Here is a 52,654-nt window from a genome sequence, read left to right as displayed (position 1 = left end):
TGGCTCCACCACTACTGCTTCTGTTTGTTGAAAGCTTAGAAATGAGCATTCCATCCTGGTGATGGTGAATGTTGATTTCTAGTCTTTGATTAGATCGTTCTTTAAAAATTTGGGTATGTGATAGAAAGATAGACTGGACGTTACTTTCACTGGTAACGGATCAGGCTAAGGTAAAATTTGTGAGTAATTGCGAATTTTCGGCGAATGTCGTCTTCACAGTATAACCAGATTGCTTGGGGTTATATGGTCAAGTGAAGAAGCGCATACGGTGGATGCCTTGGCAGTCAGAGGCGATGAAAGACGTGGTAGCCTGCGAAAAGCTTCGGGGAGTCGGCAAACAGACTTTGATCCGGAGATGTCTGAATGGGGGAACCCACCTAACATAAGTTAGGTATCTTAAGCTGAATACATAGGTGCAAGAGGCGAACCAGGGGAACTGAAACATCTAAGTACCCTGAGGAAAAGAAATCAACCGAGATTCCCTTAGTAGTGGCGAGCGAACGGGGACTAGCCCTTAAGTGGCTTTGAGATTAGCGGAACGCTCTGGAAAGTGCGGCCATAGTGGGTGATAGCCCTGTACGCGAAAATCTCTTAGTCATGAAATCGAGTAGGACGGAGCACGAGAAACTTTGTCTGAATATGGGGGGACCATCCTCCAAGGCTAAATACTACTGACTGACCGATAGTGAACTAGTACCGTGAGGGAAAGGCGAAAAGAACCCCGGAGAGGGGAGTGAAATAGATCCTGAAACCGTATGCGTACAAGCAGTGGGAGCAGACTTGTTCTGTGACTGCGTACCTTTTGTATAATGGGTCAGCGACTTATTTTCAGTGGCGAGCTTAACCGAATAGGGGAGGCGTAGCGAAAGCGAGTCTTAATAGGGCGTCTAGTCGCTGGGAATAGACCCGAAACCGGGCGATCTATCCATGGGCAGGTTGAAGGTTGGGTAACACTAACTGGAGGACCGAACCGACTACCGTTGAAAAGTTAGCGGATGACCTGTGGATCGGAGTGAAAGGCTAATCAAGCTCGGAGATAGCTGGTTCTCCTCGAAAGCTATTTAGGTAGCGCCTCATGTATCACTGTAGGGGGTAGAGCACTGTTTCGGCTAGGGGGTCATCCCGACTTACCAAACCGATGCAAACTCCGAATACCTACAAGTGCCGAGCATGGGAGACACACGGCGGGTGCTAACGTCCGTCGTGAAAAGGGAAACAACCCAGACCGTCAGCTAAGGTCCCAAAGTTATGGTTAAGTGGGAAACGATGTGGGAAGGCTTAGACAGCTAGGAGGTTGGCTTAGAAGCAGCCACCCTTTAAAGAAAGCGTAATAGCTCACTAGTCGAGTCGGCCTGCGCGGAAGATGTAACGGGGCTCAAACCATACACCGAAGCTACGGGTATCACCCTCGGGTGATGCGGTAGAGGAGCGTTCTGTAAGCCTGTGAAGGTGAGTTGAGAAGCTTGCTGGAGGTATCAGAAGTGCGAATGCTGACATGAGTAACGACAATGGGTGTGAAAAACACCCACGCCGAAAGACCAAGGTTTCCTGCGCAACGTTAATCGACGCAGGGTTAGTCGGTCCCTAAGGCGAGGCTGAAAAGCGTAGTCGATGGAAAACAGGTTAATATTCCTGTACTTCTGGTTATTGCGATGGAGGGACGGAGAAGGCTAGGCCAGCTTGGCGTTGGTTGTCCAAGTTTAAGGTGGTAGGCTGAGATCTTAGGTAAATCCGGGATCTTAAGGCCGAGAGCTGATGACGAGTTATCTTTTAGATGACGAAGTGGTTGATGCCATGCTTCCAAGAAAAGCTTCTAAGCTTCAGGTAACCAGGAACCGTACCCCAAACCGACACAGGTGGTTGGGTAGAGAATACCAAGGCGCTTGAGAGAACTCGGGTGAAGGAACTAGGCAAAATGGCACCGTAACTTCGGGAGAAGGTGCGCCGGTGAGGGTGAAGGACTTGCTCCGTAAGCTCATGCCGGTCGAAGATACCAGGCCGCTGCGACTGTTTATTAAAAACACAGCACTCTGCAAACACGAAAGTGGACGTATAGGGTGTGACGCCTGCCCGGTGCCGGAAGGTTAATTGATGGGGTTAGCTAACGCGAAGCTCTTGATCGAAGCCCCGGTAAACGGCGGCCGTAACTATAACGGTCCTAAGGTAGCGAAATTCCTTGTCGGGTAAGTTCCGACCTGCACGAATGGCGTAACGATGGCGGCGCTGTCTCCACCCGAGACTCAGTGAAATTGAAATCGCTGTGAAGATGCAGTGTATCCGCGGCTAGACGGAAAGACCCCGTGAACCTTTACTATAGCTTTGCACTGGACTTTGAATTTGCTTGTGTAGGATAGGTGGGAGGCTTTGAAGCGTGGACGCCAGTTCGCGTGGAGCCAACCTTGAAATACCACCCTGGCAACTTTGAGGTTCTAACTCAGGTCCGTTATCCGGATCGAGGACAGTGTATGGTGGGTAGTTTGACTGGGGCGGTCTCCTCCTAAAGAGTAACGGAGGAGTACGAAGGTGCGCTCAGACCGGTCGGAAATCGGTCGTAGAGTATAAAGGCAAAAGCGCGCTTGACTGCGAGACAGACACGTCGAGCAGGTACGAAAGTAGGTCTTAGTGATCCGGTGGTTCTGTATGGAAGGGCCATCGCTCAACGGATAAAAGGTACTCCGGGGATAACAGGCTGATACCGCCCAAGAGTTCATATCGACGGCGGTGTTTGGCACCTCGATGTCGGCTCATCACATCCTGGGGCTGAAGCCGGTCCCAAGGGTATGGCTGTTCGCCATTTAAAGTGGTACGCGAGCTGGGTTTAGAACGTCGTGAGACAGTTCGGTCCCTATCTGCCGTGGACGTTTGAGATTTGAGAGGGGCTGCTCCTAGTACGAGAGGACCGGAGTGGACGAACCTCTGGTGTTCCGGTTGTCACGCCAGTGGCATTGCCGGGTAGCTATGTTCGGAATAGATAACCGCTGAAAGCATCTAAGCGGGAAACTTGCCTCAAGATGAGATCTCACTGGAACCTTGAGTTCCCTGAAGGGCCGTCGAAGACTACGACGTTGATAGGTTGGGTGTGTAAGCGCTGTGAGGCGTTGAGCTAACCAATACTAATTGCCCGTGAGGCTTGACCATATAACACCCAAGCAATTTGACTACTCGAAAGAGCACCAGATTGCGGTGTGTGAAGACGAAACGAACCGAAAGTTCGAGACACTCACAAAACACCGAGATCTATCACATACCCATTCGCTGGAGCGTAGGCCATCTGGCCACGATTCGGTACCCGAATTTCTTGACGACCATAGAGCATTGGAACCACCTGATCCCATCCCGAACTCAGTAGTGAAACGATGCATCGCCGATGGTAGTGTGGGGTTTCCCCATGTGAGAGTAGGTCATCGTCAAGATTAAATTCCGAAACCCCTATCTGCGTATGCAGGTAGGGGTTTTGTTTTGCCCGAAGAAAAATCCGACCTCTATGGTTTCTATGCAACGGCTCGGGGCATGGCTATTATTCGGGCCTCATTGTGAGGCGAGACTTGCATGCTGACGTTGTTAAAGCTTCTAAAGGATGGTCGATTCCATTCAGGTCAGGCCTTGGGTGTTGCCCTGGGTATCAGTCGTAGTGCTGTATGGAAGCAACTTCAGCATTTAGAGGCTGAGTTGGGCTATCCATTCATAAGGTTCGAGGGCGTGGCTACCAGTTAGCGGCGCCATTGGTGTTGCTCGATCCTAGTAAAATGGCGGAAATGCTGTCGGAGTGGCCTGTTGCCGTTTTCGACACTATTGATTCAACAAATGCTGAGGCTCTGCGTGCAATCGGTCGCGGACAGTCGGCGCCATTTTTAGTCGTTGCTGAGCGGCAGACGTCCGGTCGCGGACGCAGGGGGCGAAAGTGGGTCAGTCCATTTGCCGAAAATCTTTATTACAGTCTTGTCCTGCGTATTGATGGTGGGATGCGCCAGCTCGAAGGGTTGAGTCTGGTCGTTGGGTTGGCCGTGATGCGGGCCCTGCGAAAATCTGGCGTTGATGGTGCGGGATTGAAGTGGCCTAACGATGTTCTTGTCGGTGACAAGAAAATTGCCGGCATTTTACTGGAGCTCGTCGGGGATCCTGCAGACGTTTGCCATGTGGTGTTAGGCATTGGCATCAACGTAAACATGCAGGTCGCAGAAGAAGTAGATCAAAAGTGGACGTCAATACGCCTGGAGTCAGGGAGGGCATGCGATCGTAATGTGCTTGTGGCTGACTTGAGTGAGCAATTACAGACTTATATAGAGCGTCACCAGGCTGGTGGTTTTTCGGTTCTGAAAGCGGAGTGGGAAGAGAATCATTTGTGGCATGGCCGATCGGTCTCATTGATCGCTGGCGTCAATCAAATAGATGGCGTGGTGCTGGGTATTGATAATCAAGGTGCCCTGCGGTTGGCAGTCGGTGGTGCTGAAAAGACTTTTAGTGGCGGTGAGCTCAGCCTGAGGCTGCGAGACGACTCCTGAGCTCGACTGCGGTAATAGCTTCATGGAATGGCGAGTGTTACCAATGAAGCGGCGGAATTGATTATCCGGGCGGTCGTTGAGTCGGATTAGATAATGAATGAGAGCCACCGTGCACTTGTTTCGGGCTCGTATCGCTCCTGATCTGGTGTTTGTAGGCTTGGCTATGGCTTGTCCTTTGCCCTGAGGTTTCTTATGCGTTGGTTGTTTCTGCTGTTACTTGTGCTCAATGTGTTTTATTACGTCTGGCATCAACAAGAGGCGCCCCTTCGTGCGAAGGATGTGACGCCTTTGAGCTTGTATCGAGGTTCTCAGCAGGACATTCGTTTGCTGAGCGAGGGCGGAGTTGCTTCGCGAGAAAGGGCGAGCGGTTCTCCGGCGGAGAATGAGTGCCTTTTCCTCGGAGGTTTCTCTCGCCAGGAACTGGTTGAAGCCCTTGAGCGGCGTTTGGCTGGTATGGGGATCAATGCACAACCTGTGTCGAAAGGTCTTCCTAGTGGGGAATATTGGTTGCGTATAGCTCCTTCTGGCGAGCGTTTGCTGGGGGATGTGCAATTGCAAAACCTTTCCAAAGAATTCAATGAGTTAAAACATAAAATAATGCAGTGCGAGGGGGTTGCACCCGTCGAATAGTTTGCATAGAATGGCGCCCGCTTCGCAGTGAACACCTTTAACGGTAAACAGTGCAAAAGCGGTGTCAACGCAGCTAACCTCAGGTTTTTAATGAGAAAATGCTTGACAGAAGGCTGGCATGATATAGAATGCCGGCTCGCTTAGGAGGGGTTCCCGAGCGGCCAAAGGGATCAGACTGTAAATCTGACGTCTACGACTTCGAAGGTTCGAATCCTTCCCCCTCCACCATTTTTAGCGAGAGCTGCAAGCTCCGCGGGTATAGTTTAGTGGTAGAACCTCAGCCTTCCAAGCTGATGATGCGGGTTCGATTCCCGCTACCCGCTCCAAGTTTGCAGGTCCTGCACAGTGTTACGCTCTTGTAGCTCAGTTGGTAGAGCACACCCTTGGTAAGGGTGAGGTCAGCGGTTCAAATCCGCTCAAGAGCTCCATATAACAAGGCAGATATGAAAATATCTGCCTTTGTTTTAATGGCTGGTGTTACTTGCTCAATTCTTCTGCTGGGAGTTGCTTCGATGGCTAAGGAAAAGTTCGAACGTAATAAGCCGCACGTTAACGTAGGCACCATTGGTCACGTCGACCACGGTAAAACTACTTTGACCGCTGCGCTGACCCGTGTCTGCTCCGAGGTTTTCGGTTCGGCAAAGGTCGACTTCGACAAGATCGATAGCGCCCCAGAAGAAAAAGCTCGTGGTATCACCATCAACACCGCTCACGTTGAGTATGATTCGGCCGTGCGTCACTACGCACACGTTGACTGTCCAGGTCACGCCGACTACGTAAAAAACATGATTACCGGTGCTGCTCAGATGGATGGTGCGATTCTGGTTTGCTCGGCCGCTGATGGTCCGATGCCGCAAACTCGTGAGCACATCCTTTTGTCTCGCCAGGTTGGCGTTCCGTACATCGTTGTCTTCCTGAACAAGGCTGACATGGTTGATGATGCAGAGCTGCTAGAGCTGGTTGAGATGGAAGTGCGCGATCTGCTGAGTACTTATGATTTCCCAGGTGATGACACTCCGATCATCATTGGTTCTGCGCTGATGGCGTTGAACGGTCAAGACGACAACGAGATGGGCACGACTGCCGTCAAGAAGTTGGTTGAGACTCTGGATAGCTACATTCCGCAGCCTGAGCGTGCTATTGATAAGCCGTTCCTGATGCCGATCGAGGATGTTTTCTCGATCTCCGGTCGCGGTACTGTTGTGACTGGTCGTGTTGAGCGTGGCATTGTCCGCATTCAGGAAGAAGTTGAGATTGTTGGTCTTCGTGACACTGTCAAAACTACTTGTACTGGTGTTGAAATGTTCCGCAAGCTGCTCGACGAAGGTCGTGCTGGCGAGAACTGCGGTGTTTTGCTTCGTGGTACCAAGCGTGATGATGTTGAGCGTGGCCAGGTTTTGGTCAAGCCGGGTACTGTCAAGCCTCACACCAAGTTCACAGCAGAGGTTTATGTTCTGAGCAAGGAAGAGGGTGGTCGTCACACGCCATTCTTCAAGGGTTACCGTCCGCAGTTTTACTTCCGTACTACGGATGTGACTGGTAACTGTGAATTGCCAGAAGGTGTTGAGATGGTGATGCCGGGTGACAACGTTCAAATGACTGTCACCCTGATCAAAACCATCGCGATGGAAGATGGTCTTCGTTTCGCTATCCGTGAGGGCGGTCGTACCGTCGGCGCTGGTGTCGTAGCCAAAGTCATCGAGTAAATTGTTGTAATGTCTTTTTCGGGCCGGCATAATGGTCGGCCTGATTTTGTTTTAGGTCAGTAGCTCAATTGGCAGAGCGACGGTCTCCAAAACCGTAGGTTGGGGGTTCGATTCCCTCCTGACCTGCCAGATTCACTTGGTGTGTCTGGCTTTCTTTTCACAGGATCTTCATAGATGACTCCTAAAGCTGAAGCTCAAGGCTCTCGCTTCGATCTGCTCAAGTGGCTAGTAGTAGTCGCTTTGGTGGTTGTTGGCGTTGTTGGCAATCAGTATTACTCTGCTTCGCCGATCCTGTACCGCGTACTTGCTTTGCTCGCCATTGCTGCTGTAGCTGCCTTTGTAGGCCTGCAGACTGTCAAGGGCAAGTCTTTCTTTGTACTGGTTAAGGAAGCTCGCACCGAGATTCGTAAAGTCGTATGGCCAACTCGCCAAGAAACCACGCAGACCACGTTGATTGTTGTGGCTGTTGTTCTGGTTATGGCGTTGCTGTTGTGGGGGCTTGATTCCCTCCTCGGCTGGCTTGTTTCCTTGATTGTCGGCTAAGGGTGTCCCGTGGCTAAGCGTTGGTACGTTGTGCATGCTTACTCCGGTTACGAGAAGCATGTCATGCGCTCGTTGTTGGAGCGCGTAAAGCTGGCTGGCATGGAAGATGGCTTCGGCGAAATTCTGGTTCCCACTGAAGAAGTGGTTGAAATGCGTAATGGCCAGAAACGCAAAAGCGAGCGCAAGTTCTTCCCAGGTTACGTGCTGGTTCAGATGGACATGAATGAGGGTACTTGGCACTTGGTCAAGGATACTCCTCGGGTGATGGGTTTTATCGGCGGTACTGCTGATAAGCCAGCGCCAATCACAGATAAAGAGGCAGAAGCGATTCTGCGTCGTGTTGCTGATGGTAGCGACAAGCCGAAGCCGAAGACGCTCTTCGAGCCAGGTGAGTCGGTTCGTGTCAACGACGGACCGTTTGCTGATTTTACCGGCACGGTTGAAGAAGTTAACTACGAAAAGAGCCGGATCCAAGTGGCAGTGCTCATTTTCGGCCGCTCTACTCCGGTAGAGCTAGAGTTCAGCCAGGTCGAAAAGGTCTAGCCGAACAAGCATCCCAACCCCACAGCCCTAGGCTGTGGGGTTTTGTCGTCACTGGGATAAACGCGCAAGTAACCGGGGAGCCTTTCGAGGCGTTCGAACCCGTAATTGGAGTGCCTCATGGCCAAGAAGATTACCGCTTACATCAAGCTGCAAGTGAAGGCCGCTCAGGCTAACCCAAGCCCACCTGTTGGTCCTGCTCTGGGTCAGCACGGCGTGAACATCATGGAATTCTGCAAGGCTTTCAACGCCCGTACTCAGGGTATTGAAGCAGGTCTGCCGACTCCAGTGATCATCACTGTCTACAGCGACCGTAGCTTCACTTTCGAAACCAAATCCACGCCTGCTTCGGTTCTGCTGAAGAAAGCTGCTGGTCTGACTAGCGGTTCCGCTCGTCCGAACACCGTTAAGGTTGGCACCGTTACCCGTGCTCAGCTGGAAGAAATCGCGAAAACCAAAAACGCGGATCTGACTGCAGCTGATATGGACGCGGCCGTGCGTACTATCGCCGGTTCTGCTCGTAGCATGGGCCTTAACGTGGAGGGTGTGTAATGGCTAAGTTGACCAAGCGTCAAAAGGCTATCGCCGGCAAAATCGAAGCAGGCAAGTCCTACAACTTTGTAGACGCTGCTGCTCTGCTGGCTGAGTTGTCGACTGTCAAGTTCAGCGAGTCGTTTGACGTTGCTGTAAACCTGGGTGTTGACCCGCGTAAATCCGACCAGGTTGTTCGTAGCGCTACTGTGCTGCCACACGGCACTGGCAAGACTGTTCGCGTTGCTGTGTTCACCCAGGGTCCAGCTGCTGAGGCCGCTCTGGCTGCCGGCGCTGACCGTGTAGGTATGGACGACCTGGCTGCCGAAATGAAAGGCGGCGACCTGAACTATGACGTAGTTATCGCATCCCCGGATGCAATGCGCGTTGTGGGTCAGTTGGGTCAGATCCTCGGTCCACGTGGCCTGATGCCTAACCCTAAAGTCGGCACCGTAACCCCGGACGTAGCTACCGCGGTTAAAAACGCCAAGGCTGGTCAGGTTCGTTATCGCACCGACAAAAACGGCATCATTCACACCTCCGTTGGCAAAGTCGGCTTTGATGCCGTCAAGCTGAAGGAAAACGTTGAAGCGCTGATCTCTGATCTGAAGCGTATCAAGCCGGCTTCCTCGAAAGGCATTTATGTCAAGCGCATTACCCTGAGCACCACCATGGGCCCGGGCCTGGTCATCGACCAAGGTTCGCTGGAAGCGTAAGACAAAAATTGGCGCAAGCGATTGCGCCAATTGAAAAATTGGGGTCCCTGCCTGGCGGGGGCTATCCAAGACCGTAGGCGACGCAAGTCTTAAACCTCAAGCCTACGCAGATGGTGCTCCCGGTTCCTTACCGAATCAGACACCAAAACGACATCCGGCCCCGGTTGGATGAAACGGTAACAAGCAGGAGTTTTTCCCGTGGCAATTAAACTTGAAGACAAGAAGGCCATCGTCGCTGAAGTCAACAAGGCTGCCCAAGTTGCTCTGTCTGCTGTTGTGGCTGATGCCCGCGGCGTGACAGTAGGCGCTATGACCGGACTCCGTAAAGAGGCTCGTGAAGCTGGCGTTTACGTACGCGTTGTACGTAACACCCTGCTCAAGCGCGCCGTTGCTGGCACTCAATATGACGTGCTCAACGACGTGTTCACTGGCCCGACCTTGATTGCATTCTCCAAAGAACATCCGGGCGCTGCTGCCCGCATCTTCAAAGAGTTTGCCAAAGGTCAGGATAAGTTCGAGATCAAGGCAGCTGCGTTCGAGGGCAAGTTCCTCGCAGCTAACCAGATCGACGTACTGGCAAGCCTGCCGACCCGTGACGAAGCCATTTCCCAGCTGATGAGCGTGATTCAAGGCGCTACCAGCAAATTGGCTCGTACTCTGGCGGCTCTTCGCGACCAGAAAGAAGCTGCTGCAGCCTAAGGCTGAGCCACTCCTTTCAGCGTTTATTGTTTATTTCGATGGCCGCGTAGGCTGTCACCCCAATACAGGAATTTATAGTCATGTCTCTGACTAACGACCAAATCATCGAAGCAATCGGCGAAAAATCCGTTCTGGAAATCGTTGAGCTGATCAAGGCCATGGAAGAGAAGTTCGGCGTTTCCGCTGCCGCTGCTTCCGCTGGTCCAGCTGCTGTCGCTGCTGTTGTTGAAGAACAAACTGAATTCAACGTCATGCTGCTGGAAGCTGGCGAGAAGAAAGTTAACGTGATCAAGGCAGTACGTGAACTGACCGGTCTGGGCTTGAAAGAAGCCAAGGCTGTAGTTGACGGCGCTCCTGGCGTGGTTCTGGAAGCTGTTTCGAAAGACGCAGCTGACAAAGCCAAAGCCACTCTGGAAGAAGCAGGCGCTAAAGTCGAGCTGAAGTAAGCATCGACTTGCACCTCCAGCCCGAGCGTTAAGCGAAAGGCTGATGGCTGGTGGCTCTTGCCACCGGCCTTTTTCCGTTACTGGCAGCCGACTGGGTCGGTGCTGATAACGAGCTGTAACCACCCGATGCGGTGGAGCAAACCATGGGGTTTGCACGATTTTCTGGCTGCTCCCGTCGGGAGGGGCCAAACAAGCAGGTGACCAAGCTGGGGAACGCTGATGGCTTACTCATATACTGAGAAAAAACGTATCCGCAAGGACTTTAGCAAGTTGCCGGACGTCATGGATGTGCCGTACCTCCTGGCCATCCAGCTGGATTCGTATCGTGAATTCTTGCAAGCGGGAGCGACTAAAGATCAGTTCCGCGACGTGGGCCTGCATGCGGCCTTCAAATCCGTTTTCCCGATCATCAGCTACTCCGGCAATGCTGCGCTGGAGTACGTCGGTTATCGCTTGGGCGAGCCGGCATTTGATGTCAAAGAATGCGTATTGCGCGGTGTAACTTACGCCGTACCTTTGCGGGTAAAAGTGCGCCTGATCATTTTCGACAAAGAATCGTCGAACAAAGCGATCAAGGACATCAAAGAGCAAGAAGTCTACATGGGTGAAATCCCCCTGATGACTGAGAACGGTACCTTCGTAATCAACGGTACCGAGCGTGTAATCGTTTCCCAGTTGCACCGTTCCCCGGGCGTGTTCTTCGACCACGACCGCGGCAAGACGCACAGCTCCGGTAAACTGCTGTACTCCGCGCGCATCATTCCTTACCGCGGTTCGTGGTTGGACTTCGAGTTCGACCCGAAAGACTGCGTGTTCGTGCGTATCGACCGTCGTCGCAAGCTGCCTGCATCGGTACTGCTGCGCGCGCTCGGCTATACCACTGAAGAAGTGCTCGACGCGTTCTATACCACCAACGTATTCCACGTGCAGGGCGAAAGCATCAGCCTGGAATTGGTGCCTCAGCGCCTGCGTGGTGAAATTGCCGCTATCGATATCGTCGATGACAAGGGCAAGGTTATTGTCGAGCAGGGTCGTCGTATTACCGCTCGCCACATTAACCAGCTGGAAAAAGCCGGGATCAAAGAGCTGGTCATGCCTCTGGACTACGTCCTGGGTCGTACTACCGCCAAGGTCATCGTGCATCCGGCAACCGGCGAAATCCTGGCAGAGTGCAATACCGAGCTGAACACCGAGATCCTGGCAAAAATCGCCAAGTCCCAGGTTGTTCGTATCGAAACTCTGTACACCAACGATATCGACTGCGGTCCGTTCGTCTCCGACACTTTGAAGATCGACTCCACCAGCAACCAATTGGAAGCGCTGGTCGAGATCTATCGCATGATGCGTCCAGGCGAGCCGCCAACCAAAGACGCTGCCGAGACTCTGTTCAACAACCTGTTCTTCAGCCCTGAGCGCTATGACCTGTCTGCGGTCGGCCGGATGAAGTTCAACCGTCGTATCGGTCGTACCGAGATCGAAGGTTCGGGCGTGTTGTGCAAAGAAGACATCGTCGCGGTTCTGAAGACTCTGGTCGACATCCGTAACGGTAAAGGCATCGTCGATGACATCGACCACCTGGGTAACCGTCGTGTTCGCTGCGTAGGCGAAATGGCCGAGAACCAGTTCCGCGTTGGCCTGGTACGTGTTGAGCGTGCGGTCAAAGAGCGTCTGTCGATGGCTGAAAGCGAAGGCCTGATGCCGCAAGACCTGATCAACGCCAAGCCAGTGGCTGCGGCGGTGAAAGAGTTCTTCGGTTCCAGCCAGCTTTCCCAGTTCATGGACCAGAACAACCCGTTGTCCGAGATCACCCACAAGCGTCGTGTTTCTGCACTCGGCCCTGGCGGTTTGACTCGTGAGCGTGCTGGCTTTGAAGTTCGTGACGTACACCCGACTCACTACGGTCGTGTATGCCCGATTGAAACGCCGGAAGGTCCGAACATCGGTCTGATCAACTCCTTGGCCGCCTATGCGCGCACCAACCAGTACGGCTTCCTCGAAAGCCCGTACCGTGTGGTGAAAGACGCTCTGGTCACCGACGAGATCGTCTTCCTGTCCGCCATCGAAGAAGCTGATCACGTGATCGCTCAGGCTTCGGCCACGATGAACGACAAGAAGATGCTGATCGACGAACTGGTAGCTGTTCGTCACTTGAACGAGTTCACCGTCAAGGCGCCGGAAGACGTCACCTTGATGGACGTATCGCCGAAGCAGGTAGTTTCGGTTGCAGCGTCGCTGATCCCGTTCCTCGAGCACGATGACGCCAACCGTGCGTTGATGGGTTCGAACATGCAGCGTCAAGCTGTACCAACCCTGCGCGCTGACAAGCCGCTGGTCGGTACCGGCATGGAGCGTAACGTAGCTCGTGACTCCGGCGTTTGCGTCGTGGCTCGTCGTGGCGGCGTGATCGACTCCGTTGATGCCAGCCGTATCGTGGTTCGTGTTGCTGATGATGAAGTTGAGACCGGTGAAGCTGGTGTCGACATCTACAACCTGACCAAATACACCCGCTCCAACCAGAACACCTGCATCAACCAGCGTCCGCTGGTGCGTAAAGGTGATCGGGTTCAGCGTAGCGACATCATGGCTGACGGTCCGTCCACCGATATGGGTGAGCTGGCACTGGGTCAGAACATGCGCATCGCGTTCATGGCCTGGAACGGTTACAACTTCGAAGACTCCATCTGCCTGTCGGAACGAGTTGTTCAAGAAGATCGCTTCACCACGATCCACATTCAGGAACTGACCTGTGTGGCACGTGACACCAAGCTTGGGCCAGAGGAAATCACTGCAGACATCCCGAACGTGGGTGAAGCTGCACTGAACAAGCTGGACGAAGCCGGTATCGTTTACGTAGGTGCTGAAGTTGGCGCAGGCGACATCCTGGTTGGTAAGGTCACTCCGAAAGGCGAGACCCAACTGACTCCGGAAGAGAAGCTGTTGCGTGCAATCTTCGGTGAAAAAGCCAGCGACGTTAAAGACACCTCCCTGCGTGTGCCTACCGGCACCAAGGGTACCGTCATCGACGTACAGGTCTTCACCCGCGACGGCGTTGAGCGTGATGCTCGTGCACTGTCGATCGAGAAGACTCAGCTCGACGAGATCCGCAAGGATCTGAACGAAGAGTTCCGTATCGTTGAAGGCGCAACTTTCGAACGTCTGCGTTCCGCCCTGGTCGGCCACAAAGCCGAAGGCGGCGCTGGTCTGAAGAAAGGTCAGGACATCACCGACGAAGTTCTCGACGGTCTTGAGCATGGTCAGTGGTTCAAACTGCGCATGGCTGAAGATGCTCTGAACGAGCAGCTCGAGAAGGCCCAGGCCTACATCGTTGATCGTCGCCGTCTGCTGGACGACAAGTTCGAAGACAAGAAGCGCAAGCTGCAGCAGGGCGATGACCTGGCTCCGGGCGTGCTGAAAATCGTCAAGGTTTACCTGGCAATCCGTCGCCGCATCCAGCCGGGCGACAAGATGGCCGGTCGTCACGGTAACAAAGGTGTGGTCTCCGTGATCATGCCGGTTGAAGACATGCCGCACGATGCCAATGGCACTCCGGTCGACGTCGTCCTCAACCCGTTGGGCGTACCTTCGCGTATGAACGTTGGTCAGATCCTTGAAACTCACCTCGGCCTCGCGGCTAAAGGTCTGGGCGAGAAGATCAACCGGATGATCGAAGAGCAGCGCAAAGTCGCTGAGCTTCGTAAATTCCTCGACGAGATCTACAACCAGATCGGCGGTCGTAACGAAGATCTGGATAGCTTCTCCGACCAGGAAATCCTGGATCTGGCGAAGAACCTGCGTGGCGGCGTTCCAATGGCCACTCCAGTGTTCGACGGCGCCAAGGAAAGCGAAATCAAGGCCATGCTGAAACTGGCAGACCTGCCAGAAAGCGGCCAGATGCAGCTGACCGACGGCCGTACCGGCAACAAGTTCGAGCGCCCGGTTACTGTTGGCTACATGTACATGCTGAAGCTGAACCACTTGGTAGACGACAAGATGCACGCTCGTTCTACCGGTTCGTACAGCCTGGTTACCCAGCAGCCGCTGGGTGGTAAGGCACAGTTCGGTGGTCAGCGTTTCGGGGAGATGGAGGTCTGGGCACTGGAAGCATACGGTGCTGCTTACACTCTGCAAGAAATGCTCACAGTGAAGTCGGACGATGTGAACGGCCGGACCAAGATGTACAAAAACATCGTGGACGGCGATCACCGTATGGAGCCGGGCATGCCCGAGTCTTTCAACGTGTTGATCAAGGAAATTCGTTCCCTCGGCATCGATATCGATCTGGAAACCGAATAACACGTGACGCGAATCGAGAGCGGGGCAGGATTGCCCGCTCTCTGCTCCGCCAGGAGGAAAGGCCTTGAAAGACCTACTGAATTTGCTGAAAAACCAGGGTCAAGTCGAAGAGTTCGACGCCATCCGTATTGGATTGGCATCGCCTGAGATGATCCGTTCGTGGTCGTTCGGTGAAGTTAAAAAGCCGGAAACCATCAACTACCGTACGTTCAAACCTGAGCGTGACGGCCTGTTCTGCGCCAAGATCTTTGGCCCGGTAAAGGATTACGAGTGCCTGTGCGGTAAGTACAAGCGCTTGAAGCACCGTGGTGTGATCTGCGAAAAGTGCGGCGTTGAAGTCGCGCTGGCAAAAGTTCGTCGTGAGCGCATGGCGCACATCGAACTGGCCTCGCCAGTTGCCCACATCTGGTTCCTGAAATCGCTGCCGTCGCGTATCGGCTTGCTGATGGACATGACCCTGCGTGATATCGAACGCGTTCTCTACTTCGAGAGCTATGTCGTTATCGATCCAGGCATGACCACCCTTGAAAAAGGTCAGCTGCTGAACGACGAGCAGTACTTCGAAGCGCTGGAAGAGTTTGGCGACGATTTCGATGCCCGCATGGGTGCCGAAGCTGTCCGTGAACTGCTGCACGCTATCGATCTGGAACACGAGATTGGCCGTCTGCGTGAAGAAATTCCGCAAACCAACTCCGAAACCAAAATCAAGAAGCTGTCCAAGCGTCTGAAGTTGATGGAAGCCTTCCAGGGTTCCGGCAACCTTCCAGAATGGATGGTGCTGACCGTTCTGCCGGTTCTGCCGCCAGATCTGCGTCCACTGGTCCCGCTGGATGGCGGTCGCTTCGCGACTTCCGACCTCAACGATCTGTATCGTCGAGTGATCAACCGTAACAACCGCTTGAAGCGTCTGCTCGATCTGTCCGCTCCGGACATCATCGTGCGTAACGAAAAGCGTATGTTGCAGGAAGCCGTCGATGCGCTGCTCGACAACGGTCGTCGTGGCCGCGCTATCACTGGTTCCAACAAGCGTCCTCTGAAATCCCTGGCTGACATGATCAAGGGTAAGCAAGGTCGTTTCCGTCAGAACTTGCTCGGTAAGCGTGTTGACTACTCCGGTCGTTCGGTAATTACCGTAGGTCCGACCCTGCGTCTGCACCAGTGCGGTCTGCCGAAGAAAATGGCTCTCGAGCTGTTCAAGCCGTTCATTTTCGGCAAGCTGGAAATGCGTGGTCTCGCTACCACCATCAAAGCTGCCAAGAAGATGGTTGAGCGCGAGCTGCCGGAAGTTTGGGACGTTCTCGCTGAAGTGATCCGTGAACACCCGGTTCTCCTCAACCGTGCACCGACCCTTCACCGTCTGGGTATCCAGGCGTTTGAACCAGTACTGATCGAAGGTAAAGCTATCCAGCTGCACCCGTTGGTCTGTGCTGCGTACAACGCCGACTTCGACGGCGACCAAATGGCCGTGCACGTACCGCTGACACTGGAAGCCCAGTTGGAAGCGCGTGCGTTGATGATGTCGACCAACAACATTCTGTCGCCAGCCAACGGTGAGCCAATCATCGTTCCGTCGCAGGACGTTGTATTGGGTCTGTACTACATGACTCGTGAAGCGATCAACGCCAAGGGCGAAGGTCGTGTGTTCGCGGATCTGCAAGAAGTTGACCGTGTGTTCCGTGCCGGCGAAGCCGCACTGCACGCTAAAGTCAAAGTGCGGATCAACGAAACCGTTAACGATCGTGATGGCGGCAGCGTCAAGAACACCCGTATCGTCGACACCACTGTCGGCCGTGCGTTGTTGTTCCAGGTTGTTCCACCTGGCCTGTCGTACGATGTCGTCAACCAGCCGATGAAGAAAAAGGCGATCTCCAAGCTGATCAACCAGTGCTACCGCGTGGTTGGTTTGAAAGAGACCGTGATCTTCGCTGACCAGTTGATGTACACCGGTTTTGCCTATTCGACCATTTCCGGCGTTTCCATCGGCGTTAACGACTTCGTTATCCCGGATGAAAAAGCCCGCATCATCAGTGCTGCCACTGATGAAGTGAAAGAGATCGAAAGTCAGTACGCCTCCGGCCTGGTAACCCAGGGCGAGAAGTACAACAAAGTGATCGACCTTTGGTCCAAGGCGAACGACGAAGTTTCCAAGGCGATGATGGCCAACCTCTCGAAAGAGAAAGTCATCGACCGTCATGGCGTCGAAGTCGACCAAGAATCTTTCAACTCGATGTACATGATGGCCGACTCGGGCGCACGGGGTTCTGCTGCGCAGATCCGTCAGCTCGCCGGTATGCGTGGCCTGATGGCCAAGCCGGACGGTTCCATCATCGAAACGCCGATTACTGCGAACTTCCGTGAAGGTTTGAGCGTACTTCAGTACTTCATCTCCACTCACGGTGCTCGTAAAGGTTTGGCGGATACCGCGTTGAAAACTGCGAACTCCGGTTACCTGACTCGTCGTCTGGTAGACGTGGCGCAGGATCTGGTTGTGACCGAGATCGATTGCGGCACCGAACATGGCCTGGTAATGACTCCGCACATTGAAGGCGGTGACGTTGTTGAGCCGTTGGGTGAGCGCGTATTGGGTCGTGTTATTGCCCGTGACGTGTACAAGCCAGGTACCGAAGAAATCATCGTTCCTGCTGGTACTCTGGTAGACGAGAAGTGGGTCGAGTTCATCGAGCTGAACAGCATCGATGAAGTGATCGTGCGTTCGCCGATCAGCTGTGAAACCCGCTACGGCATTTGCGCCAAGTGCTACGGCCGTGATTTGGCTCGTGGTCACCAGGTGAACATCGGTGAAGCGGTCGGCGTTATCGCTGCCCAGTCCATCGGTGAGCCGGGTACCCAGCTGACCATGCGTACGTTCCACATCGGTGGTGCGGCAAGCCGGACCTCTGCTGCTGACAGCGTTCAGGTGAAGAATGGCGGTACCGTCCGTCTGCACAACCTGAAGCACGTTGAGCGAGTGGATGGTTGCCTGGTTGCTGTGTCCCGTTCCGGTGAGCTGGCAATCGCTGATGACTTCGGTCGTGAGCGCGAGCGTTACAAGCTGCCGTACGGTGCTGTGATTTCGGTTAAAGAAGGTGACAAGGTCGACGCTGGCGCAATCGTGGCCAAGTGGGATCCGCACACTCACCCAATCGTTACCGAAATGAAAGGTACCGTGACCTACGTGGGCATGGAAGAAGGCATCACGATCAAGCGTCAGACTGACGAATTGACCGGTATGACCAACATTGAAGTACTCGACGCCAAAGACCGTCCAGCTGCCGGTAAAGACATTCGTCCAGCCGTTAAGATGGTCGGTGTCGATGGCAAGGATCTGCTGCTGCCAGGTACCGACGTACCGGCCCAGTACTTCCTGCCGGCTAACGCCCTGGTTGGTGTAGCGGATGGTGTGCAGGTTGCGATCGGTGATGTTATCGCCCGTATCCCGCAAGAAACTTCGAAAACTCGCGACATCACCGGTGGTCTGCCGCGTGTTGCCGACTTGTTCGAAGCCCGTCGTCCGAAAGAGGCCTCGATTCTGGCTGAAGTCAGCGGCACCATCGCGTTCGGTAAAGAGACCAAAGGCAAGCGCCGTCTGGTCATTACCCCGAACGACGGTAGCGATCCGTACGAAGAGCTGATTCCGAAGTGGCGTCACCTGAACGTCTTCGAAGGCGAACAGGTAAACCGCGGCGAAGTTATCTCCGACGGCCCAAGCGATCCACACGACATCCTGCGACTGCTGGGTGTGAGTGCGTTGGCCAAGTACATCGTGAACGAGATCCAGGACGTTTATCGTCTGCAAGGCGTGAAGATCAACGATAAGCACATCGAGACCATCCTGCGTCAGATGCTGCGTAAAGTTGAAATCGCTGAATCCGGCGATTCCACTTTCATCAAGGGCGACCAGATGGAATTGACTCACGTTCTGGTAGAAAACGAGCGTCTGGCGGGCGACGAGAAATTCGTTTCCAAGTTCACTCGCGTGCTGTTGGGTATCACCAAGGCGTCGTTGTCCACCGAATCGTTCATCTCGGCGGCTTCCTTCCAGGAAACCACTCGCGTACTGACCGAGGCGGCGGTAACCGGCAAGCGCGATTACCTGCGCGGCCTGAAAGAAAACGTAGTCGTGGGTCGTCTGATCCCGGCGGGTACCGGTCTGGCTTATCACAGCGAGCGCAAGCGTCGCCGTGAAGCTGACAAACCGTTGCGCGTAAGCGCCAGTGAAGTGGAAGCTGCACTGACCGAAGCATTGAACTCGAGCGGTAACTGAGTTCTGTAGTAAATAAGCGTGGGGCCCCGGCCGCTCCGTTCATCGAATCGAGACAATTTGTCGAGGTTGGATGAGCGGAGAGGTCGGGGCCTTGCCTTGACTGGGGACAAGATCCTCTTTAGACTCTTGTACCCCTAAATTTGGCGGGAATTCGTTCCTGCCATTTTGCTTTTCTTGCAAGACAATAGCGTCGCAAGACAACAGTGGAGCTAGTAGATGGCAACTATCAACCAGCTGGTACGTCAGCCGCGTAAGCGTATCGTCGAGAAATCCGACGTGCCTGCGCTGCAGAACTGCCCGCAACGTCGTGGCGTATGCACCCGTGTGTATACCACCACGCCGAAAAAACCTAACTCGGCACTGCGTAAAGTATGCCGTGTGCGTCTGACCAACGGTTTCGAGGTTTCCTCGTACATCGGCGGTGAAGGCCACAACCTGCAAGAGCACAGCGTGGTACTGATCCGCGGCGGTCGTGTAAAAGACTTGCCAGGTGTTCGTTACCACACCGTACGCGGTTCTTTGGATACTTCCGGCGTTAAAGGTCGTAACCAGGGTCGTTCGAAGTACGGTACCAAGAAGCCTAAGTAGTAGCGGCTTTTTGTAAAAACTGATTTTCTATTTTTCTGAGTCGATAAGAGTAAGGTCGGAGGCGTCCCGAAAGGGGACCGATTCCGAGCGAACCTGAAGACCGTTTGAGGGCTTATCCATGCCAAGAAGACGCGTAGCAGCCAAGCGCGAAGTGCTTGACGATCCAAAATACGGAAGCCAAATCCTGGCCAAGTTCATGAACCACGTTATGGAAAGCGGCAAGAAAGCCGTTGCCGAACGTATCGTTTATGGCGCGCTGGAAAAGGTTAAAGAACGCAAGAACAGCGATCCCCTGGAAATCTTCGAGAAAGCTCTCGACGCCATCGCTCCGCTGGTCGAAGTGAAGTCGCGCCGTGTAGGCGGTGCTACTTACCAGGTTCCGGTCGAAGTTCGCCCGTCCCGTCGTAACGCCCTGGCAATGCGCTGGTTGGTAGACTTCGCCCGCAAGCGCGGCGAGAAGTCTATGGCTCTGCGTTTGGCTGGCGAGCTGTTGGATGCTGCTGAAGGTAAAGGTGCTGCAGTTAAGAAGCGTGAAGACGTGCACCGTATGGCTGAAGCCAACAAGGCTTTCTCGCACTACCGCTTCTAATTTTAGCGTCACTAATTTTGCGAGGGCTTTATGGCTCGTACTACACCGATTAACCGCTACCGTAACATTGGTATCGTTGCTCACGTGGATGCTGGTAAAACCACCACCACCGAGCGCGTCCTTTTTTACACTGGCAAAAGCCACAAGATGGGCGAGGTGCATGACGGCGCCGCGACCACCGACTGGATGGTGCAGGAGCAGGAGCGTGGTATTACCATTACTTCTGCTGCTATTACCACCTTCTGGCAGGGTTCCGAGAAGCAGTACGCTGATAAGTACCGCTTCAACGTCATCGATACCCCGGGCCACGTTGACTTCACTATTGAAGTTGAGCGTTCCCTGCGCGTACTCGACGGCGCTGTCGTTGTGTTCTGCGGCACTTCGGGTGTTGAGCCTCAGTCGGAAACCGTATGGCGTCAAGCCAACAAGTACGGCGTTCCACGTCTTGTTTACGTTAACAAGATGGACCGTGCTGGTGCGAACTTCCTGCGCGTGATCGGTCAGATCAAGCAGCGTCTGGGTCACACCCCGGTGCCAATCCAGTTGGCAATCGGTTCCGAAGACAACTTCCAGGGTCAGATCGATCTGATCAACATGGAAGCTGTTTACTGGAACGATGCTGACAAGGGCACTGTTCCACGTCGCGAAGCTATTCCTGCAGAGCTGCTGGAATTGGCTGAAGAGTGGCGTGACAACATGGTTCAGGCTGCAGCCGAAGCCAGCGAAGAGCTGATGGACAAGTACCTGGAGGGTGAGGAAATCACCATCCCGGAAATCAAGGCCGCTCTGCGTCAGCGTACCATCGCTGGTGAGATCGTCTTGGCTGTCTGCGGTTCTTCCTTCAAGAACAAGGGTGTTCCCCTGGTTCTCGACGCTGTTATCGACTTCCTGCCGGCCCCAGTCGACATTCCTGCCATCAAGGGTACTGACCCGGATGACGAGACTATCGAATTGGAGCGTCATGCAGACGACAGCGAGCCGTTCTCGGCTCTGGCGTTCAAGATCGCTACTGACCCATTCGTGGGTACTTTGACCTTCGTTCGAGTTTACTCGGGCGTGTTGAGCTCCGGCGACGGCGTGATCAACTCGGTTAAAGGCAAGAAAGAGCGCGTGGGTCGTATGGTGCAAATGCACGCAAACGCCCGTGAAGAAATCAAGGAAGTGCGCGCTGGCGACATCGCGGCCTTGATCGGCATGAAGGACGTCACCACAGGTGAAACTTTGTGCACCGCTGACAAGCCAATCATTCTGGTCCGTATGGACTTCCCGGAGCCGGTTATCTCGGTTGCCGTTGAGCCTAAGACCAAGGATGACCAGGAAAAAATGGGTATCGCTCTGGGCAAGCTTGCTCAGGAAGATCCATCTTTCCGCGTTAAGACTGATGAAGAGACTGGTCAAACGATCATCTCCGGCATGGGCGAGTTGCACCTGGACATCCTGGTTGACCGGATGCGCCGTGAGTTCAACGTCGAAGCCAACATCGGTAAGCCTCAGGTTTCCTATCGTGAGCGCATCACGAAGAACTGCGAAATCGAAGGTAAGTTCGTTCGTCAATCCGGCGGTCGTGGCCAGTTCGGTCACTGCTGGATTCGTTTTGCTCCTGCTGACGAAGGTCAGGAAGGTCTGCAATTCGTGAACGAAGTAGTGGGTGGTGTGGTTCCTAAGGAATACATCCCGGCTATCCAGAAGGGTATCGAAGAGCAGATGAAGAACGGTGTTGTTGCCGGCTATCCGCTGATCGGCCTGAAGGCTACCGTTTTTGATGGTTCTTACCACGACGTCGACTCCAACGAGATGGCGTTCAAGGTGGCTGCTTCCATGGCGACCAAGCAACTGGCCCAGAAGGGCGGTGGTGAGTTGCTTGAGCCGATCATGGCGGTAGAGGTTGTTACGCCTGAAGACTATATGGGTGACGTGATGGGCGACCTTAACCGTCGTCGCGGCATGATCCTGGGTATGGAAGATACGGTTTCCGGCAAAGTGATTCGTGCCGAGGTTCCGTTGGGTGAGATGTTCGGTTATGCGACCGACGTCCGTTCCATGTCCCAAGGTCGCGCAAGCTACTCTATGGAATTCAAAAAATACAATACAGCTCCGTCGCATATCGTCGAAACTGTTACCAAAAAACAAGGCTGATTCAGCCCTTTAGGCAAGGAGTTAATTGTCGTGGCTAAAGAAAAATTTGTACGTGATCTCCCGCACGTTAACGTTGGCACCATCGGTCACGTTGACCACGGTAAAACCACGCTGACTGCTGCTCTGACTCGCGTCTGCTCCGAAGTTTTCGGTTCGGCCGTTGTTGCTTTCGATAAAATCGACAGCGCACCGGAAGAAAAGGCTCGTGGTATCACCATCAACACCGCACACGTTGAATACAACTCGTTGATCCGTCACTACGCTCACGTTGACTGCCCAGGTCACGCTGACTATGTGAAGAACATGATCACCGGTGCTGCTCAGATGGACGGCGCTATTCTGGTTTGCTCGGCCGCTGATGGTCCGATGCCGCAAACTCGTGAGCACATCCTGTTGTCCCGTCAGGTTGGCGTTCCGTACATCGTTGTCTTCCTGAACAAGGCTGACATGGTTGACGACGCTGAGCTGCTGGAACTGGTTGAGATGGAAGTGCGCGATCTGCTGAGCACTTACGACTTCCCGGGCGACGACACTCCGATCATCATCGGTTCGGCTCTGATGGCTCTGAACGGCCAAGACGACAACGAAATGGGCACCACTGCCGTTCGTAAACTGGTTGAGACTCTGGACAGCTACATCCCAGATCCAGTTCGTGTTATCGACAAGCCGTTCCTGATGCCAATCGAAGACGTATTCTCGATCTCCGGTCGCGGTACTGTTGTAACTGGCCGTATCGAGCGCGGTATCGTCAAGGTTCAGGATTCGCTGGAAATCGTTGGCCTGCGTGACACTGTTGTCACCACCTGCACCGGTGTTGAAATGTTCCGTAAGCTGCTCGACGAAGGTCGTGCTGGCGAGAACTGCGGCGTGCTGCTGCGCGGCACCAAGCGTGACGACGTTGAGCGTGGCCAGGTTCTGGTCAAGCCAGGTTCGGTTAAGCCGCACACTACCTTCGAAGCTGAAGTGTACGTGTTGAGCAAAGAAGAAGGCGGTCGCCACACTCCGTTCTTCAAAGGCTACCGTCCACAGTTCTACTTCCGGACCACTGACGTGACCGGTAACTGCGAACTGCCGGAAGGCGTTGAAATGGTAATGCCAGGCGACAACATCAAAATGGTTGTCACCCTGATCAAAACCATCGCAATGGAAGATGGTCTGCGTTTCGCTATTCGTGAAGGCGGTCGTACCGTCGGTGCTGGCGTCGTAGCCAAAATCATCGCTTAATAAGTGATGACTTGAAAAAGCCCCCGCCTAGCGGGGGCTTTTTTATTGGGTTGACACTGTAGAAACCCGTCTATAGAATTGCGCCTCCTTTTAACGGGCGTATTGCGCTCGCTGGGAATAGCAGCCGGAGTCTGAAATCCAATGCAAAATCAGCAAATCCGTATCAGGTTGAAGGCTTTTGACCATCGCCTGATCGACCAATCCACCCAGGAAATCGTGGAAACCGCGAAACGTACTGGTGCTCAAGTGCGTGGTCCAATTCCACTGCCTACCCGTAAAGAGCGGTTCACCGTTCTGGTCTCCCCGCACGTCAACAAAGACGCGCGCGACCAGTACGAGATCCGTACTCATAAGCGCGTTCTGGACATCGTCCAGCCAACGGATAAAACCGTTGATGCTCTTATGAAGCTTGATCTTGCGGCCGGTGTGGAAGTGCAGATCAGCCTCGGCTAAGACTCGGTCTTAGTCGTGTAACGCTCTGAAATGGGCGGCCATAGCGGGTGAAAGCCCCGTACACTCATGAGGTTTACAACATGACTATTGGTGTAGTCGGTCGTAAATGCGGTATGACCCGTATTTTCACCGAAGAAGGTGTCTCCATTCCGGTCACGGTCATTGAGATCGAACCGAATCGCGTCACCCAGTTCAAAACTGAAGAGACCGATGGCTATCGTGCAGTGCAAGTCACTGTAGGCGAGCGTCGTGCTTCGCGTGTTACAGCTGCTCAAGCTGGCCACTTCGCTAAAGCGAACGTTGCCGCTGGTCGTACCGTAATGGAATTCCGTCTTGAAGAAGGCGAGTACCAGGCCGGCGATCTGATCAACGCTGAAATCTTCGCCGCTGGTCAACTGGTTGATGTAACCGGTCAGTCCAAGGGTAAAGGCTTCCAGGGTACGATCAAGCGTTGGAACTTCCGCGGGCAAGATAATACCCACGGTAACTCCGTGTCCCACCGCGTTCCAGGCTCTATCGGCCAGTGCCAGACTCCTGGTCGTGTATTCAAGGGCAAAAAAATGTCCGGTCATATGGGCGCTGAGCGCGTGACCGTGCAGTCCCTGGAAGTAGTGCGCGTGGACGCTGAACGCAATCTGTTGTTGGTCAAGGGTGCTGTTCCTGGCGCTACTGGCGGCAACTTGGTTGTACGTCCAGCAGCCAAGGCTCGCGGTTAAGGGGAAGCTGACATGCAATTAAATGTAAATGACGCTCAAGCGATCGAAGTTTCCGAACTGACATTTGGCGGCGAATTCAACGAGACGCTGGTTCACCAAGCAGTCGTGGCCTACATGGCCGGCGGCCGTCAAGGTAGCAAGCAGCAAAAGACCCGTTCCGACGTTCGTGGTGGCGGTAAGCGCCCTTGGCGTCAGAAAGGTACTGGCCGTGCTCGTGCCGGTACTATCCGTAGCCCAATCTGGCGTGGCGGCGGTACCACTTTCGCAGCTCGTCCTCAGGATCACACCCAGAAGCTGAACAAGAAGATGTATCGCGCAGCAATGCGTTCCATCCTTGCTGAGCTGGTGCGTACTGATCGTCTGGTTGTGGTTCAGGACTTCGCTGTTGATGCACCGAAGACCAAAGATCTGCTGAACAAACTGACTGGCATGGGCCTGACTGACGTCTTGATCGTGTCTGAAGTGGTTGATCAGAACCTGTACCTGGCTGCTCGTAACCTGCCACACGTTGATGTACGTGACGTTCAAGGTTCCGATCCAGTTAGTCTGATCGCATACGACAAGGTGTTGATCACCGTGTCGGCCGTGAAGAAATTCGAGGAGCTGCTGGGATGAACCAGGAACGCGTATTTAAAGTTCTGCTTGGCCCGCACGTTTCCGAAAAGGCTACGGTTCTGGCTGACAAGAAAGGCCAGTTCGTTTTCAAGGTTGCAACTGACGCAACCAAGCTGGAAATCAAGAAGGCCGTCGAAAGCCTGTTCAGCGTGAAAGTAGAGCGTGTTACTACCCTGAATGTTCTGGGTAAGAGCAAGCGCACTGCTCGCGGTCTGGGCAAGCGTAATGACTGGAAGAAGGCAGTTATCTCCCTTCAGCCAGGCCAAGATCTCGATTTCAGCAGCAGTGCTGAGTAAGGAAGGGGTGCATCATGGCAATCGTTAAATGCAAACCGACTTCCCCTGGCCGCCGTTTTGTGGTCAAGGTGGTCAACCAGGAGCTGCATAAAGGCGCTCCTCACGCACCGCTGCTCGAGAAAAAATCGAAGACTGGTGGTCGTAACAACAATGGTCGTATTACCACTCGTCACATCGGTGGTGGCCATAAGCAGCATTATCGTCTGGTCGATTTCCGTCGCAACGACAAAGATGGCATTGTTGCCACTGTCGAGCGTATTGAATACGATCCAAACCGTACTGCTCACATCGCTCTGCTGCTGTACGCAGATGGCGAGCGTCGCTACATCATCGCCCCTAAAGGCGTGAGTGCTGGTGACCAGCTGATCGCAGGTGCTTTGGCGCCGATCAAGCCGGGCAACGCTCTGCAACTGCGTAACATTCCAGTTGGTAGCACCGTACACGGCATCGAATTGAAGCCAGGTAAAGGCGCGCAAATCGCTCGTTCCGCTGGTGCTTCGGCTCAGCTGATCGCTCGTGAAGGTGTCTACGTGACCCTGCGTCTGCGTTCTGGTGAGATGCGTAAAGTGCTGGCTGAATGCCGCGCGACCCTGGGTGAAGTCTCGAACTCCGAGCACAGCCTGCGTTCGCTGGGTAAAGCTGGTGCCAAACGCTGGCGTGGCGTTCGCCCAACCGTTCGTGGTGTTGCCATGAACCCGGTTGACCACCCACATGGTGGTGGTGAAGGTCGTACCTCTGGTGGTCGTCATCCGGTATCGCCATGGGGCTTCCCGACTAAGGGCGCGAAGACTCGTGGTAATAAGCGTACCGACAAAATGATCGTCCGTCGTCGCAAGTAAATAGAGGGATACGACAGTGCCACGTTCTCTGAAAAAAGGTCCTTTTATTGATCTTCACCTACTGAAGAAGATCGAAGTGGCGGCGGAAAAGAACGATCGCAAACCAGTGAAAACCTGGTCGCGCCGTTCCATGATCCTGCCACAAATGGTCGGTTTGACCATTGCTGTGCATAACGGTCGTCAACATGTTCCAGTTCTCGTGAACGAAGACATGGTCGGCCACAAACTAGGCGAGTTTGCCGGTACCCGCACATATCGTGGGCACGTGGCAGACAAGAAAGCCAAGCGTTAAGGGGTAAGGAACGATGGAAGTAGCCGCTAAGTTGTCGGGCGCTCGAATCTCCGCCCAGAAAGCCCGCTTGGTCGCCGACCAGATCCGCGGGAAGAAGGTGGGCGAAGCGCTCAACCTGTTGGCTTTCAGCAGTAAGAAAGCCGCCGAGATCATCAAGAAAGTGCTGGAGTCGGCCGTAGCCAACGCCGAGCACAACGAAGGCGCAGACGTTGATGACCTTAAAGTCAGCACCGTTTTCGTCAACGAAGGGCGTTCGCTGAAGCGAATCATGCCACGTGCCAAAGGCCGTGCTGATCGCATCGTCAAGCGGTCTTGCCATATCACTGTCAAGGTTGCTGACAAGTAACGGAGTCGAAGAGATGGGTCAGAAAGTACATCCCATTGGCATTCGCCTGGGAATCGTCAAGGAGCACACCTCCGTCTGGTACGCAGACGGTCGGACTTATGCGGACTATTTGTTCGCTGATCTGAAGGTGCGCGAGTATCTCCAAGACAAACTAAAAAGCGCGTCCGTAAGCCGTATCGATATCCATCGTCCGGCCCAAACTGCACGTATCACCATCCACACCGCTCGTCCAGGTATCGTTATCGGGAAGAAAGGTGAAGATGTTGAGAAGCTGCGTCAGGACCTGACCAAGCAAATGGGTGTGCCTGTGCACATCAATATCGAAGAAATCCGCAAGCCGGAACTCGACGGTATGTTGGTTGCGCAGAGCGTAGCTCAGCAGCTGGAGCGTCGCGTAATGTTCCGCCGCGCTATGAAGCGCGCTGTACAGAACGCCATGCGCATTGGTGCCAAAGGCATCAAAATCCAAGTGAGCGGTCGTCTCGGCGGTGCTGAAATCGCACGTACTGAATGGTATCGCGAAGGTCGTGTGCCACTGCACACCCTGCGTGCCGACATCGACTATGCCAACTACGAAGCTCACACCACTTATGGTGTGATCGGTGTAAAGGTTTGGATCTTCAAAGGCGAAGTAATTGGTGGTCGCCAAGAAGAACTGAAACCACAAGCACCAGCGCCTCGTAAAAAAGCTGCTAAGTAAGGGGTACGCCAAATGTTGCAACCAAAGCGTACGAAGTTCCGCAAGCAGATGACAGGCCACAACCGTGGCTTGGCTCAGCGCGGTAGCAAAGTCAGCTTCGGCGAATATGCGCTGAAGTCTGTAGCTCGTGGTCGTCTCACCGCTCGTCAGATCGAGTCAGCGCGTCGTGCACTGACCCGTCACGTTAAACGTGGCGGCAAGATCTGGATCCGTGTATTCCCGGACAAGCCTATCTCCAAAAAGCCCCTCGAAGTTCGGATGGGTAAAGGTAAGGGTAGTGTGGAGTACTGGGTTGCCCAGATTCAGCCAGGCAAAGTCCTGTATGAAATCGAGGGTGTTACTGAAGAGCTGGCGCGTGAGGCTTTTGCCCTGGCTGCTGCAAAGCTGCCGCTCGCCACCGCCTTTGTTAAACGGACGGTGATGTGATGAAAGCGAATGAACTTCGTGAAAAAGACGCGCCGCAGCTTAACGAGCAACTGCTCGGCCTGCTGCGCGACCAGTTCAATCTGCGCATGCAGAAAGCAACTGGCCAGTTGGGGCAGTCTCACCTGCTCCGGCAAGTTAAGCGTGACATCGCTCGCGTGAAGACTGTGCTCAAACAGCAGGCAGGTAAGTAATCATGGCTGAAGCCGAAAAAACCGTCCGTACGCTGACTGGCCGTGTTGTCAGCGACAAAATGGACAAGACCATCACCGTTCTGATCGAGCGTCGCGTAAAGCACCCGATCTACGGTAAATACGTTAAGCGTTCGACTAAGCTGCACGCGCACGACGAAACCAATCAGTGCCACATCGGCGACAAAGTCACTATTCGTGAAACTCGTCCGCTGGCCAAGACCAAGTCTTGGGCACTGGTTGATGTTCTCGAACGCGCTGTGGAAGTCTAAGGACTAGGGGTCGGAGAAATTATATGATTCAGACTCAATCCATGCTCGATGTGGCCGATAACAGCGGCGCTCGCCGCGTTATGTGCATCAAGGTGCTGGGTGGCTCCCATCGTCGTTACGCTGGTATCGGTGACATCATCAAAGTTACCGTGAAGGAAGCAATTCCTCGCGGTAAAGTGAAAAAAGGCCAAGTGATGACTGCTGTTGTAGTCCGCACTCGTCACGGCGTACGCCGTGCTGATGGCTCCATTATCCGCTTTGATGGCAACGCTGCTGTTCTTCTGAACAACAAGCAAGAGCCGATCGGCACCCGTATCTTTGGGCCAGTGACCCGTGAACTTCGTACTGAGAAGTTCATGAAGATCGTCTCGCTCGCCCCAGAAGTGCTGTAAGGAGATCCGACATGCAAAAGATTCGTCGTGACGACGAGATCATCGTGATCGCCGGCAAAGACAAAGGTAAGCGCGGTAAGGTGCTTAAGGTTCTCGCTAATAACCGTCTGGTTATTGGTGGTCTGAACCTGGTTAAGCGTCATACCAAGCCTAACCCGATGTCGGGCGTACAAGGCGGTATCGTCGAAAAAGAAGCTCCACTGGACGCTTCTAACGTCGCCATTTTCAACGGCGAAACCAACAAGGCTGATCGCGTTGGTTTCAAAGTAGAAGACGGCAAGAAAATTCGTGTCTTCAAGTCGACCCAAAAAGCGGTTGATGCTTGAACACTGCTAGGTAGAAGACCATGGCACGACTAAAAGAGATTTACTGGAAGGAAATCGCACCGAAGCTTAAGGAAGAACTTAAGCTTTCGAACGTGATGGAAGTTCCACGCGTTACAAAGATCACCCTGAACATGGGTCTGGGCGAAGCGGTCGGTGACAAAAAAGTCATCGAGCACGCTGTTGCCGATCTGGAAAAGATCACCGGTCAGAAAGTTGTTGTGACTTACGCTCGGAAATCCATCGCTGGCTTTAAAGTCCGTGAAGGTTGGCCGATCGGCGTCAAAGTGACCCTGCGCCGTGAGCGTATGTACGAGTTCCTGGATCGTCTGCTGTCGATCTCCCTGCCTCGGGTCCGCGACTTCCGCGGCCTGAATGCCAAGTCCTTTGATGGTCGTGGTAACTACAGCATGGGCGTTAAAGAGCAGATCATCTTCCCGGAAATCGACTACGACAAGATCGATGCTCTCCGCGGTCTGGACATTACCCTGACCACCACTGCCAAGAACGATGATGAAGGTCGCGCGCTGCTGCGTGCTTTCAAATTCCCGTTCCGCAACTGATTGGAGTAGGAAAATGGCCAAGATGAGCATGAAAAACCGCGAGCTGAAGCGTCAGCTCACGGTTGCCAAGTACGCCAAGAAGCGTGCAGCACTGAAAGCTATCATCGTTGATCTGAACGCAAGTCCAGAAGCGCGTTGGGAAGCTACAGTAGCTCTGCAGAAGCAGCCACGTGACGCAAGCGCTTCGCGCATGCGTAACCGCTGCCGCCTGACCGGTCGTCCACACGGCGTTTACCGCAAGTTCGGCCTCGGCCGTAACAAACTGCGTGAAGCTGCAATGCGTGGTGACGTACCTGGTCTGGTTAAAGCCAGCTGGTAAGCACTGTCAAAGTCTCGGTGTTCAGGATTGCAAGATCCTGACCATCGGTGACCTTGAACTTGAATCAAGCCCCTTTTGGGGCTTGATTCATTTGTGGGGTGTGTCTAGAATACCCGGCTCGCCTGAGCCCGTGCTTTTTACGTGCGGAGTTTCTCGGCGAAGGTAGTAGCCGCAAGGCTTATTTTTTTGTATTAGGAGCGTCTAGCCCATGAGTATGCAGGACCCGTTAGCGGACATGCTAACTCGAATCCGTAATGCCCAGATGGCTGAAAAGTCCGTCGTAAGCATGCCATCTTCTACTTTGAAGGTAGCTGTTGCCAAAGTCCTGAAGGACGAAGGTTACATTGCGGGTTATCAGATCAGCAGCGAAATCAAACCACTGCTGTCCATCGAGCTGAAGTACTTCGAAGGCCGTCCGGTCATCGAGGAAGTGAAGCGCGTTAGCCGTCCAGGCCTGCGTCAGTACAAGTCCGTCGATGATCTGCCAAAAGTTCGTGGCGGTCTCGGTGTGTCTATCGTCTCCACCAACAAAGGTGTGATGACGGATCGTGCTGCGCGCGCTGCCGGTGTCGGCGGCGAAGTTCTTTGCACTGTGTTCTAAGGGGGGATAAGCATGTCACGCGTCGCTAAGAACCCCGTTAAGCTGCCAGCCGGTGTCGAAGTCAAATTCGCAGGCCAACAGCTTTCGGTGAAGGGTGCCAAGGGCACTCTCGAACTGAACATCCATTCGTCCGTTGAGATCGTTGAAGAAGCTGGTGAGCTGCGTTTCGCTGCTCGCAATGGCGATCAACAAACTCGCGCAATGGCCGGTACCACTCGTGCGTTGGTAAACAACATGGTCCAAGGCGTAAGCCAAGGCTTCGAGCGCAAGCTCCAGCTGGTCGGTGTTGGTTACAAAGCGCAAGCAAAAGGCACAGTGCTGAACCTGGCTCTTGGCTTCTCGCACCCAGTGGATTACGAACTGCCGGAAGGCATCACCGCTGAGACTCCTAGCCAGACCGATATCCTGATTAAGGGCATCGATAAGCAGCTGGTAGGTCAAGTGGCCGCCGAGATCCGCGACTTCCGTCCACCAGAACCTTACAAAGGTAAAGGTGTGCGCTACGCGGACGAAGTCGTCCGTCGTAAAGAAGCCAAGAAGAAGTAGGGCATAGCAAATGACCGACAAAAAAGTTACTCGACTGCGTCGCGCTCGCAAAGCACGCCTGAAAATGCACGAACTCGAAGTCGTGCGTCTCTGCGTGTTCCGCTCGTCGCAGCACATCTACGCCCAGGTCATTTCGGCCGACGGCAACAAAGTCCTGGCATCTGCCTCGACTTTGGATAAAGAACTGCGTGATGGCGCCACTGGCAACATCGACGCGGCCACTAAGGTTGGCCAGCTGGTCGCTACGCGTGCTAAAGCCGCTGGCGTCTCGCAGGTGGCTTTCGACCGCTCTGGCTTCAAGTACCACGGTCGCGTCAAGGCGCTGGCTGATGCTGCTCGTGAAGCTGGGCTGGAGTTCTAAGTTATGTCAAATAACGACCAAAAGCGCGACGAAGGCTACATTGAGAAGCTGGTTCAAGTTAACCGCGTAGCCAAAACCGTTAAAGGCGGCCGTATCTTCACTTTCACCGCGTTGACCGTGGTTGGTGATGGTAAAGGGCGTGTTGGCTTCGGCCGTGGCAAGTCACGTGAAGTGCCTGCCGCGATCCAGAAGGCAATGGAAGCTGCTCGTCGCAACATGATCCAAGTTGATCTGAACGGCACCACTCTGCAGTACGCAATGAAGTCTGCTCATGGCGCTTCGAAGGTGTATATGCAGCCTGCTTCTGAAGGTACCGGTATCATCGCTGGCGGCGCTATGCGTGCTGTCCTCGAAGTTGCTGGCGTTCAGAACGTTCTGGCCAAGTGCTACGGCTCGACTAACCCGGTAAACGTGGTTCACGCCACTTTCAAAGGTTTGAAAGCTATGCAATCTCCTGAATCCATTGCCGCCAAGCGTGGCAAAAGCGTCAAGGAGATCTTCTGATCATGGCTACCGTTAAAGTTACGCTGATCAAAAGCATGACCGGCCGCATCCCTAACCACAAACTGTGCGTTAAGGGTCTGGGTCTGCGTCGCATCGGTCACACTGTAGAAGTACTTGATACTCCCGAGAATCGCGGGATGATCAACAAGGCTTACTACATGCTGCGTGTCGAGGGTTAATCGATGAAACTCAATGATCTGAGTCCAGCGCCGGGTTCCCGTCGCGAAAAGCATCGTCCGGGCCGTGGTATCGGTAGTGGTTTGGGCAAGACCGGTGGCCGTGGCCACAAAGGTCAGTCCTCCCGCTCCGGTGGCACCATTGCTCCAGGCTTTGAAGGCGGTCAACAGCCGCTGCATCGTCGCCTGCCGAAATTCGGTTTCGTTTCCTTGAAAGCCATGGATCGCGCAGAAGTGCGTCTGTCCGAGCTGGCCAAAGTGGAAGGCGACATCGTCACCGTGCAGTCCCTGAAAGATGCCAACGTTATTAACGTCAACGTACAGCGTGTGAAAATCATGCTGTCCGGCGAAGTTACTCGCGCTGTCACCATCGGAAAGGGAATCGGCGCCACCAAAGGTGCGCGTGCGGCTATCGAAGCAGCTGGCGGCAAGTTCGAGGAATAAATGGCTAAGCAAGGTGCTCTCTCTGCGCTCGGCAAAGGCGGTATGTCTGAACTCTGGGCTCGTCTGCGTTTTCTGTTCCTGGCGATTATCGTCTACCGAATAGGCGCACACATCCCGGTTCCAGGTATTAACCCGGACCGACTCGCGGACCTGTTTCGACAGAATGAGGGGACCATTCTTAGCTTGTTCAACATGTTTTCCGGCGGCGCGCTGGAACGGATGAGCATCTTTGCACTGGGGATCATGCCGTACATTTCGGCATCGATCATCATGCAACTGATGACCGCCGTCAGCCCGCAGCTGGAGCAGTTGAAGAAGGAAGGTGAAGCTGGCCGTCGCAAGATCAGCCAGTACACCCGCTACGGCACTGTCGTCCTCGCTCTGGTTCAGGCTATTGGCATGTCCATTGGTCTGGCGGGGCAGGGCGTTGCGTTCACTGGTGACTTTGGCTTCCATTTCGTCGCGGTATCCACTTTTGTGGCTGGTGCGATGTTCATGATGTGGCTGGGTGAGCAGATTACTGAGCGTGGTGTTGGCAACGGTATCTCGATGTTGATTTTTTCGGGTATCGTCGCCGGTCTTCCGAGAGCGATCGGGCAGTCTTTCGAGTCTGCACGTCAGGGTGATATCAACATCTTCGCCCTGGTTGCCATCGGTTTGCTGGCAGTAGCGATTATCGGTTTCGTGGTGTTCATTGAGCGTGGTCAGCGTCGTATTGCTGTTCACTACGCCAAGCGTCAGCAGGGCCGCAAGGTCTTCGCTGCGCAGACTAGCCACTTGCCGCTGAAGGTGAACATGGCCGGTGTTATTCCGGCTATTTTCGCGAGCAGCATTTTGCTGTTCCCGGCTTCGTTGGGTGCCTGGTTCGGTCAGTCTGAAGGTATGGGCTGGTTGCAGGACATCTCGCAGTCGATCGCTCCTGGTCAGCCGTTGAATATTCTGCTGTTTAGTGCAGGGATTATTTTCTTCTGCTTCTTCTATACGGCGTTGATGTTCAATCCGAAAGACGTAGCGGAAAACCTGAAGAAGTCCGGTGCCTTTATTCCGGGTATCCGTCCAGGCGAGCAGTCTGCGCGCTATATTGATGGCGTTCTGACTCGTTTGACCATGTTCGGTGCTCTTTACATGACGGCCGTGTGCTTGCTGCCCCAGTTCCTGGTGGTTGCAGCAAACGTACCGTTCTACCTTGGCGGGACCTCGTTGCTGATCGTCGTCGTGGTTGTGATGGACTTCATGTCCCAAGTACAATCGCACCTCGTTTCGCACCAGTACGAATCCCTGATGAAGAAAGCCAACCTGAAGGGTTACGGCAGCGGCATGTTGCGCTGAGTACCCATAAGGTTCGAGGAGTTGGTGATGAAAGTTCGTGCATCGGTGAAAAAGCTGTGCCGTAACTGCAAAATTATTCGCCGCGAAGGTGTTGTTCGAGTAATTTGCAGCGCGGAACCGCGTCACAAACAGCGCCAAGGCTGAGTGTGATTGTGCTTCAAGCCCGGCAGCTAGTGCGCTGCCGGGTTGATTATTTGTTATTACAGCGATATTATCTCGCGCCCTATTTCTTGGCTTCCGGGGCGTAGGTAGCTGTCAATTGGAGTCCCACTGAATGGCCCGTATTGCAGGCGTTAACATTCCAGATAACAAGCATACTGTTATCTCGCTGACCTACATCTATGGTGTTGGTCGCACTACTGCACAGAAGATCTGTGCAGTGACTGGGGTAAACCCAGCCGCAAAGATCAAAGATCTGAGCGACGAGCAGATTGAACAGCTGCGTGGCGAAGTGGCGAAGTTCACCACTGAAGGTGACCTGCGTCGCGAAATCAACATGAAAATCAAGCGTTTGATGGACCTCGGTTGCTATCGCGGTCTGCGTCATCGTCGTGGTCTTCCAGTGCGCGGTCAGCGTACCAAGACTAACGCGCGTACCCGTAAAGGTCCGCGTAAGCCGATCCGCAAGTAATCGCCCCAGCGAATCGACAGGAAATTAATCATGGCTAAACCTGCTGCTCGTCCTCGTAAAAAAGTCAAAAAGACAGTGGTTGATGGCATCGCCCACATCCATGCGTCTTTTAACAACACAATCGTGACCATCACCGACCGTCAAGGTAACGCGCTTTCTTGGGCTACCTCCGGTGGTTCGGGTTTCCGCGGTTCTCGCAAGTCCACGCCGTTTGCTGCTCAAGTAGCTGCTGAACGTGCTGGTCAAGCTGCGCTGGAATACGGTCTGAAAAACCTCGACGTAAACGTCAAAGGTCCAGGCCCAGGTCGTGAATCCGCAGTCCGCGCTTTGAACGGCTGTGGCTACAAGATCGCCAGCATCACCGACGTGACGCCAATCCCGCACAACGGGTGCCGTCCGCCGAAGAAGCGCCGCGTGTAATCCAGGAGATTGTAAAGAATGGCTCGTTACATTGGTCCAAAATGCAAACTGGCTCGTCGTGAAGGCACCGATCTCTTTCTGAAGAGCGGCGTGCGCGCGATCGAATCGAAGTGCAACATCGAAGCAGCACCTGGTATCCACGGCCAACGCCGCGGTCGCCAGTCCGATTACGGCACCCAACTGCGTGAAAAGCAGAAGGTCCGTCGTATCTACGGCGTTCTCGAGCGTCAATTCAGCGGCTACTACAAAGAAGCTGCTGGCAAGAAAGGCGCAACTGGCGAAAACCTGTTGCAGCTGCTCGAATGCCGTCTGGACAACGTTGTATACCGTATGGGTTTTGGCTCTACTCGTGCCGAATCCCGTCAGCTGGTATCGCACAAATCCGTAAGCGTTAACGGTCAAACCGTAAACGTGCCGTCGTACCAGGTTCGTGCTGGTGACGTGGTCGCGATTCGCGAGAAAGCAAAGAACCAACTTCGCATTGTCCAAGCTCTCGATCTGTGTGCCCAACGTGGCCGCGTAGAATGGGTAGAAGTAGACACTGAGAAGAAGTCGGGCGTTTTCAAGAACGTTCCTGCTCGCAGTGATCTGTCCGCCGACATCAACGAAAGCCTGATTGTCGAGCTCTACTCCAAGTAAGGGCTAGAAAATAGGTGCATCCATGCAGATTTCGGTAAATGAGTTCCTGACACCCCGCCATATTGATGTGCAGGTTGTCAGTCCAACCCGCGCCAAGATCACTCTCGAGCCTCTCGAGCGTGGTTTCGGCCACACCCTGGGCAACGCGCTGCGACGCATCTTGTTGTCCTCAATGCCCGGCTGTGCAGTAGTCGAGGCCGAGATTGACGGTGTGCTCCACGAGTACAGCGCCATCGAAGGTGTACAGGAAGACGTAATTGAAATCCTGTTGAACCTTAAAGGTCTGGCTATCAAGCTGCACGGCCGTGACGAAGTTACGCTGACCTTGTCGAAGAAGGGTTCGGGGGTGGTTACCGCTGCCGATATTCAGCTGGATCATGATGTCGAGATCGTTAACCCCGATCACGTAATCGCTAACCTGGCGTCTAACGGCGCCCTGAACATGAAGCTCACCGTAGCTCGTGGTCGTGGTTATGAACCGGCAGACTCGCGTCAGAGCGATGAAGACGAAAGCCGCAGCATCGGTCGCTTGCAGCTTGACTCTTCGTTCAGCCCGGTTCGCCGTATCGCATACGTGGTGGAAAACGCCCGTGTCGAACAGCGTACTAACCTGGACAAGCTGGTTATTGATCTGGAAACCAACGGTACTCTGGATCCTGAAGAGGCTATCCGTCGCGCTGCAACCATCCTGCAACAGCAGTTGGCTGCGTTCGTGGACCTCAAAGGTGATAGTGAGCCAGTGGTTGTCGAGCAGGAAGACGAGATCGATCCGATCCTGCTTCGCCCGGTTGACGATCTGGAACTGACTGTACGTTCGGCTAACTGCCTTAAGGCGGAAAACATCTACTACATCGGTGACCTGATTCAGCGTACCGAAGTAGAGCTGTTGAAGACTCCGAACCTTGGCAAGAAATCCTTGACTGAAATCAAGGACGTTCTGGCCTCCCGCGGTCTGTCCCTCGGCATGCGCCTCGACAACTGGCCGCCTGCAAGTCTTAAGAAGGACGACAAGGCGACTGCCTGATCGTCGTAATCACCGAACGTTGTGTTTGGTAAGGAATGAACCATGCGTCATCGTAAAAGTGGTCGTCACCTGAGCCGCACTAGCTCGCACCGCAAGGCCATGTTTCAAAACATGGCAGTGTCGCTGTTCGAGCACGAGCTGATCAAAACTACACTGCCGAAAGCTAAAGAACTGCGTCGCGTTGCTGAGCCGCTGATCACTTTGGCCAAGACAGACAGCCTGGCTAACCGCCGTCTGGTTTTCGACCGTACTCGTTCGAAAGCTATCGTTGGTAAGCTCTTCAACGACCTGGGCAAGCGTTACGCTACCCGTGAGGGTGGCTACCTGCGCATCCTCAAGTGCGGCTTCCGCACTGGTGACAACGCGCCTATGGCGTACGTTGAGTTGGTTGATCGTCCAGTTGGCGGTGAAGCTGTATCCGCTGAGTAAGACGTCAGTCTGAAACGAAGAACCGGGCCTAGTGCCCGGTTTTTTGTGGGCGCTGGAAAACCGACTATATTTCTTACTTCGCTGCCGGTTCTCTAATAAACCAGCCATTATCTGTCGAGGTTCTGTATTAGTTATTTTCTATCAAAGTCCATGACTTAATGCATTTGATGGTGTCATCTTGATGGTCAATACTCCCTCCAAGCCGATTTGCCGGCAGTTCCTAGCCTGACCTGAGGAAGATTGAGCATGAGTACCATCCTTACCACCGCCAGCGGCGCGCCCGTTGCCGATAACCAGAACTCTCGCACTGCCGGCCCTCGGGGCCCGTTGCTCCTCGATGACTTTCACCTCATCGAAAAGCTTGCGCATTTCAACCGTGAAAACATTCCTGAACGTCGTGTACACGCCAAGGGTTCGGGCGCTCACGGTAAATTCACCGTCACCCGGGATATCACCCAGTACACCAGGGCGAAGCTGTTCGAGTCGGTTGGTAAAGAAACACCCACCTTCCTTCGGTTTTCGACCGTTGGTGGCGAGCGTGGTTCGGCTGATACCGAACGCGATCCACGTGGTTTTGCGCTGAAGTTTTATACCGAAGAAGGCAACTGGGACATCGTTGGTAACAACACGCCAGTGTTCTTCATTCGCGATCCACTGAAATTCCCGGACTTTATCCACACCCAGAAACGCCTGCCGCAAAGCAATCTGAAAAGCGCACAAATGATGTGGGACTTCTGGTCGCACTCTCCTGAGGCGCTGCACCAAGTCACCATCTTGTTCTCGGATCGCGGCATCCCTGACGGCTACCGTCACATGCACGGCTTCGGCAGCCACACCTACAGTCTGATCAGCGCCAAGGGTGAGCGTCATTGGGTGAAATGGCACTACAAGACCCAGCAGGGGATCAAGAACCTGGCGCCGGCAGACGCGGCACGCTTGGCCGGTACCGATCCGGATTATGCTCAGCGGGATCTGTTCGGTGCGATCGAACGCGGTGATTTCCCCAAATGGCGCGTGTGCATTCAGATCATGACCGAGGCCCAGGCCTCGGCACACTACGAGAACCCGTTCGACGTGACCAAGACCTGGTCGCAGAAAGAGTTCCCGCTGATCGAAGTGGGTGAACTGGAGCTCAACCGCAATCCGCAGAATTACTTTGCTGAAGTGGAGCAGGCTGCATTTGGCCCAAGCAACATGGTCCCGGGTGTGGGGCTGTCGCCGGATCGCATGCTGCAAGGTCGTGTGTTCGCTTACGCTGATGCTCACCGCTACCGTGTTGGCACCAACCACCAGCAGCTGCCGGTGAATGCTCCGCGTAATCAGGTCAACAGCTATCAGCGTGATGGTTCCATGGCGTTCGGCAGCAACGGTGGTGCAACGCCCAATTACGAGCCGAACAGCTACGTAGAGTCGCCGAAACAAGCCCCGCGCTACGCCGAGCCTGCGCTGGCCTTGAGCGGTGCGGCTGATCGTTACGATCACCGCGAAGACACCGATTACTACAGCCACGCCGGCGCGCTGTTCCGCCTGATGAGTGATGAGCAGAAAACCCTGCTGGTCAACAACATTGCCGGCGCCATGGCTGGGGTTTCCAGCGATGTGGTTGACCGTCAACTGCAGCACTTCTTCAGGGCTGACTCGGCATATGGAGAAGCAATTGCAAAGGCGTTGGGCGTACAGCTTAACTAAGTCTAAACGATAAGCAGAACCGCCCTCATTTGGGCGGCTTTTGCGTTATTTAAACCACTTTTCTCAGAATATCTTCTCTTTTATCGCGTAAGCGGAGTGACCAATCAGTCGCCTTGGTTCAAACTACGGACTTTCAAGCAGGGAGATGTAGGGCGATGCAAGGCCACCCAGACGTAATCGATTACCTCAACACGTTGCTGACCGGCGAACTGGCGGCGCGTGATCAATATTTCATCCATTCGCGGATGTACGAGGACTGGGGTTTCACCGAGCTCTACGAACGTATCAACCACGAGATGGAAGAAGAGGCGCAGCACGCTGACGCCCTGATGCGTCGCATCCTGATGCTCGAAGGCACGCCACGCATGCGTCCGGACGACCTGGATGTCGGCACCACAGTGCCTGATATGCTCGCTGCCGACCTGCGACTGGAATACAAAGTCCGTGCCGCACTCTGCAAGGGCATCGAGCTCTGCGAGCGGCACAAGGACTACGTCAGCCGCGAGATCCTGCGTATTCAACTGGCCGATACCGAAGAAGATCACACCTACTGGCTGGAGAAGCAGCTGGGTCTGATCAAATTGATCGGTCTGGAGAATTATCTGCAATCGCAGTTCTGATCCTGCTTTGCAGGAGCATGGCTTGCCGGCGTTGGCGTCTTTTAGATCGCCATCGCGAGCAAGCTTTGCTCCTACAGAGGCAAGAAACAAAAAAGCCCCTGTCACCGATAAAGTGACAGGGGCTTTTTCATGGGCCTGAATCAGGCCTTGTCGCGAGCCAGCAGCGGCTTGAGGTAGAAGCCGGTGTGAGACTGCTTCATCTCCGAGACTTCTTCCGGCGTACCGACGGCAATGATCTGCCCGCCTTTGGAGCCGCCTTCCGGCCCCAGGTCAACCAACCAGTCCGCAGTCTTGATCACGTCCAGGTTGTGCTCGATCACCACCACGGTGTTGCCGTGGTCGCGCAGGCGATGCAGTACGTCGAGCAGTTGCTGGATATCCGCGAAGTGCAGGCCCGTGGTCGGCTCGTCGAGGATATACAGGGTCTTGCCGGTATCGCGTTTGGACAGCTCGCGGGACAGTTTCACCCGCTGGGCTTCACCACCGGACAGCGTGGTCGCCGATTGCCCAAGCTTGATGTACGACAGACCGACGTCCATCAGCGTCTGCAGCTTGCGCGCCAGCGCCGGAACCGCATCGAAGAACACCCGGGCTTCCTCGATCGTCATCTCGAGGGTTTCGTGGATGTTCTTGCCCTTGTACTTGATCTCCAGCGTTTCGCGGTTGTAGCGCTTGCTCTTGCAGACGTCGCACGGGACATAGATGTCCGGCAGGAAGTGCATTTCCACCTTGATCAGGCCATCGCCCTGGCAAGCCTCGCAACGCCCGCCCTTCACGTTGAAGGAGAAACGCCCCGGGCCGTAACCACGGGAGCGGGACTCAGGCACGCCGGCAAACAGTTCGCGAATAGGCGTGAACAATCCGGTGTAGGTCGCCGGGTTGGAGCGGGGAGTACGACCAATCGGGCTCTGGTCGATATCTACAACTTTATCCAGATGTTCCAGGCCCTTGATGCTGTCGTGAGCGGCAGCTTCAAGCGTCGTGGCGCCGTTGAGTGCCGTGGCGCTCAGCGGAAACAGCGTGTTGTTGATCAGCGTCGATTTGCCTGAGCCGGATACACCGGTCACGCAGGTCAACAGACCCAACGGGATTTCCAGATCGACATTGCGCAGGTTGTTGCCGCGAGCGCCCTTGAGCGACAAGGTCATCTTTTTGTTACGCGGTGTACGTTTTGCCGGCACTGCGATTTTCACGCGGCCTGACAAATACTTGCCGGTCAGCGAGTCCGGGTGAGCCATGACTTCAGCTGGAGTCCCTTCGGCGACAATGTGCCCGCCATGCACGCCGGCACCAGGGCCGATGTCCACCACGTAGTCGGCCAGACGAATCGCATCTTCGTCGTGCTCAACCACAATCACCGTGTTACCGATGTCTCGCAGGTGCTTGAGGGTACCGAGCAAGCGATCGTTGTCCCGCTGGTGCAGGCCAATCGACGGTTCGTCAAGGATGTACAGAACCCCCACCAGGCCCGCACCAATCTGGCTGGCCAAGCGAATACGCTGGGCTTCACCGCCGGACAACGTGTCGGCACTGCGATCCAGCGACAGATAGTCGAGACCGACGTTAACCAGGAACTGCAGACGCTCGCGGATTTCCTTGAGAATCTTGTCGGCAATTTCGCCACGTCGGCCAGTCAGCTTCAGCACGCCGAAATACTCACAGGCATCGCCGATGGGCAGATTGGTCACTGCCGGCAAGGTCTTCTCGCCGACCCAAACGTGCCGCGCCTCGCGACGCAGTCGGGTGCCACGGCAATCCGGGCAAGGCTGGGTGCTGAGGAATTTGGCCAGCTCTTCGCGTACCGAGGCGGACTCGGTTTCGCGGTAGCGACGTTCCAGGTTCGGCACGATGCCTTCGAACGGGTGCGAGCGTTTGACGATGTCGCCACGGTCGTTCAGGTATTTAAAGTCGACGTTCTGCGAACCGCTGCCGTGCAGGATGAATTTCTGTTGATCGGCCGGCAGGTCGTTGAACGGCACTTCCAGGCTGAACTTGTAGTGGGACGCCAACGACCCGAGCATCTGGAAGTAATAGACGTTGCGCCGGTCCCAGCCACGTATCGCGCCTTCGGCCAGGGTCAGTTCGCCATTGACCAGTCGCTTGATGTCGAAGAACTGCTTAACGCCCAGGCCATCGCAAGTCGGGCAGGCGCCGGCCGGGTTGTTGAAGGAGAAGAGCTTGGGTTCCAGCTCGCTGATGGCATGGCCGCAGATCGGGCAGGCGAAGCGTGCGGAGAAGATCATCTCTTCGCCCGGCTCGTCGTCCATCGGTGCAACCAGCGCGATACCGTCCGCCAGCTTCAGCGCGGTCTCGAAGGACTCCGCCAGACGCTGTTGCAGATCGGCGCGGACCTTGAAGCGGTCGACCACTACATCAATCGAATGCTTCTTCTGTTTATCCAGCTTCGGCAGTTCGTCCAGCTCACAGAGCCGGCCGTTGACCCGGGCCCGAACGAAACCTTGGGCGCGCAGTTCTTCGAAAACCGATAGATGCTCGCCTTTACGCTCGCGAATCACCGGTGCCAGCAGCATCAGTTTGCTGCCTTCCGGTTGCGCGAGGACCAGGTCGACCATCTGGCTGACAGTCTGCGCTTCCAGTGGAATGTCGTGATCCGGGCAGCGCGGGATACCAACGCGGGCGTACAGCAGGCGCAGGTAGTCGTAGATTTCGGTGATGGTGCCGACCGTCGAGCGCGGGTTATGCGAGGTCGACTTCTGTTCGATGGAGATCGCCGGCGACAGGCCTTCAATGGTGTCGACGTCAGGCTTTTCCATCATCGACAGGAACTGCCGGGCATAGGCCGACAGGGACTCGACGTAGCGGCGCTGGCCTTCGGCGTACAGCGTGTCGAAAGCCAGGGACGACTTGCCGGATCCGGACAGGCCGGTGATGACGATCAGTTTGTCCCGTGGCAGGGTCAGGTCGATGTTCTTCAGGTTGTGGGTTCGGGCCCCACGAATCAGGATCTTGTCCAAAGTGGCCTCGCTCGGCGGGCGTCGAAAACGTAGGAGTATACGGCCAAATACTGGATGGATGCACACTATCAAATGCGGGTTGCACAGGCTTACATGAAGAGTGCGTCATCTATGCGCGTCATAGCGTCGCGATATACCCCGTCAATCGATGGGACTGGTAGAATCGCCGCCGGTTCACATGAGGTTTTTCCATGCACGATCCCCACAGCGAACGCATGAGTGGCAGTGAGACCCGCGCAGCAAGCGGTCTGGCCCTGGTGTTCGCCTTCCGTATGCTTGGCATGTTCATGGTGTTGCCGGTTCTGGCGACCTATGGGATGGACCTGGCTGGAGCGACCCCGGCCCTTATAGGGCTGGCGATTGGCGCTTATGGCCTGACCCAGGCGATTTTTCAGATTCCGTTCGGTTTCATTTCCGATCGTATCGGCCGGCGTCCGGTCATTTATCTGGGGCTGATCGTTTTCGCCCTGGGTAGCGTGCTGGCGGCCAATGCCGATTCGATCTGGGGCGTCATCGCCGGTCGAGTGCTGCAAGGCGCCGGGGCGATTTCCGCGGCGGTCATGGCGCTGCTGTCAGACCTGACCCGGGAACAGCATCGGACCAAAGCCATGGCCATGATCGGCATGACAATTGGTCTGTCGTTCGCGGTCGCCATGGTTGTAGGACCGTTGCTGACCCGTGCGTTCGGTCTGTCTGGCTTGTTCCTCGCCACCGGCGGCATGGCGCTGTTCGGCATCGTGATCGTGATGTTCATGGTGCCGCGCGCCACCGGCCCGTTGCAGCACCGTGAGTCCGGCGTTGCGCGCCAGGCGCTGATCCCGACACTCAAGCACCCGGACCTGCTGCGCCTGGACCTCGGCATTTTTGTGTTACATGCGATGTTGATGTCGAGCTTCGTTGCATTGCCCCTGGCTCTGGTCGAAAAAGCCGGGCTGCCCAAAGAGCAGCACTGGTGGGTGTACCTGACCGCGCTGCTGATCTCCTTCTTCGCCATGATCCCGTTCATTATCTACGGCGAGAAGAAACGCAAAATGAAACGAGTTTTATTGGGCGCCGTGACGACGCTGATGCTCACTGAGCTATTCTTCTGGCAGTTCGGCGACACCTTGCGAGCTCTGGTGATTGGTACGGTGGTGTTCTTCACCGCGTTCAATCTGCTGGAAGCTTCCTTGCCATCGCTGATCAGCAAGGTTTCACCAGCGGGCGGGAAGGGCACTGCGATGGGGGTTTATTCCACCAGCCAGTTCCTCGGTTCGGCGCTGGGCGGGATCCTCGGCGGCTGGATGTTCCAGCATGGCGGTTTGTCGGTTGTCTTCCTCGGATGCGCTGGCCTGGCTGCCCTCTGGTTGGCCTTTGCTGTTACCATGCGCGAACCTCCCTACGTGACGAGTCTGCGCTTGCCGCTGTCGCCCGAGGCGATCCGCGAAGCGGGTCTGGTTGAGCGCCTGAAGGCCGTCGTAGGGGTAACAGATGCAGTGATCGTTGCAGACGAAGCGGCGATTTACATCAAATTGGACACAGAACTATTGGATCGCACCACCCTTGAGCGCCTGGTGAACAACCCGGCCGGGGAAGCGTGCGTAGCCTAGGAGAACGTTATGGCCCGTGGGGTTAACAAAGTCATATTGGTCGGTACTTGCGGCCAGGATCCCGAAGTTCGCTACTTGCCTAACGGTAACGCCGTGACCAACCTGAGTCTGGCGACCAGCGAACAATGGACCGACAAGCAAACCGGTCAGAAGGTCGAGAAGACCGAATGGCACCGTGTATCGATGTTCGGCAAGGTTGCCGAAATCGCCGGTGAATACCTGCGTAAAGGTTCGCAGGTCTACATCGAAGGCAAACTGCAAACCCGCGAGTGGGAAAAAGACGGTATCAAGCGTTACACCACTGAAATCGTGGTCGACATGCAAGGCACCATGCAACTGCTGGGCGGCCGTCCACAGCAGGGCGATCAGCAAGGCGGGGGCAATAACTACCAGCAGTCCGCCCCGGCCCCACGTCAGCAGGCGCCACGTCCGCAGCAGTCGGCACCGCAACAGTCGCGTCAGGCTCCGCCTCCACAGCAGGCAGCGCCGCAACCGGCTCCGGATTTCGACAGCTTTGATGACGATATCCCGTTCTGATTTGCTGTTGTAACCGCTGCAAACAAAAAGGCCCGTCGCTGTAAACGACGGGCCTTTTTTGTGCCTGCAAAACACCACGATCAACTGTAGGAGCTGCGGCACGCTGCGATTTTTTGATCTTGAAAAACAGAATCAAAAGATCGCAGCGTGCCGCAGTTCCTACAGGGATGGCGTTTCAATCAAGGATCAAATGCGGCAAAAACCGGCTTGAATCCTTGGTGATCAAACTGTTGTCTTCCCGCACGCCAATGCCGGCCGCCTGGTCGCCAATCACCCACGAGCCGACCAACGTAAAGCTGTCGCCAAACTTCGGCAACGGGGCGAATTCCTGAAGGATAAACGGCGCGTCGGTGTAGGGGCCGTCCTCTTTCACGATCAGACCGTCGGCAGTTTGCAACTCGATGTTGGCGCCTTCCCGAGAGAAGAATGGCTTGCGCACCCAGCCCTTGGGCACCGCTTTGCTTGGATCGGTATCCAGATGGGCGGCGAGCAGGTTCGGGTGACCTTTGTTGAATTCCCACAGCAACGGCAGGATGCCTTTGTTGGAGATGATCGATTTCCAGGCTGGCTCGAAAAACTGCGTATCGCTCTGGGCAATCGCCGCGCCGAAGGGCTCGTGGAAGATGAACTCCCAGGCGTGCAGTTTGAACAGGTGTGGAATCCAGCGATCTTCGAGGTCGACGAAACGGCCATCACTGGTGAGGCCAATGTCTTCGAGATCGATGTGGCGTGATTCGATGCCGACCTTTTCCGCGATCAGGCGCAGGTAGTCGGTGGTGCCTTTGTCTTCAAGCGAGTCTTTCATCGAGGCGAAGTAGAACGGTTGCGTGAGCTGCAGTTGAGCAAAGGCCTGATGCAGCTTGGTGTCGATGCTGTTGAACTGGTCGGCATGCTTGGGCAGCAGACCGCGTTCGATGCACTGCTCCAGCCAGCCCCACTGAAACGCCGACGCCTCATACAGGCTGGTCGGCGTGTCGTAGTTGAGTTCCAGCAACTTGGCCGGCCCGGTGCCGTTGTAGGAGAAGTCCATCCGTCCATACAAGTGCGGGTGGCCTTCGAGCCATGAAGTGCGCACCAGGTCGAAGAACGGCGCGGGAATGCTCAGGCGCTCCAACAGTTCCTCGCTCTGCACCACGCGGGCCACCAGGTCCATGCACATGTCATGAAGCTCGGTGGTCGGGTCTTCGAGATCGTTCTCGATCTGTTTGAGCGTGAACTGGTAGTACGCGCTCTCGTCCCAATAGGGTTCGTCGTCGATGGTATGGAACATAAAACCGAGATTTTCGGCGGTCTGTTTCCAGTCATGACGCTCTGCGCAATGGACCTTTTTCATCGTCAGCTGCTCGAACGACCGGAACTGCTACCCCAGCCGCCCCAACCGCTGCGCGCAGTGGATTGACTGCCGAAGCCGCCACGTGATGTCGAAGATGCAACGTTCACCGGTTTGCTTTTGCTGCTCTCGTAGTCGGGCTGGCTGCGCGGTGCCGATTCGATTTTGCGGGACTGCGTAGAGGTGTTGTAGGTCTGACGAGTATCGCGGTCGCGGTAAACCGTGCGGTTCGCGTTGTTGCTCATCGCGTTGCCGATCAGCCATCCGCTCAGCCAGCCATTACCCGCGCCACTGGAGGCGTGGGCAGTGGGTTGCACATTCTGCGCCGCCGCGGCATCACCTGCGGGCATTTGCGCATCGGCAATGGCGTCGAGATCCTGCGCTGCTTCAGCGTTGTGCGGCACTTTAAAGCCGCCGAGTTTGGGTGCGAAACGACCGGCAGAATTTTTCTGACACCAATCGGCGGCGAAATCCGCATCGCATTTGTCCTTGTCGTCGTACGCGGGGGCGATGCGTCGGTGCTCGGTCAAGGCGGCGACGTAGGCGTTGGAGCAGACATCGGCCGCGACTTCGGCATCGACGCACTGTTCCACGCTTTGGAAACTGCGTGGTTGATCCACGGCCGCCGCTTCGCCGGAAATGGCCAGGGCCACCGACGCCGCGAGGGATAACTGAACGTATTTGCTTCGTTTCATCGAGGGCTTCCTGCCGGTCAGTTGGAAGGAGTCATGCACGCGGCGTTCAGCATGCCGACGCTGATGGCTACCGCTGCGACATAGATGCCGGCAGCGACTTCACCTTTGCGGATGCGTTCGGAAGTGCCTTTGAGCACCAGGCTGGTCATCAGGAATGCCAGCAACTGGACGAAGGCTGCGATCACCGCCCAGACCACGAAGTCGAGGATGCTGATCGAGTAGGCAATCACATTGCTGGCCGGAATAGCGAAGCCGATGATCGCGCCACCCAGGGCAATTGCAGCCGCAACGTTGCCCGAACGGATCAGTTCGAATTCTTTGTGCGGTGTGATGCGGGTGTAGACGAATTGGAACAGCGCGAACAGCACGGCGGCACCGAGGATGTACAAAACAAACCCGACCACGGCGGCCTTGTTCAGGGAGATGGAGAGCGCTTCAAGCATGGGAATCTTCCTTTTTAAAGAATGTTCAGATCGGTTGTGTACAGCGAAATACCCAGCGAGGTGCTCAGGCTGATGGTGCCTTCTGCGTCTTCCTCCACGGAAAACAGCAACAACTCGCGCCGATCGGTCAGGCCGGTTTCGCGGGCATACAGCATCGAGCGGTGCTCAATGGTGTAGGACTCGTCCGGGTTGACGACGCGCTCGCTGAGCGGGACCAATTCCGTCTGGCCGTTCTCGGTGCCCCACTCGCGGGCGTATTCGATGCCGTTATGGGTGTAGGTCGGCAGCCCGATCGGACTGTTCGCGCCCGCCAGGCGCTGCAATTCGGCATCGCTGTTGACGGTGACGTAGCTGAGGTAGTTGAACAGGATGACCGACTCGATCTGGTCATCGCCAGTGACGTGGATCTGCACCCAGAAATCCTCGTCGTTGGTGTAATAGCGGTGCAGTTTGTTGGACTGTCCGAGGTCGATCCAGCCCGCGCTCCAGATCGCCTGGTCAAGGGGCACTCGCACCGTGGTTGAACCGTCGAGCAGCAGTGCCAGGGTCGAATCGAACCTGAGGCCTTTGCCCTGGGCCATCCCGAGCGGGCCGATGGCAACGGCTGGCGTTGGCGCCGCGTGGCTGCCCAGCAAATCTTTAAACCATCCCATGGGTACATTCCTTGAAGCGGGTGGAGGTGTTCGTCGGTAAAAAAACGCGGCTAGTGTACCGGCCCAAGCCTCATGCAGGAGCTGCCGCAGGCTGCGATCTTTTGATCTTTAAGCAACAGATCAAAAGATCGCAGCCTACGGCAGCTCCTGCATGGGTGTTATTGGGTGGACTTTTGCTTCAAACGCTCAAGAATCGCGTTGGCGCTGCCCGAATCCGGGGTAATGCCGGCTTCGCGCAGTTTGCGCTCCAGGTCAGTGCCGGTCGAAGCGTCGGCCAGTTCGTCCTGGGCTTCGAGTTCAGCAGCGCGTTGCTGCTGCTTGGCCTGCAGGCGGTTCAGTGTACCGACGGCGGTTTCGAGCTTGCCGTTGGCGCCGCCACTGGCGATCGAAGCGCTGACCTGGGCTTTCTGTACGCTTTCGCGGGCCTTGGCCATGTCCACTTGCTGGCGCAGGCTTTTGATGCGGCTTTCGGCCTTGGTGATGTCTTTGCGCATGTTGTCTGCGTAACCGCCGAATTCGGTGGCCTGCTTTTGTTCAACATCGAGTTCATTGGTCAGGGTCGAAATGGCTTCAGCCACTTCCATCGCCAGGTCTTCACGGTTGGCCTGGATCGCGGCCATGGCCTTGGTTTCCAGGTCCTTGATCTTGGCGTTGTACTCGGCCACGCGGTCAGCCGACAGTTTGTGCTTGGCCATGATGGTGACCAGTTCGCGCTTGGCGTTGGCCAGGGCGCTGTCAGCATCGCGAATTTCCTGGTCGAGGATGCGCAGGGCCTGTTGGTCGACGATGGATTCGCCGACTTCGGTGGCACCGCCACGCAGCGCGGTGAACAATTTGCTCCAGATGGACTGTGTCATTGGATATTCCCTGTTCCTGAAAAATTAATGGAAGAAACGTTCAAAGGCTTCGCTGGCGCGCTGCACATTGTCGACGAGGGTTTTGACCTCGGTCACGACGTTGGTCAGGCTCGAATCGGAGCTGAGCGCGCCGAACATGTTGTAGACGACCTGCCCGTTGGGCATCGACTCGATACCGATCGAGGACAACGGGAACAACTCACGGCTGCGCAGGACGGCATCGTTGAAGGCCGGTACGTCCTTGATCGTCTCGACGTCCACCAGCACGGTGTCGACGATGATCTGCTCGCCCACGACTGCGATGTAAATTGGCAAGCCACCGAAGTCGTTCATTTCCAGCTTGATGCTCGACTCGGAGCCCTGGACGAGGGACAGAGTGATGTCGTTCGAAACCACTTCATCAAGGGCCTGGAAGGCGCTGAAGAGGCGGTCGATGTTCCAGTTAGTACCTGCGCTCATGTAATTCTCCGACATGAATGAGCCAGCCAGAATCGGTTGGCGTAGCTGTTTCTCCATCTGCTTGAGCAGGCTTCGGTTTTCGGGAAGCACCCAAGTCTCGTGTTTCACATAACCGGCAGCACCCAGGCCCGCACGCATCTGCTTCATATAAAAGCTCGACGGTTTTTTCGCGGACGGTTTCGAGCGCTCTCCCGTCGGGCTTTCTGATTTTGCGGTGGGGGAACGGCTTTTCATGGCAACGACTCGGTTATGGACATCTCACGCGTGAGCCACACTACAACCAATTCAAAATGCCATCAATGACTCACGCGTGAGTTTTTTATGGCAGACGAAAAAAGGCCCGCAGCGAGGCGGGCCCTTGTTGTTTCAGACAATTTGCAAGTTGTTGCTTAGCGATGGGCGCCCAGAAATTCGTCAGCGGAGACCACGCTGGCATAGGCGAAACCCAGAGACGACATAAAAGCGGCGTGAACATGAGCCGCTGGAACCGTAAAGCCATTGAACTCCAGGTCGCGGGTGGCGCAGGCGTCGTGAATCACCGTCACGGTGTAGCCAAGGTCGGCGGCTGCACGAGTAACGCCATCGACGCACATGTGGCTCATGCTGCCGACGATCACCAGGTTCTCGATGCCTTGCTCATCAAGGATGGCTTCCAGATCGGTTTCGCGGAACGAATTGACGAAGTGCTTGAGCACCACCGGCTCGTCGGCGCGGTTGAGGACTTTGGGGTGCAGCTTCGCGCCTTCGGAGCCCGGGGTGAAGAACGGCGCGTCGTCGGAGGTGAACTCGTGGCGGATGTGCACCACCGAATCACCGGCATCGCGGAAGGCCTGAATGATCCGGGCGGCGTTGTCCGCCGCAGCGTCGGCACCGACCAGAGGCCACTTGCCGTGGGGGAAGTAGTCGTTCTGGATATCGACTACGATGAGCGCTTGCTTGGCCATGGGTGTTTCCTCGAAGTGTGTGTGGGCGTGGAATGAAGTATTGGCGCTCACCGACTCTCCGAGGATTGGCCGCACCGACAATAGAAGGGGGAAAACTGACAATGGGCGTAGAAAGGGCAGTCGCCGAACTGGGCGTGCTGATCTATCCCGGCGCGCAGATGGCGGCGGTGCATGGGTTGACGGACCTGTTCGGGGTCGCCAACCGGATCGCCGCCGAGCATCAGGCGGCGCAGTTGCCGGTGCTGCGAGTCAGTCATTGGCGGGTCGAGGGTGATCAGGCGCCCGAGCGGGTGTATGACAGCCATCCCGGCCCGGACAAGGCGTTGGTGGCGGTGATGATCCCGCCGTCGATTGGCGGGTTTTCCGAGAGTCAGGCACCCCAAGGGCTGATCCGCTGGATTCGTCAGCAACATGCGCAAGGGGCAACGCTGGGCGGCGTTTGCGTGGGCTCGATCCTGCTGGCCGAAAGTGGCCTGCTCGACGGGCGCAGCGCCACGACCCATTGGACCTCGGCTAAAACCTTCGCCGAACGCTACCCGGCGATCAAGCTCAAGGCCGATACGCCCATCGTCGATGACGGTGACCTGATCACCACCGCTGGGCTGATGGCCTGGTCCGAGTTGGGTCTGCGTATGGTCGACCGCTTGCTCGGGCCGAGCATCGCCGCCAGCACCGCGCGGTTTCTGGTGGTGGAGCACAGCGACAGTGCCAGCCAATGCGGCAGTAACTTTGCGCCGATTCTCAGCCATGGCGATGCGTCGATTCTCAAGGTCCAGCATTGGCTGCAAAGCACCGGCGCGACCGATGTGTCGCTGACGGCGATGGCCGAGCGGGCCGGGCTGGAAGAGCGCACCTTCCTGCGTCGATTCCGTGCGGCGACCGGGTTGAAGCCCACCGAGTATTGCCAGCACCTGCGGGTCGGCAAGGCCCGGGAAATGCTCGAATTCACCAACGGCACCATCGACCACATCGCCTGGACGGTGGGCTATCAGGACCCGAGCGCGTTTCGCGCCACGTTCAAGAAAATCACCGGGCTGGCGCCGAGTGATTATCGGGCTCGGTTCGGCGTAACCCCGACCCCGAAAGCAGCGAATGTCTAATGTAGGAGCAGAGCCTGCTCGCGGAGGCGCTGATTCAATTGGCTAATGTATCGACTGACTTTACGCCTTCGCGAGCAAGCGCTGCTCCTACAAGGGCCGTGTGAAGTTTCGGATCGTGCAATTTGCCGGGGTTTTGTCGGCGGTCGTGCAGATTGAAACAGGCGTGATGCCAGCACGATGCCGGCAAGTTTCTGATTAGCCTGGCGTTTTCATGGAACGGCCGTTGGCCTGATCTCTGCACCCCTCCAGTTACATTCATCAAGCGCAGATTGAGGGGGACGCATGACCCCAACAAATCGCAAAAAACTGGTCGTTGCCCATTCCGTGCGACCGCAAGCCCCGTTGCACGAAGTCGAAACCAATCGTGCGCTGGCCCGTTGGCTGGCGCAGATCCTCGGGCTCAAGTACGGCGGCAGCTACGACCTCGAACTCCACAGTGGTCGTGATCTTTACCTGCTACCAACCCAGACGCTGGTGGGCGCGGCGGCCGCTCGGCAATTGGGCGTCAAAGGACCCGAAGATTTGTGGGGCGGCTACGTCGACCATGACTTCATCTGCACCAAAGCCATCAGCCACGGTTTGCTCAATAGGTTGGCTCATGCGCCGCAAGGCTGGTCGCCGCTGTTTTCCGAGCGGGTGCGCAGTGTCGTGCTCGATGGTCTCAGCGTATTTTCCCTTGAGGACGCCCGGCCGGCGGCGGAGCACTTGCTCTACAGCGGGCCGATCCGCCTCAAGCCGATTCACGCCTGCGCCGGGCGTGGTCAGGAAGTGATCAAGAGCCTCGACCAGTTCGACGCCATCCTCGCCCGGCCCGACGCCGAACAGCTCTTCACCGAAGGCGTAGTGTTGGAGCAGGATCTGCAAAAGGTCGTCACCCACAGCGTCGGCCAGGCGTTCATCGGCGATAAAGTGTTGAGCTACTGCGGTGATCAATACTTGACCGAGGACAGTCAGGGCGAGCAGGTCTATGGTGGTTCCAACCTGCTGGTGGTGCAGGGCTACTACGCAGACTTACTGAAACTGGAATTGCCCGACGATGTGCGGTTGGCGATCCAGCAAGCCCAGGTGTTCGACAGTGCCGCCGACGAGGCCTATCCCGGTTTCTACGCCTCGCGACGCAACTACGACATCGCCCAAGGCCTGGACAGTAACGGCAAGCAGCGCAGCGGCGTGCTCGAACAATCCTGGCGCATGGGCGGTGCCAGCAGCGCCGAAGTCGCGGCGTTGCAGAGTTTCGTCAACGACCCTGGGATGCCCGCGATTTGCGTGTCTTCGGTGGAGACCTACATCGACCAGCCGCTGCCGGCGGACGCCATCGAGGTGTATCGCGGCCCGGCGGAAAACGGCGACTTTCTTCTCAAGTACGTAACGGTTAAATCCTATGACGGCTAGAAGCGAAACCATTGGAATCGACATTGACGGCGAACAAATGGTCGGGCACGTGCTCAGTCCCAAATCGAAAGTCCCGGGCGTGCTGTTTGTGCACGGCTGGGGCGGCAGTCAGGAGCGGGA

General features: G+C 55.5%; 57 protein-coding genes, 5 tRNA genes, 2 rRNA genes and 1 pseudogene (2 of these 65 only partly in view). 57 read left to right on the top strand and 8 right to left on the bottom strand.

What is annotated here, in order from left to right; translation table 11 throughout:
• From JFT87_RS01635 to bfr, 52 genes and pseudogenes are all read left to right on the top strand, one after another.
• A tRNA-Ala gene (locus tag JFT87_RS01635) sits at positions 1 to 11 on the top strand; it begins 65 nt to the left of the window's first position.
• A gap of 234 nt (positions 12 to 245) precedes the next feature.
• Positions 246 to 3,138 (top strand): 23S ribosomal RNA (locus JFT87_RS01630).
• Positions 3,139 to 3,297: 159 nt separating this feature from the next.
• Positions 3,298 to 3,413, top strand: a 5S ribosomal RNA gene (rrf, locus tag JFT87_RS01625).
• A gap of 136 nt (positions 3,414 to 3,549) precedes the next feature.
• Positions 3,550 to 4,502 (top strand): annotated as a pseudogene (gene birA / locus JFT87_RS01620) (bifunctional biotin--[acetyl-CoA-carboxylase] ligase/biotin operon repressor BirA).
• 192 nt (positions 4,503 to 4,694) lie between these two features.
• Entirely contained in the window at positions 4,695 to 5,132 is a 438-nt protein-coding gene (locus tag JFT87_RS01615; RefSeq protein WP_201198230.1) for a hypothetical protein, read from the top strand.
• A 143-nt stretch (positions 5,133 to 5,275) separates the two neighbouring features.
• Positions 5,276 to 5,360, top strand: a tRNA-Tyr gene (locus tag JFT87_RS01610).
• Between the two features lie 24 nt (positions 5,361 to 5,384).
• Positions 5,385 to 5,458: transfer RNA gene (locus tag JFT87_RS01605), tRNA-Gly, on the top strand.
• A 26-nt stretch (positions 5,459 to 5,484) separates the two neighbouring features.
• Positions 5,485 to 5,560: transfer RNA gene (locus JFT87_RS01600), tRNA-Thr, on the top strand.
• A gap of 84 nt (positions 5,561 to 5,644) precedes the next feature.
• Positions 5,645 to 6,838, top strand: coding sequence for an elongation factor Tu (tuf, locus tag JFT87_RS01595; RefSeq protein WP_007896619.1), 1,194 nt, complete (start codon positions 5,645 to 5,647; stop codon positions 6,836 to 6,838).
• A gap of 53 nt (positions 6,839 to 6,891) precedes the next feature.
• Positions 6,892 to 6,967: transfer RNA gene (locus tag JFT87_RS01590), tRNA-Trp, on the top strand.
• Between the two features lie 45 nt (positions 6,968 to 7,012).
• On the top strand, positions 7,013 to 7,381 hold the full coding sequence (gene secE / locus JFT87_RS01585) for a preprotein translocase subunit SecE (RefSeq protein ID WP_008145488.1): 369 nt from the start codon (positions 7,013 to 7,015) through the stop codon (positions 7,379 to 7,381).
• Positions 7,382 to 7,390: 9 nt separating this feature from the next.
• Entirely contained in the window at positions 7,391 to 7,924 is a 534-nt protein-coding gene (gene nusG / locus JFT87_RS01580; RefSeq protein ID WP_054052239.1) for a transcription termination/antitermination protein NusG, read from the top strand.
• Positions 7,925 to 8,041: 117 nt separating this feature from the next.
• Complete coding sequence (gene rplK, locus JFT87_RS01575) at positions 8,042 to 8,473, top strand: 50S ribosomal protein L11 (protein WP_042561349.1); 432 nt, start codon at positions 8,042 to 8,044, stop codon at positions 8,471 to 8,473.
• Positions 8,473 to 9,168, top strand: coding sequence for a 50S ribosomal protein L1 (gene rplA, locus JFT87_RS01570; RefSeq protein ID WP_128872506.1), 696 nt, complete (start codon positions 8,473 to 8,475; stop codon positions 9,166 to 9,168). Before rplK ends, rplA begins: the two co-directional genes overlap by 1 nt.
• 198 nt (positions 9,169 to 9,366) lie before the next feature.
• A complete protein-coding gene (gene rplJ / locus JFT87_RS01565) occupies positions 9,367 to 9,867 on the top strand; it encodes a 50S ribosomal protein L10 (protein WP_010467255.1) in 501 nt (166 codons plus the stop codon).
• 80 nt (positions 9,868 to 9,947) lie between these two features.
• Complete coding sequence (rplL, locus tag JFT87_RS01560; protein ID WP_008145490.1) at positions 9,948 to 10,313, top strand: 50S ribosomal protein L7/L12; 366 nt, start codon at positions 9,948 to 9,950, stop codon at positions 10,311 to 10,313.
• Positions 10,314 to 10,532: 219 nt separating this feature from the next.
• Positions 10,533 to 14,606, top strand: a complete 4,074-nt coding sequence (rpoB, locus tag JFT87_RS01555; protein ID WP_201198229.1) for a DNA-directed RNA polymerase subunit beta — start codon at positions 10,533 to 10,535, stop codon at positions 14,604 to 14,606.
• A 64-nt stretch (positions 14,607 to 14,670) separates the two neighbouring features.
• Positions 14,671 to 18,870 (top strand): DNA-directed RNA polymerase subunit beta', encoded by a 4,200-nt coding sequence (gene rpoC, locus JFT87_RS01550; RefSeq protein ID WP_201190742.1) that lies wholly within the window; start codon positions 14,671 to 14,673, stop codon positions 18,868 to 18,870.
• A gap of 216 nt (positions 18,871 to 19,086) precedes the next feature.
• Positions 19,087 to 19,458 (top strand): 30S ribosomal protein S12, encoded by a 372-nt coding sequence (gene rpsL / locus JFT87_RS01545; protein ID WP_002555494.1) that lies wholly within the window; start codon positions 19,087 to 19,089, stop codon positions 19,456 to 19,458.
• A 118-nt stretch (positions 19,459 to 19,576) separates the two neighbouring features.
• The gene (rpsG, locus tag JFT87_RS01540; protein ID WP_002555493.1) at positions 19,577 to 20,047 is read left to right on the top strand and encodes a 30S ribosomal protein S7; all 471 of its coding nucleotides are present in this window, start codon (positions 19,577 to 19,579) and stop codon (positions 20,045 to 20,047) included.
• Between the two features lie 30 nt (positions 20,048 to 20,077).
• Positions 20,078 to 22,183 carry an elongation factor G gene (gene fusA, locus JFT87_RS01535; protein ID WP_201190744.1) on the top strand — a complete coding sequence of 702 codons (2,106 nt, stop codon included), beginning with the start codon at positions 20,078 to 20,080 and terminating at the stop codon, positions 22,181 to 22,183.
• A 30-nt stretch (positions 22,184 to 22,213) separates the two neighbouring features.
• The gene (gene tuf / locus JFT87_RS01530) at positions 22,214 to 23,407 is read left to right on the top strand and encodes an elongation factor Tu (protein WP_201190746.1); all 1,194 of its coding nucleotides are present in this window, start codon (positions 22,214 to 22,216) and stop codon (positions 23,405 to 23,407) included.
• 141 nt (positions 23,408 to 23,548) lie between these two features.
• Positions 23,549 to 23,860, top strand: coding sequence for a 30S ribosomal protein S10 (rpsJ, locus tag JFT87_RS01525; RefSeq protein WP_003186070.1), 312 nt, complete (start codon positions 23,549 to 23,551; stop codon positions 23,858 to 23,860).
• Positions 23,861 to 23,940: 80 nt separating this feature from the next.
• Entirely contained in the window at positions 23,941 to 24,576 is a 636-nt protein-coding gene (gene rplC / locus JFT87_RS01520) for a 50S ribosomal protein L3 (protein ID WP_003186059.1), read from the top strand.
• Between the two features lie 12 nt (positions 24,577 to 24,588).
• Positions 24,589 to 25,191 (top strand): 50S ribosomal protein L4, encoded by a 603-nt coding sequence (gene rplD, locus JFT87_RS01515; RefSeq protein ID WP_007896707.1) that lies wholly within the window; start codon positions 24,589 to 24,591, stop codon positions 25,189 to 25,191.
• Positions 25,188 to 25,487 carry a 50S ribosomal protein L23 gene (rplW, locus tag JFT87_RS01510; RefSeq protein WP_002555488.1) on the top strand — a complete coding sequence of 100 codons (300 nt, stop codon included), beginning with the start codon at positions 25,188 to 25,190 and terminating at the stop codon, positions 25,485 to 25,487. Before rplD ends, rplW begins: the two co-directional genes overlap by 4 nt.
• 14 nt (positions 25,488 to 25,501) lie before the next feature.
• The gene (gene rplB, locus JFT87_RS01505) at positions 25,502 to 26,326 is read left to right on the top strand and encodes a 50S ribosomal protein L2 (protein ID WP_201190748.1); all 825 of its coding nucleotides are present in this window, start codon (positions 25,502 to 25,504) and stop codon (positions 26,324 to 26,326) included.
• 16 nt (positions 26,327 to 26,342) lie between these two features.
• Positions 26,343 to 26,618: a 30S ribosomal protein S19 gene (gene rpsS / locus JFT87_RS01500; RefSeq protein ID WP_002555486.1), complete on the top strand. Its 276-nt coding sequence runs from the start codon at positions 26,343 to 26,345 to the stop codon at positions 26,616 to 26,618.
• A 13-nt stretch (positions 26,619 to 26,631) separates the two neighbouring features.
• Positions 26,632 to 26,964, top strand: coding sequence for a 50S ribosomal protein L22 (gene rplV, locus JFT87_RS01495; protein WP_003210077.1), 333 nt, complete (start codon positions 26,632 to 26,634; stop codon positions 26,962 to 26,964).
• Between the two features lie 13 nt (positions 26,965 to 26,977).
• Complete coding sequence (gene rpsC, locus JFT87_RS01490) at positions 26,978 to 27,664, top strand: 30S ribosomal protein S3 (RefSeq protein WP_003176422.1); 687 nt, start codon at positions 26,978 to 26,980, stop codon at positions 27,662 to 27,664.
• A gap of 12 nt (positions 27,665 to 27,676) precedes the next feature.
• Positions 27,677 to 28,090 (top strand): 50S ribosomal protein L16, encoded by a 414-nt coding sequence (gene rplP, locus JFT87_RS01485; RefSeq protein WP_045057467.1) that lies wholly within the window; start codon positions 27,677 to 27,679, stop codon positions 28,088 to 28,090.
• The gene (gene rpmC, locus JFT87_RS01480; RefSeq protein ID WP_008030901.1) at positions 28,090 to 28,281 is read left to right on the top strand and encodes a 50S ribosomal protein L29; all 192 of its coding nucleotides are present in this window, start codon (positions 28,090 to 28,092) and stop codon (positions 28,279 to 28,281) included. The genes rplP and rpmC overlap by 1 nt, the downstream gene beginning before the upstream one ends.
• Positions 28,282 to 28,283: 2 nt before the next feature.
• Entirely contained in the window at positions 28,284 to 28,550 is a 267-nt protein-coding gene (gene rpsQ / locus JFT87_RS01475) for a 30S ribosomal protein S17 (RefSeq protein WP_003176419.1), read from the top strand.
• A 23-nt stretch (positions 28,551 to 28,573) separates the two neighbouring features.
• The gene (gene rplN / locus JFT87_RS01470) at positions 28,574 to 28,942 is read left to right on the top strand and encodes a 50S ribosomal protein L14 (protein WP_002555479.1); all 369 of its coding nucleotides are present in this window, start codon (positions 28,574 to 28,576) and stop codon (positions 28,940 to 28,942) included.
• Between the two features lie 11 nt (positions 28,943 to 28,953).
• Complete coding sequence (rplX, locus tag JFT87_RS01465) at positions 28,954 to 29,268, top strand: 50S ribosomal protein L24 (RefSeq protein WP_003176416.1); 315 nt, start codon at positions 28,954 to 28,956, stop codon at positions 29,266 to 29,268.
• 20 nt (positions 29,269 to 29,288) lie between these two features.
• Positions 29,289 to 29,828, top strand: a complete 540-nt coding sequence (gene rplE, locus JFT87_RS01460; protein WP_003176415.1) for a 50S ribosomal protein L5 — start codon at positions 29,289 to 29,291, stop codon at positions 29,826 to 29,828.
• Between the two features lie 13 nt (positions 29,829 to 29,841).
• Positions 29,842 to 30,147 (top strand): 30S ribosomal protein S14, encoded by a 306-nt coding sequence (gene rpsN, locus JFT87_RS01455; RefSeq protein WP_003176414.1) that lies wholly within the window; start codon positions 29,842 to 29,844, stop codon positions 30,145 to 30,147.
• A gap of 208 nt (positions 30,148 to 30,355) precedes the next feature.
• On the top strand, positions 30,356 to 30,748 hold the full coding sequence (rpsH, locus tag JFT87_RS01450; protein ID WP_003186040.1) for a 30S ribosomal protein S8: 393 nt from the start codon (positions 30,356 to 30,358) through the stop codon (positions 30,746 to 30,748).
• A 12-nt stretch (positions 30,749 to 30,760) separates the two neighbouring features.
• A complete protein-coding gene (rplF, locus tag JFT87_RS01445) occupies positions 30,761 to 31,294 on the top strand; it encodes a 50S ribosomal protein L6 (RefSeq protein WP_003176412.1) in 534 nt (177 codons plus the stop codon).
• A gap of 10 nt (positions 31,295 to 31,304) precedes the next feature.
• Positions 31,305 to 31,655, top strand: coding sequence for a 50S ribosomal protein L18 (rplR, locus tag JFT87_RS01440; protein WP_003186037.1), 351 nt, complete (start codon positions 31,305 to 31,307; stop codon positions 31,653 to 31,655).
• Positions 31,656 to 31,658: 3 nt separating this feature from the next.
• Positions 31,659 to 32,159, top strand: coding sequence for a 30S ribosomal protein S5 (gene rpsE, locus JFT87_RS01435; RefSeq protein WP_003186035.1), 501 nt, complete (start codon positions 31,659 to 31,661; stop codon positions 32,157 to 32,159).
• 2 nt (positions 32,160 to 32,161) lie between these two features.
• The gene (rpmD, locus tag JFT87_RS01430) at positions 32,162 to 32,338 is read left to right on the top strand and encodes a 50S ribosomal protein L30 (protein ID WP_003186033.1); all 177 of its coding nucleotides are present in this window, start codon (positions 32,162 to 32,164) and stop codon (positions 32,336 to 32,338) included.
• 3 nt (positions 32,339 to 32,341) lie between these two features.
• Positions 32,342 to 32,779, top strand: coding sequence for a 50S ribosomal protein L15 (gene rplO, locus JFT87_RS01425; RefSeq protein WP_007896782.1), 438 nt, complete (start codon positions 32,342 to 32,344; stop codon positions 32,777 to 32,779).
• Positions 32,780 to 34,108 carry a preprotein translocase subunit SecY gene (gene secY, locus JFT87_RS01420; protein ID WP_003228718.1) on the top strand — a complete coding sequence of 443 codons (1,329 nt, stop codon included), beginning with the start codon at positions 32,780 to 32,782 and terminating at the stop codon, positions 34,106 to 34,108.
• Between the two features lie 27 nt (positions 34,109 to 34,135).
• The gene (gene rpmJ / locus JFT87_RS01415) at positions 34,136 to 34,252 is read left to right on the top strand and encodes a 50S ribosomal protein L36 (protein ID WP_002555468.1); all 117 of its coding nucleotides are present in this window, start codon (positions 34,136 to 34,138) and stop codon (positions 34,250 to 34,252) included.
• 130 nt (positions 34,253 to 34,382) lie between these two features.
• A complete protein-coding gene (gene rpsM / locus JFT87_RS01410; RefSeq protein WP_003186020.1) occupies positions 34,383 to 34,739 on the top strand; it encodes a 30S ribosomal protein S13 in 357 nt (118 codons plus the stop codon).
• A gap of 30 nt (positions 34,740 to 34,769) precedes the next feature.
• Positions 34,770 to 35,159 (top strand): 30S ribosomal protein S11, encoded by a 390-nt coding sequence (gene rpsK, locus JFT87_RS01405; protein ID WP_002555466.1) that lies wholly within the window; start codon positions 34,770 to 34,772, stop codon positions 35,157 to 35,159.
• 18 nt (positions 35,160 to 35,177) lie between these two features.
• Positions 35,178 to 35,798 (top strand): 30S ribosomal protein S4, encoded by a 621-nt coding sequence (gene rpsD, locus JFT87_RS01400; RefSeq protein ID WP_003210056.1) that lies wholly within the window; start codon positions 35,178 to 35,180, stop codon positions 35,796 to 35,798.
• A gap of 22 nt (positions 35,799 to 35,820) precedes the next feature.
• Positions 35,821 to 36,822 (top strand): DNA-directed RNA polymerase subunit alpha, encoded by a 1,002-nt coding sequence (locus JFT87_RS01395; protein WP_003186012.1) that lies wholly within the window; start codon positions 35,821 to 35,823, stop codon positions 36,820 to 36,822.
• A gap of 42 nt (positions 36,823 to 36,864) precedes the next feature.
• Positions 36,865 to 37,251, top strand: coding sequence for a 50S ribosomal protein L17 (gene rplQ, locus JFT87_RS01390; protein WP_201190750.1), 387 nt, complete (start codon positions 36,865 to 36,867; stop codon positions 37,249 to 37,251).
• 246 nt (positions 37,252 to 37,497) lie between these two features.
• Positions 37,498 to 38,940 (top strand): catalase, encoded by a 1,443-nt coding sequence (locus tag JFT87_RS01385; protein WP_446739714.1) that lies wholly within the window; start codon positions 37,498 to 37,500, stop codon positions 38,938 to 38,940.
• A 155-nt stretch (positions 38,941 to 39,095) separates the two neighbouring features.
• Positions 39,096 to 39,560 carry a bacterioferritin gene (bfr, locus tag JFT87_RS01380; protein ID WP_201198227.1) on the top strand — a complete coding sequence of 155 codons (465 nt, stop codon included), beginning with the start codon at positions 39,096 to 39,098 and terminating at the stop codon, positions 39,558 to 39,560.
• Positions 39,561 to 39,700: 140 nt separating this feature from the next.
• Here the strand turns inward: bfr and uvrA are convergent, their stop codons facing one another.
• Positions 39,701 to 42,535 (bottom strand): excinuclease ABC subunit UvrA, encoded by a 2,835-nt coding sequence (gene uvrA, locus JFT87_RS01375; RefSeq protein WP_201198226.1) that lies wholly within the window; start codon positions 42,533 to 42,535, stop codon positions 39,701 to 39,703.
• 191 nt (positions 42,536 to 42,726) lie between these two features.
• Here uvrA and JFT87_RS01370 point away from each other — a divergent pair, with 191 nt between their 5' ends.
• Entirely contained in the window at positions 42,727 to 44,124 is a 1,398-nt protein-coding gene (locus JFT87_RS01370) for an MFS transporter (protein ID WP_201190756.1), read from the top strand.
• A gap of 9 nt (positions 44,125 to 44,133) precedes the next feature.
• On the top strand, positions 44,134 to 44,661 hold the full coding sequence (locus JFT87_RS01365; protein ID WP_010467282.1) for a single-stranded DNA-binding protein: 528 nt from the start codon (positions 44,134 to 44,136) through the stop codon (positions 44,659 to 44,661).
• Positions 44,662 to 44,836: 175 nt separating this feature from the next.
• On the opposite strand, the gene JFT87_RS01360 is transcribed toward JFT87_RS01365, so the two are convergent.
• The 7 genes from JFT87_RS01360 to JFT87_RS01330 form a co-directional block, all read right to left on the bottom strand.
• Complete coding sequence (locus JFT87_RS01360; RefSeq protein WP_201198225.1) at positions 44,837 to 45,994, bottom strand: glutathionylspermidine synthase family protein; 1,158 nt, start codon at positions 45,992 to 45,994, stop codon at positions 44,837 to 44,839.
• A 2-nt stretch (positions 45,995 to 45,996) separates the two neighbouring features.
• Complete coding sequence (locus JFT87_RS01355; protein ID WP_201198224.1) at positions 45,997 to 46,686, bottom strand: DUF1190 domain-containing protein; 690 nt, start codon at positions 46,684 to 46,686, stop codon at positions 45,997 to 45,999.
• Between the two features lie 17 nt (positions 46,687 to 46,703).
• On the bottom strand, positions 46,704 to 47,129 hold the full coding sequence (locus JFT87_RS01350; protein ID WP_201198223.1) for a DUF350 domain-containing protein: 426 nt from the start codon (positions 47,127 to 47,129) through the stop codon (positions 46,704 to 46,706).
• Positions 47,130 to 47,143: 14 nt separating this feature from the next.
• Positions 47,144 to 47,782, bottom strand: coding sequence for a DUF2491 family protein (locus JFT87_RS01345; RefSeq protein ID WP_201198222.1), 639 nt, complete (start codon positions 47,780 to 47,782; stop codon positions 47,144 to 47,146).
• 158 nt (positions 47,783 to 47,940) lie between these two features.
• Entirely contained in the window at positions 47,941 to 48,639 is a 699-nt protein-coding gene (locus tag JFT87_RS01340; RefSeq protein ID WP_201198221.1) for a PspA/IM30 family protein, read from the bottom strand.
• A gap of 24 nt (positions 48,640 to 48,663) precedes the next feature.
• The gene (locus tag JFT87_RS01335; RefSeq protein ID WP_201198220.1) at positions 48,664 to 49,245 is read right to left on the bottom strand and encodes a YjfI family protein; all 582 of its coding nucleotides are present in this window, start codon (positions 49,243 to 49,245) and stop codon (positions 48,664 to 48,666) included.
• Between the two features lie 242 nt (positions 49,246 to 49,487).
• Positions 49,488 to 50,042, bottom strand: a complete 555-nt coding sequence (locus tag JFT87_RS01330; RefSeq protein WP_201198219.1) for a cysteine hydrolase family protein — start codon at positions 50,040 to 50,042, stop codon at positions 49,488 to 49,490.
• Between the two features lie 101 nt (positions 50,043 to 50,143).
• Between JFT87_RS01330 and JFT87_RS01325 the strand changes: the two genes are divergently transcribed.
• The 3 genes from JFT87_RS01325 to JFT87_RS01315 form a co-directional block, all read left to right on the top strand.
• The gene (locus JFT87_RS01325; RefSeq protein WP_201198218.1) at positions 50,144 to 51,142 is read left to right on the top strand and encodes a GlxA family transcriptional regulator; all 999 of its coding nucleotides are present in this window, start codon (positions 50,144 to 50,146) and stop codon (positions 51,140 to 51,142) included.
• Positions 51,143 to 51,424: 282 nt separating this feature from the next.
• The gene (locus JFT87_RS01320; RefSeq protein ID WP_201198217.1) at positions 51,425 to 52,534 is read left to right on the top strand and encodes a DUF3182 family protein; all 1,110 of its coding nucleotides are present in this window, start codon (positions 51,425 to 51,427) and stop codon (positions 52,532 to 52,534) included.
• A protein-coding gene (locus JFT87_RS01315) for an alpha/beta hydrolase family protein (protein ID WP_201198216.1) crosses the window boundary here: on the top strand, positions 52,524 to 52,654 show its 5' portion. The gene runs 628 nt beyond the window's last position; only the first 131 of its 759 coding nucleotides appear in the window; it begins with the start codon at positions 52,524 to 52,526; its stop codon lies off the right edge, out of view. Before JFT87_RS01320 ends, JFT87_RS01315 begins: the two co-directional genes overlap by 11 nt.

This window comes from Pseudomonas sp. TH15, assembly GCF_016651105.1.
In the GTDB taxonomy this organism is placed as follows: Bacteria; Pseudomonadota; Gammaproteobacteria; order Pseudomonadales; family Pseudomonadaceae; genus Aquipseudomonas.
The sequence above is the reverse complement of the archived record's forward strand: the minus strand, read 5'-3'. Positions and strand labels throughout refer to the sequence as shown.

Bases quoted from the DNA above. Each gene is read 5' to 3' on its own strand.
- JFT87_RS01615 (WP_201198230.1), top strand. From the start codon at position 4,695: ATGCGTTGGTTGTTTCTGCTGTTACTTGTGCTCAATGTGTTTTATTAC.
- tuf (WP_007896619.1), top strand. From the start codon at position 5,645: ATGGCTAAGGAAAAGTTCGAACGTAATAAGCCGCACGTTAACGTAGGC.
- secE (WP_008145488.1), top strand. From the start codon at position 7,013: ATGACTCCTAAAGCTGAAGCTCAAGGCTCTCGCTTCGATCTGCTCAAG.
- rplK (WP_042561349.1), top strand. From the start codon at position 8,042: ATGGCCAAGAAGATTACCGCTTACATCAAGCTGCAAGTGAAGGCCGCT.
- rplA (WP_128872506.1), top strand. From the start codon at position 8,473: ATGGCTAAGTTGACCAAGCGTCAAAAGGCTATCGCCGGCAAAATCGAA.
- rplL (WP_008145490.1), top strand. From the start codon at position 9,948: ATGTCTCTGACTAACGACCAAATCATCGAAGCAATCGGCGAAAAATCC.
- rpoB (WP_201198229.1), top strand. From the start codon at position 10,533: ATGGCTTACTCATATACTGAGAAAAAACGTATCCGCAAGGACTTTAGC.
- rpsL (WP_002555494.1), top strand. From the start codon at position 19,087: ATGGCAACTATCAACCAGCTGGTACGTCAGCCGCGTAAGCGTATCGTC.
- rpsG (WP_002555493.1), top strand. From the start codon at position 19,577: ATGCCAAGAAGACGCGTAGCAGCCAAGCGCGAAGTGCTTGACGATCCA.
- fusA (WP_201190744.1), top strand. From the start codon at position 20,078: ATGGCTCGTACTACACCGATTAACCGCTACCGTAACATTGGTATCGTT.
- rpsJ (WP_003186070.1), top strand. From the start codon at position 23,549: ATGCAAAATCAGCAAATCCGTATCAGGTTGAAGGCTTTTGACCATCGC.
- rplC (WP_003186059.1), top strand. From the start codon at position 23,941: ATGACTATTGGTGTAGTCGGTCGTAAATGCGGTATGACCCGTATTTTC.
- rplD (WP_007896707.1), top strand. From the start codon at position 24,589: ATGCAATTAAATGTAAATGACGCTCAAGCGATCGAAGTTTCCGAACTG.
- rplW (WP_002555488.1), top strand. From the start codon at position 25,188: ATGAACCAGGAACGCGTATTTAAAGTTCTGCTTGGCCCGCACGTTTCC.
- rplB (WP_201190748.1), top strand. From the start codon at position 25,502: ATGGCAATCGTTAAATGCAAACCGACTTCCCCTGGCCGCCGTTTTGTG.
- rplV (WP_003210077.1), top strand. From the start codon at position 26,632: ATGGAAGTAGCCGCTAAGTTGTCGGGCGCTCGAATCTCCGCCCAGAAA.
- rpsC (WP_003176422.1), top strand. From the start codon at position 26,978: ATGGGTCAGAAAGTACATCCCATTGGCATTCGCCTGGGAATCGTCAAG.
- rplP (WP_045057467.1), top strand. From the start codon at position 27,677: ATGTTGCAACCAAAGCGTACGAAGTTCCGCAAGCAGATGACAGGCCAC.
- rpmC (WP_008030901.1), top strand. From the start codon at position 28,090: ATGAAAGCGAATGAACTTCGTGAAAAAGACGCGCCGCAGCTTAACGAG.
- rpsQ (WP_003176419.1), top strand. From the start codon at position 28,284: ATGGCTGAAGCCGAAAAAACCGTCCGTACGCTGACTGGCCGTGTTGTC.
- rplN (WP_002555479.1), top strand. From the start codon at position 28,574: ATGATTCAGACTCAATCCATGCTCGATGTGGCCGATAACAGCGGCGCT.
- rplX (WP_003176416.1), top strand. From the start codon at position 28,954: ATGCAAAAGATTCGTCGTGACGACGAGATCATCGTGATCGCCGGCAAA.
- rplE (WP_003176415.1), top strand. From the start codon at position 29,289: ATGGCACGACTAAAAGAGATTTACTGGAAGGAAATCGCACCGAAGCTT.
- rpsN (WP_003176414.1), top strand. From the start codon at position 29,842: ATGGCCAAGATGAGCATGAAAAACCGCGAGCTGAAGCGTCAGCTCACG.
- rpsH (WP_003186040.1), top strand. From the start codon at position 30,356: ATGAGTATGCAGGACCCGTTAGCGGACATGCTAACTCGAATCCGTAAT.
- rplF (WP_003176412.1), top strand. From the start codon at position 30,761: ATGTCACGCGTCGCTAAGAACCCCGTTAAGCTGCCAGCCGGTGTCGAA.
- rplR (WP_003186037.1), top strand. From the start codon at position 31,305: ATGACCGACAAAAAAGTTACTCGACTGCGTCGCGCTCGCAAAGCACGC.
- rpsE (WP_003186035.1), top strand. From the start codon at position 31,659: ATGTCAAATAACGACCAAAAGCGCGACGAAGGCTACATTGAGAAGCTG.
- rpmD (WP_003186033.1), top strand. From the start codon at position 32,162: ATGGCTACCGTTAAAGTTACGCTGATCAAAAGCATGACCGGCCGCATC.
- rplO (WP_007896782.1), top strand. From the start codon at position 32,342: ATGAAACTCAATGATCTGAGTCCAGCGCCGGGTTCCCGTCGCGAAAAG.
- secY (WP_003228718.1), top strand. From the start codon at position 32,780: ATGGCTAAGCAAGGTGCTCTCTCTGCGCTCGGCAAAGGCGGTATGTCT.
- rpmJ (WP_002555468.1), top strand. From the start codon at position 34,136: ATGAAAGTTCGTGCATCGGTGAAAAAGCTGTGCCGTAACTGCAAAATT.
- rpsM (WP_003186020.1), top strand. From the start codon at position 34,383: ATGGCCCGTATTGCAGGCGTTAACATTCCAGATAACAAGCATACTGTT.
- rpsK (WP_002555466.1), top strand. From the start codon at position 34,770: ATGGCTAAACCTGCTGCTCGTCCTCGTAAAAAAGTCAAAAAGACAGTG.
- rpsD (WP_003210056.1), top strand. From the start codon at position 35,178: ATGGCTCGTTACATTGGTCCAAAATGCAAACTGGCTCGTCGTGAAGGC.
- JFT87_RS01395 (WP_003186012.1), top strand. From the start codon at position 35,821: ATGCAGATTTCGGTAAATGAGTTCCTGACACCCCGCCATATTGATGTG.
- rplQ (WP_201190750.1), top strand. From the start codon at position 36,865: ATGCGTCATCGTAAAAGTGGTCGTCACCTGAGCCGCACTAGCTCGCAC.
- JFT87_RS01385 (WP_446739714.1), top strand. From the start codon at position 37,498: ATGAGTACCATCCTTACCACCGCCAGCGGCGCGCCCGTTGCCGATAAC.
- bfr (WP_201198227.1), top strand. From the start codon at position 39,096: ATGCAAGGCCACCCAGACGTAATCGATTACCTCAACACGTTGCTGACC.
- JFT87_RS01370 (WP_201190756.1), top strand. From the start codon at position 42,727: ATGCACGATCCCCACAGCGAACGCATGAGTGGCAGTGAGACCCGCGCA.
- JFT87_RS01365 (WP_010467282.1), top strand. From the start codon at position 44,134: ATGGCCCGTGGGGTTAACAAAGTCATATTGGTCGGTACTTGCGGCCAG.
- JFT87_RS01360 (WP_201198225.1), bottom strand. From the start codon at position 45,994: ATGAAAAAGGTCCATTGCGCAGAGCGTCATGACTGGAAACAGACCGCC.
- JFT87_RS01355 (WP_201198224.1), bottom strand. From the start codon at position 46,686: ATGAAACGAAGCAAATACGTTCAGTTATCCCTCGCGGCGTCGGTGGCC.
- JFT87_RS01350 (WP_201198223.1), bottom strand. From the start codon at position 47,129: ATGCTTGAAGCGCTCTCCATCTCCCTGAACAAGGCCGCCGTGGTCGGG.
- JFT87_RS01345 (WP_201198222.1), bottom strand. From the start codon at position 47,782: ATGGGATGGTTTAAAGATTTGCTGGGCAGCCACGCGGCGCCAACGCCA.
- JFT87_RS01340 (WP_201198221.1), bottom strand. From the start codon at position 48,639: ATGACACAGTCCATCTGGAGCAAATTGTTCACCGCGCTGCGTGGCGGT.
- JFT87_RS01335 (WP_201198220.1), bottom strand. From the start codon at position 49,245: ATGAAGCAGATGCGTGCGGGCCTGGGTGCTGCCGGTTATGTGAAACAC.
- JFT87_RS01330 (WP_201198219.1), bottom strand. From the start codon at position 50,042: ATGGCCAAGCAAGCGCTCATCGTAGTCGATATCCAGAACGACTACTTC.
- JFT87_RS01325 (WP_201198218.1), top strand. From the start codon at position 50,144: ATGGGCGTAGAAAGGGCAGTCGCCGAACTGGGCGTGCTGATCTATCCC.
- JFT87_RS01320 (WP_201198217.1), top strand. From the start codon at position 51,425: ATGACCCCAACAAATCGCAAAAAACTGGTCGTTGCCCATTCCGTGCGA.